This is a genomic window from Candidatus Endomicrobiellum agilis, assembly GCF_020328115.1.
In the GTDB taxonomy this organism is placed as follows: Bacteria; Elusimicrobiota; Endomicrobiia; order Endomicrobiales; family Endomicrobiaceae; genus Endomicrobiellum; species Endomicrobiellum agilis.
In genome coordinates, this window is record NZ_JAIXMW010000008.1 from 1 (window position 1) to 53,196 (window position 53,196).

Sequence of the window (53,196 nt, forward strand, 5' to 3'; positions counted from 1 at the left end):
TCCGCGTCCGGAGGAAGCGCTTTCAGATGGTCCGCAAAGTTTGCTGCCTGAACAGTTTAGGAGTTTGATGAAAGAGTTAGACCCGATTGCGAAAGCAGTGGGAAGGGAATTATTAGATTGAAGACGAGAGTGAGCATAATAGGATTAGGACAGATAGGCGGTTCTTTAGGCTTGGCTTTGAAGAAAAGTTCAAGATATTTAAAGAACCGCTATCTTATAACAGGCATAGGGAGAAAGAAAAGTACTTTAGACGCTGCTCTTAAAATTAAAGCTGTAGACGAAGTGTCTTTGTCTCTGCAGACGGCAAGAAATGCCGATATTGTTGTTATATGCACGCCGGTGGATACAATAGTGCCTTTGTATAAACAATTGTCAAAAATAGTCTGTAAAAGTACAATAATTACCGATGCCGGAAGCGTAAAATGTTCTATTGAAGAAGAAATTAAGGATTTACTTAAAAAAAGCAAAGGTGTTCCTTTTGTCGGATCTCACCCCATGGCGGGACGGGAAAAAAACGGAATATTTTCAGCGGAAGCAGATATGTTCAAAGGAGCAAACGTTATTATTACAGGCGCGGTGAGACAATCTGCAAAAGAAGAATCGCTTATATCTCAAATGTGGAAAGATGCTGGAGCAAATATAGTCAATATGCCAGCCAAAAAGCACGACGAACTTGTTGCTTTTACAAGTCATTTTCCACATGTTATAGCTTTTTTATTAAATAAAATTTATAAAAAGATAAAGAAAAAAAAACCACAGATTGATGTGCTTACAGCGGGTTCTTTTAAAAGCATGACGAGAGTCGCAGTCTCAAGCGCGGATATGTGGGCGCCAATTTTTGCAGCGAATAGCAAAAATGTTGAAAAGTACTTAAATGAATTTATAAAGGAACTTAATGTTTTTAAACAAAGTCTAAAAGATAAGCGGAAAGTCAGAAGAGAGATTTTAAAAACGCAGAAATAATGCGAAGCATTGTTTTCCAAGTGTCTCAGCTTTGTTGTGTGCAAGAACAGCGCGGAAATTCATTTTGTTGTTATCATTAAAAAGGTAAGGTAAATGGGTTACATAAGAGTAAGATTTGCACCGTCTCCAACCGGCGATTTACATATCGGAGGAGTGCGTACGGCTCTGTTTAACTGGCTTTTTGCAAAAAATAAAGGCGGAAAATTTATTTTGAGAATTGAAGATACGGACGAAGCCCGCTCGACTGAGGAGTCCGCAAAAATTATTTTAGATGCTATGAAATGGCTTGAACTTAACTGGGACGAGGGACCGGGCAGCGAAAATCCGAAATATTCTCCGTATTGCCAGATAGAACGCAAAAAGCAAGGCGTATATCAGAAATACGCGGACGAACTCGTTGCGAAAGGACTTGCATATCCTTGTTATTGCGTTCCGGAAGAAGTTGACGATATGAGGAAAAAAGCGCGCGCGAACAAACTTCCTCCGAAATATGACGGCAGATGTAGTCGTCTTACGACAGAACAGAGAAAGCAAAAGGAAAGTGAGGGGAAAAAGGCTGTTGTAAGATTTAAAATGCCTAGCTTGGGAACCACTGTTTTGAACGACCTTATAAAAGGCAGAGTTGAATTTGACAATTCTCTTCTCGACGATTTTGTGATAATGAAAACAAGCGGTATACCTACGTATAATTTTGCATGCGTTGTTGACGACTATCTTATGGAAATAACTCATGTTTTAAGAGGCGACGACCATATTTCAAATACTCCGCGCCAGATACATATTTATAATGCTTTGGACTGGAAAGTGCCGGAATTTGCGCATATGTCTATGATTTTGGGTCCTGATGGAGTAAGACTCTCAAAAAGGCACGGACATACGTCTGTTTTGGAATATAGAAAAGAAGGATATTTACAAGAAGCGGTAATAAATTATCTTGCATTACTAGGATGGTCTACAGAAGATAGTCGGCAAGTTTTTAAAATAGAAGAGTTAAAACAAGAATTTTCTATAGAAAGGTGCGGAATAAGCCCGTCTATTTTTGATCCGGTAAAACTGTTGTGGCTTAACGGCGAAAAAATCCGTTCAAAATCGCCGCAGCAGGTGTACGAATTGTTTATTGACTGGCTGAAATGTACAGATAATGAAAAATTGGCAGAAGGTTGGGATGTCGAGCTGCTAAAAAAAGCTTTAGTTTTAGAACGCGATAAAATAAAATTATTGAAAGATATTCCATCTCTTGTTGATTTCTTTTTTACAAAAGAGGTAGATTACAGAGAGGAAGCGGTGAGAAAAATATTGCTTTCCGAGAAATCAAAAGATAGCGCAAAACTTGTTTTAATCGAAAGCGCGGTAAGATTGCCAAATCAACATGATTTTTCAGCTGAATCTTTGGAGCATTATGCAAGAAATTTAGCTGTAGAAAAAAATATTAAAGTCGGACAGGTATTTCACCCCATAAGAGTTGCAGTCTCAGGAAGAACACAAGGACCTGGTTTATTCCAAATGATGGAAGTTATGGGAAAAGAGGAAGTCGTTAGAAGAATAAATGTTGCGATAAATAAATTTTTCCAGCAATAATATTGATTGTTTTAATGACAATTTTTGATGCGCGTGGACTATATGCGTATGAAAAGAAAATTTACAATGGCGCGCTAGCGAGCATTGTTAAACGCATGGTAAAATTTCTTTGCTTTGAGATTCTAAGAATATTGAAAAAACAAAATATATAAAATTTCTTAAAACTGATGGTACATTATCTATAGTATCTAGTTTGAATAGAAATATAAAGTTAAAACTTCACTTTCCACAAATCGCTTTGTTTTTATGGAGATAAAATGTTAGAAAAAGAAAATTTAGATGTTAACCCGCATTTATTTAATCTTATAACCATGTTTGCTTCTTCGGCATGGTGCCAGCTCGGCAAAATGCAGAATCCAGTTGACGGTAAAATAAAAAAAGATTTGCAGGGAGCGCAAGTGACTATTGATATGCTTCTTATGCTTCGCAATAAGACTAAAGGCAATTTAACTAAAAAAGAAGAAGAGATATTAACTTCGACGATTTCTGATTTGCAAATCAATTATGCCGATGAAGCTGCAAAACAAATTGTCTGTTGACATAAAAAGGAAAGAAAAAAATGTAAAAACAACCGAAATATTTGGCATTTAAAATAATTTAAAAAAACAAAAAAGAAATATATGTGAATATATATTATTTGCGGTAAGCTACCAACCAAAAAGAAGATAATCAAGAAAGAAGATAGTGCATATAATAGATGCGTTTAAAAATAATTTTGAAAGCTGTGAGACTAAGTCGGCAGAGTCTGGAGTCTTTTCAAATTATTAAAAAATTGAATTTAAAAGAGAGAGTCAAAAGGAATAAAAAAACCAACGGCTGACGAACTGATAAAAATACCCTTATTTGTTCTTTGACAAAGGAAAAAAACAAAGGTATTACAGGCGATGCCATAGCCATAGACAACCAATTTGTTAAACAAGTCGCTTAGCGCGCCAACAGCGCATTCTTTCGTTTTAGCCCTTCGAACAGGACAAATCTTCGAACGCAGCTCTATCTTTTATGCCAGTTTTTGCAGTATTTGATAAATCTTTTTATAATCTCTCTTCTTTTTTTTATTTTCAGGTTCTTCCCCGACGAACATTTTTCTAAGATATAATAGCGAAGCAGCTCTGAGAACATCGCCTTCGCCGAGAATGACAACAACGCTTTTATATAATGAGTGTTTGGTAAATTGGTCTTTACCAAGAGAATAGGTAATGCCACTGCTCTATTCGGTTATTTTCAACGTCCTCGCCTAGCTCGTGGTAGTTTAATATTGACAAGCATTTTGTGTCTTTAATTATTTTGAGCTTGCTTTCGAATCGTCGATTCGGTTGAAAGAATTTGGGAAATGTAGTACAATTTTTGAGAAAAGACAGATTTTATTGGTGGGCGGATGGCGGAACAGGCAGACGCACAGGACTTAAAATCCTGAGACTCGCAAGAGTCGTGAGGGTTCGATTCCCTCTCTGCCCATTTTTTTTGTTTAAAAGCGAATTTGAACCGGGATAATAGTTAGTCCAGACGTATAACAAAGTTGAATGTTAAAGATAAAAAGGGATACAGATAAGGGAAATAATAATTATATAAAATGTCTTATTAATTTTTTGCCAATTACTTTCTAAAAGAAGTTTTATCAAAAGGAAAAACAGGGCTTTTTAATTCTGGATTTTTCTATATATTTTTAATATTTTTGTGTTATAGTTCACTATCAGCCTGAAATATCGCTGCTTTATTTCCTGTGAGTCGAAGTCTGTCGCAGTGTAATTCGTCCCTATTGCATTATTTGTGTGTTTGCCTTAAACGATTGATGTCCTGCCGGGAATTAATGGGATCCGGATTATTGGGAAATCAAGAAAATATGATTATAATGAATAAAATATCTCGGAATAAAAAAATACAAAGAGTGGAATTCCTATACTAAAGCCGCATTTCAACGGTACCAGAAAGAAAAGACATTGAAAAAAGAGATAATAGTTAACATGGCGTTTGAAGAATCAAAAGTTGCCGTACTTGAAGATGGCAGACTTTTTGATTTATTTATTGAAAGAAGAGAATCTAAGAAGATATTGAACAATATTTATAAAGGTAAAGTGCAAAATGTTGTACCTGCGCTGAATTCGGCATTTGTAGATATAGGTTTTGGTAAAAACGCATATCTTGATATTGGCGATATAGTGAGTGCGCAACATGATGAGAAAAATGTTGAAAAGATGATTAAATCTGGACAGAACGTTATGGTTCAGGTTTATAAAGAACCAATACACAACAAAGGTCCTAAAGTGACGATGGATATTTCTCTTCCGGGAAGACTTTTGGTGTATATGCCTTTCGGCAATGGCACAGGCGTGTCAAGGAACATTGGAGATAAAAAGGAATATGACAGATTAAAAAGTATAGTTACAAAACTCAAAAAAGATATTGCTGGCGGCATAATAGTAAGGACTGAAGCGGAAGAAGCCACAAAAACGGAAATTAAAAATGAAATAATATATTTAACAAGGCTTTGGGCGTCTATACTGGAGAGATTTAACGATGCAGAGTCAATGAATCTTATACATAAAGACTTGGACATCGTTTTTCAAACCGTGAGGGATTATTTTTCATGCGATGTCATGTCTATGTATATAGATTCGCAAAAAACACTCAAAGACGTTACAGATTTTGTTGAAGTAATATCGCCTGAACTTCTCGACAAAATTATTCTTTACGGCGGTGAGATTCCGATATTTAAAGCATATGGTATCGAAGAGGAAATAAAAGGACTTAATTCAAACAAAGTAAAACTTTCTTCCGGCGGTTATCTTATAATACAAGAAGCAGAATCTCTTTGCGCCATAGATGTCAACAGCGGAAAATTTATGGCAGAATCTACTCAGGAAGGTACTGCAGTTCTTACAAATCTTGAAGCTGCGCAAGAAGTTGCAAGGCAATTGAGGATTAGAAATATTGGCGGTATAATCGTTATTGATTTTATAGATATGAAAAAAGCTTCAAATCGGCAGAAAGTTTTGGAAACGCTCCGCGAAGCCACGAAAGGCGATAAGGCTAAAATAAAAATATGGCCTATAACAAAGCTTGGTCTTATAGAAATGACGAGAGAGAGAAAAAGGAAATCGTTGTTTTCTCTACTTGGCGATACTTGTCCCGTGTGTCACGGGCTTGGTCTCGTTCTTTCAAAAGAATCTATTTTTACTAATATCTGTTATGAAATAAAACAATTGAAAATCGATGGTTACGACGGTAAGATAAAAATAAAATTGAATCCCAATGTAGTTGGATATTTCAAGGAAAGAGAAGCGAGACTTAGAAGATTGTTCAATGTTGAATTTGATATCATATCAAGTGCGGAAATGCTGCACGGAGATTATACTATTGTATTTGAATAATTAAAATCCTTCTTCTGTGCTTAAATCCTGTACTTTATAGTCTGGAGCAACTTGGTTGCAGTATCGCGTCGGTGCGGTTCCTTTTATGAACGCTTCCAAGAATGCCTCGGATGTTTTACTTAGAGCAAGAAGTCCTGTGGACGGATCGATTAAAACCCATTCGATATTTTCAGGCTGACTGAAATCTAATACCGGTTTTCCGTCGAGAGCTCCTTTCATGAACTGCGTCCAGACGGGGCATGCAATTGCTCCTCCCGTAGCTTTTTCGCCAAGCGATATTGAACGATCATCGTAACCTATCCATACTCCGGCGGCAAGCTGCGGAGTATATCCTATAAACCATGCATCGCTCGAATCGTTTGTTGTGCCGGTTTTTCCAGCGCATGGTCTTCTTAAGTTTTTTGCGTACCCGCCACTTCCTTTTTCTACAACACCCTTAAGCATATTGGTTATAATAAAGCAGTCCTGAGGGGAAAGAACTTCTTTCTGCTGGGGAATGTTCTGCTCTAAAATTTTTCCGTTTCGGTCAGTTACTTTTGTTATAATATAAGGGGTGGTTTTAATGCCGCCTGAGGCGAAAGTTGCAAAAGCCGAGACCATTTCCTGTAAAGTTACATCGCTTGATCCCAAAGCGAGAGAAAAAGAATTTGCAAGCGGCGTTGTTATTCCTAAGTTTCTTGCAACCTGTATAACTTTTGCGGGAGTTATATGCATGATTATCTCGACAGCACAGATATTGATAGACAAAGCGAGCGCCGTTCTTAGAGTTACGGGACCTCTGTATTTTTTATTGTAATTTATAGGCGCCCAAATTTTATTTGTGTTGATTAAATCTTTTTCAGACGCGGTTTCTGCAATAGTTTCAAGCGTCGTTATGTCTCTTGAAACTAAATCCCACGAGTTTCCTTTGCGGACAAAAACCATAGGCTTGTCATTGAGAACTGTTGCAGGCGTAAATCCTGCTTCAATCGCTGCAAGATATACGATGGGTTTAAAAGAAGAGCCGGGCTGACGTTTCGCTTGAATTGCTCTATTAAACTGAGATTCTTTAAAATTACGTCCGCCGACCATTGCTCTTATTGCGCCGTTTTTCGGATCTATGGCTATTAATGCACCCTGCACTTTTACGGGTTCTTGCTTTGCTTTTTCAAAAACTCCTGATTTGTTTTTGTCAAAGTTTGCAAGCGCTTCTCCAATTGTTTTTTCGGCAGCTGCTTGCGCTTGCATATCAATAGTTGTATAAATTGAAAGTCCGCCTTTAAATAAAGCGTTTGTTCCATATTTTGGTTCAAGCGCTACTCTTAAGAATTCTAAAAAATAATGTCCCATGTTTTCTTTAAGAGCATTTTCTTTTGCCGGCAGTGCGGTCAAGCGCGCTTCTTCTTCCTGTTCTTTTGTAATATAGCCCAACTTTCTCATTCTTGATAAAACAAGATTTCTTCTTGCGAGAGAAGCTTCTTTATTTTTAAACGGATTGTAATAATTTGGGGATTTTGGGATTGCGGCAAGCGTTGCACATTCGGCGAGATTTAAGTCCTGTGCGTTTTTATTGAAGTATATTCTTGCCGCCGCCTGAACTCCGTAAGCTCCGCTGCCAAAATATATTTGGTTTATATAGAATTGTAAAATTTCGTGTTTTGAATAATTTTTTTCAAGCTGTATCGTTAAAAAAGCTTCTTTAATTTTTCTGATTAACGTTTTTTCGCAGGTTAAGAATATGGTTTTTGCAAGCTGCTGCGTTATTGTCGAACCGCCTTCTGCAAGTTTCATTTTCAGCAGTATTCTTGAGAAAGCGCGCATAATTCCTTTCACGGAAATTCCCCAATGCTTGAAAAAATTGTTGTCTTCAATGGCTATAAAAGCATTTTGGAGATTGACCGGTATTTTGTTTATCGGTATAAAAATACGTCTTTCGGTAAAAAGTTCGGCTATCAGATTGTTGTCTTTGTCATAGATTTTAGTTGACAAGTTGGGGGTATAGTCTTCAAGTTGTTTTATAGACGGTAGATTATTTATAAAATTTGCCGTAATTTTGCCGACTGCAATTATTAAAAGAGCAGTGGTAGTCGCAAGTGTAAGAAAAGTGAAAAAAGAATTTTTTTTTAGCTTCTTTTGTCTCATAACTGTTAATTGTACTCTAAAATGGAAACTATGTCAAAATAACATATTTTAAAACAGATTAAAATCGATAAAATCTGCTGCAGATAGATTTTGCCATCGCTCTAAAATCAATTCGAGGTTGGCAGCTAAAGCTTTCCAAACCTCGATTAATAATTCCTAAATTTATATTATCTTTTTCTTATAAGTAAGATTGTTGAGTTTCTTTTCCTGTTTTAACAGATAAAATCTGAAACGGCATAGTATATTTTTTGAAAGTTTACAGATTTTACAAATATGGTCTTTTTCTTCTAATGATATATAGGATTATAGACAATATATTTTTGTTTTTTTGTGCCTTTTAACGATATGGTTTATTTTTTGCTTTTAAATATTAAATTTAGTAAAATTCTTCATAAATCGTTGATTTTTTGTTTTGGGAAAATTTTTATATGCGAGTAATTCGTCTAGGTTTGGTCTTAAGCTGATGATATAGGTCAACAGCGGAAAATTACTTGGATATGTGCTGAAAAATAAGGAAATGGCAGGAATAACGGCGGTAGTTGGGATATTTAAAATGGAAAAACAAGCTGAAGTCTGTCTGTTATCGTGGGAAAATCAGTGTATTTTTGCAGTTTTTATGGCATTCCTATCGTTATATGTAGTTGCGGGCTTATGATAAAAAAATTAGCACAAGCAGTATGCAGAAAAAGGAATCGTGCGGACTTGGACTTTCTATGGACGTCGATGCGGACAGATTTGGAATCATAGATTCTAACGGAACTTTTATAACTCCAAATCAGGTTATACCTATCTTGCTGTATCATTTAAATAGAACGAGAGGTTGGACGGGGATTGCGGGTAAGAAGCATTATGACAAGCCATCTTTTGGACAGACTTGCCGCAAAGATAGGCGTTGAAATTGAGGAAACTCCGGTAGGGTTTAAATACATTGGAGACGCCATGGTAAATAACCGCGATAATTTTGTGATTGGTGGCGAAGAATCCGGAGGACTTACTATAAGAGGGCATGTTCCTGAAAAAGATGAAATTCTGGCGTGTCTCTTGATGGCGGAAGCTGTTGCAATAAGCAAAAAATCCGTGACGAGTTTGCTTAGAGACATTAAAAAACTGACTGGTGAAGCTTTAACCTCAAGACTTAATTTTTATTTGCCACCAAAGACTATGGACATTTTTAGAAATGCTCTAAAAACAAAACCTCCGAAAAGTATTGCCGGCATGAGAATTCAAAAAAACATAACTATTGACGGATATAAATTTACTTTAGACGATAATACATGGATAGGCTTCAGATTGTCAGGTACGGAATCCGCGATAAGAGTATATGCGGAAGCCGGTTCAGAGACAAAACTCAGTAAACTTTTAAAAACAGGAAGGGATTTCATTTATGGAAGATGAAAAACAGATTAAAAAAAATTTAAAAGAGCGAATCAACGTTTTAATTAAAACGTATTTGATGACGGGCTTAATTGTTATCATTCCGCTCTGGTTAACATTCACTATAGTAAAAATTCTTTTTAAATGGACGAGCAGTTTTGCTTTTCCCGTCGTTAACTCTCTTGTTGCCGACGCGTATTGGGTGCATATTATAGCAAGAATTTCAAGTTTTTTTATTTCGATCATAAGTATAGTTATTCTTGGATTTGTCACAAACAGGGTTTTCGGAAAGACTGCTTTAAATTCAATAGAAAAGCTTATTAAAAAGTTGCCTATTTTGGGAACAGTTCATTCCGCGGCAAAGCAATTTATAAATTTTATATTCGGCAAAGATAGCGCCGAAAAGTTTAAAAAAATTATTTTTGTGCCTTATCCGAATAAAGAGACTTATAGCGTTGCTTTTTTAACGGGTGAACAGATGGTTAAAGGAAAAAAATATATCTGCGCTTTTATGCCTACAACGCCGAATCCCACGTCGGGTTTTTTGCTGTTATTTGAAGAAAAGGCAATAATCTATACCGACTATACGGTGGAACAGGCATTCCAGTTTATTATTTCGGTCGGAGTGATAAAGATGGATAGAAGCGATAAGAAAATAGAACTCAACGAAGAAATAAAGGGAATTAAGAATGAATTATAAAGCCCCGCGCGGGACGCACGATATTTTTGGAGCAAACGCTTTGGCTATGAGTTTACTAGAGCAGCAAGCAAGAGTGATTTTTAAAAAGCACGGATTTGAAGAGATTAGAACTCCGGCGTTTGAAGACGCCGCTCTTTTTATGCGCTCGATAGGACAGACGACTGATATTGTGGAAAAAGAAATGTACATTTTTGAAGATAGAAAGAGCAGAAAACTTGCGTTGCGCCCTGAGGGAACTGCTTCTTTGGTAAGAGCTTTTATCGAGAACAGGTTGGATATTTCAATGCCTGCGGGCAGATTTTTTTATATAGGAGAAATGTTTCGCTATGAGAGACCTCAGACGGGAAGATATAGACAGTTTCATCAAGTAGGCGCTGAATTTCTAGGCAATCCATCGCCCGCCGCCGATGCGGAAATTATTATACTTGCGCAAGATTTGCTTTTTTCTGTCGGCATAAAAGAAATGGACGTGCGTGTGAATTCTCTAGGTTGTGAAAAATGTAGGTATCTTTTTAGGGAGGCGTTAGTTAAATATTTTTGTTCTGTGCGGGATTTGTGCGAAGATTGTATAAGAAGGCTTGAAAAAAATCCTTTAAGAGTTCTTGACTGCAAAACGGATTCTCATAAGTTTACTGGAGTGCCTCGTATATCGGACTATCTATGCGATTATTGTAAAGATAGTTTTAATTTAGTGCTGTCCCTGCTTGAAAGCGCCGGATGCAATTATACCGCTGACGAAAAACTTGTGAGAGGATTGGATTACTATACGAGAACTGTTTTTGAAATCCGTTCAGATGCCGTCGGTTCGCAGGACGCTCTTGTCGCGGGAGGGAGATACGATAATCTTGTTGGAGAGCTTGGAGGACAAAATACTCCTGCGGTTGGATTTGCTTTGGGTTCTGAAAGAGTTTTGCTTGCTGCTCGAAATACAGGATTCTTCGACAGTTTTCAAGAATCCGAAAAAATCTTTATAGCTATTGCCGATCAAGAACTTTTTAACGAAGCTTTTTCTTTTGCGGTAAAAATGATAAGAAACGGATCAAAAAGCGGTAAAGATATTTCCGTTTTCGGTCCTGTAAACGGTAAAAGTTTAACAAGTCAGCTGAAATTTGCAGATAAGATAAAAGCCGTCAAGACGATAGTTTTTGCCAAGACTGAATTTGAAAACGGTAAATTTTTAGTGAAAAATATGAAAGACAAAACTCAAGTAGAAGTTCTCATAGACGAGCTTTAAGGAATAAAATAAAAGACGGCAGGAGCAATTTTTTATTCCCGCCGTTTTTTTAGTATCTTTTTCTTGAAGTTTCCTTTCCAATTGCAACCTAACCTATAGAACTTATTATGTCTTCGCACATATCAATCAGGTCTCTGGGAGGCTCTTCAAACCTATCGCATAACCGCCTTATTAACGACTGTGCGGAAATGTAGATGTTGCGTGTTTCCTTTAAAATATCTTCTGTAACGCTCTCAACGTTTTCAGGCATTCTATTCTCCTATTAGTTAGGTCTCAAGCTTATAAACATATGTACCATACTTCTTATTATCACAACACAATTCATAAACAAGTATTTTACTATCAATTTTCTTATTCCATATATCAGCCCAAAAATAGCGTTTAATTTTCCTTTTAGCAAGATACCAAGTATAAGAAATGTCACTTCTGTGACAAATGCAACAATGTTCATAATCTTCATAGTCAGCTTGGTTAAAATTAAGAGTGATATCACCTGCAGGCTCAGGCTTAGGAGTAATAACTTTTATAGGTTTGAAATATCTAAACACATCATAACCGACAACAATAGCCAGAGCCAGAGCAACAGCATAACCGACAGAATTCAAAGTCCAATATAAAACTGAATTACTTACGTTAATCGTGGGAAACAACCAATACCAAGAAAGCTGAGAGGAAGACACATCACTATCAGACAAAGACTGAGGCTCAGGTATTGGAACGGGAGTATTTGAAGGTTCAGGAGCGGGAGTGTTTGAAGGCTCAGAAGCGGAAGCATTTGAAGTATCTGACGTCAGCGAATGCGTCGGAACGACTTCGCTTCCTTTGTCCTCAGCAACAGCATTCGCAGGTCTTCCATGACTAAGCAGCTTACCACAGCCAGACATCAGGCATATACATAAACATACAGATATTATTTTTTTCATTTTCATATTGCACTTTTAAAATGTCTTCTGTAACGCTCTCAACGTTTTCGGGCATTCCAAGCTCCTATATTGCTAGGTCACAGGCTCAGGTCTATAAAGATAAGAATAATCAATCCCGTACTTTTCTACCTTGTCTTCTTCAACACAATTCGTAAAAATAGGTATTCCTTTAACCTCTTCTCCTGTCTCTATATCCCGATAAAAATTGCGAAAAAGTCCCCTATCAAAAATATACCAACTATAAAAACTAATACACTCACGAATCAAATAACAAACTCTATAACCTTGCGACTTAATTTCTTCAAAAGGAACGACAAGATACTCATCACTCATCGTATAATCTTCAATAGTCACGAATTTAGGACTTAAAAGTCTAGACAAATACCAGAAACACAAAAAAAGAGCAACAACACAAAGACCAATCTTTATAACTGAGCTACCTGTATCAGCACTATCAGACGGCTGAACAGACTTACTCGGCTCAGGTGTTGGAATGAGAGTATTTGAAGGTTCAGGAGCGGAAGCATTTTGAGACTGTGGTACAGGAGCGGAAGCGTTTAAGGACTGCGGTGCATGGCTGACGTTGTCAGCCGTTCTATTACAGCCAGATATTAGGACTGCGATTAAGAACAGCGATATTACTTTTTTCATTTTGTTTTTGTATGATATATCTGAAATAGAAACCAACTTTCAAAAAGGAAAAAAGTTGTTTATTCTTTCTCTTTTTTGTGGATTGATTTTATTTCGTGTTTACCCAATTAACGGAGTTAGTCAGGCTGGGCGCCTGATTGCTCCGTTTACTTTTTCTGCATAACTTTTATATAATAACACTTGCATTCTAATGCCTCTACTTTGTTTTTTCATCATTCAGTCAGCGGAGTAGTCCTTAAACGGATTACTCCGTTTTCTTTTGTGCTTATAATTATTCTCTTTGTGTTATCTATCTTGGAATAGTATGCACTTTGGACAACTCGGAAATCTGTCAATCACGGGCAATCCCTTTACAGGATTGCCCTGTTTCATGCGATTTCCGTTATCATCGTTTATTAACTTTCTTGAAGTTTCTTCGCATTAATTTCACCTAAGGCACTCGCTGAGGTTCCTGTGTTAGTAGCTACGCTCTGCAGATGTCCATTCGCTGCAGTGAAACCATTTCCGACAGCAGTTGTAAGTTGCTCTACTGCTGCTTTCACGGCATTAATGGCGTCGTTAGTAGCTGTCATGTTCATCGTTATGGTCGGCGTCTGTTGCTGGTACGCTTGTCCTATTAGCGGAATATGTGTCATTATACAAGTAGCCAGCGGAGCAAACAGTTTATAAGCCACTAATACAATCCCTAACGCTGCGACATACTCTGCCACTGTCCTTATTGAGCTTTTTGCTTCTACGTTAATCGTAGCACCTCTAAAAGAGTTATTAACTGCGGGAGGCTGAGCATTGACAGTAACGGACGGAACAGGCACATCGTTTTTAACGTTTACTATAGCAGAACGTGCTTCCTCGCCATTTTGTGCGGACTGTTTACCACAGCCTGAGATTAAGACTATACATAACAATAACGACAATACTTTTTTCATACCTATCCTATCCTATCCTATCCTATCCTATCCTATCCTATCCTATCCTATCCTATGCGGACAGACAAGATACAGATGTATTTTTACAACTTTATAAGTGTCGCCGAATTCGGCAGTCTGAGGACTGCCTTTCGGCTTAGTTTCATGGTTAGTCAGATTTGAGATATCTTACTTTTTTGAGTTGCTGTTGCAACTCCTGCATAAGCATATCAAGTATAGCTTATGCGGTTTTTTTGAGACTTTGTTGCTATCTTTACATAAGTGGTGTCTTGTTTGCTATCCATATGATAGCATATTTGACATAATTACACTTTAACATTATATCACGCACGCGTGTTTTGTGTTTTAGTGTGCAATAAGCGTCAACAGTAGTCATCACGAACATTGCTACCGCACGATTTTCGTCGTTTTGTGAAGCCAAAATTAACGGCTATTTTGGCTTTTGTTTATTAAACAATCAATCAAACCAGAAAGCTCAACTTTTGAACGATGATTATTATCGCCGAACAATTTATTAATTGCTTTAATTTTAGCTTCTTTACTCTCGGCAACTGCAATCATTTGCTTATTTAAATAATCTTCCTGTTCAGCCAGCGTTTTAAAAGTTTTTAATTTTTCAGGCGTAACATAAAGATTATAAAGCTGACAAAATCTGCCTTTTTTCCTTCTTTTATAGTGTTCTTCGGATAATATTTTTTTGTGATAATAATCGGGATACGGAATATTAACATGCTTACCTTTATCTAAACTAAGCAACTCAGTCGGAATATAAATTGTGCAAGCGCCGTGCTTGACAATCTCATCAGCGTGTTTCACAGCGTAACTATATCCAAGCCTTGTCCTGCTGCCGGCTTGGTTGAATGCCGGTACTCGTCCAGCGGGTTGAACAACATCTAATCCAAAATTACTCGGTGCAAAATACTTCCTGCACAACACGAACGTTTAATTATTCTCGAATTACAGATAAAATCCTATCCTTTCAAAGCAGTCTCTAATCTATCAATGCCGGTTTTAATATTTTCGATGGAAGTTGCGTAAGAAAGTCTTATATATCCGTCCGCTCCGAAAGCCGATCCTGGGACGACTGCAATTTTAGCTACATCAAGCAGATAATCCGCAAGTTCAATATCCGTGCTGATGTTTTTTCCGTTAAAACTTTTTCCTAAAAACGCTTTGATGTTTGGGAAAACATAAAATGCGCCTTCAGGTTTTCTGCATTCAACGCCTTTTACTGCATTAAGTCTTTCAAGTATGTAATTCCTTCGTTTTTCAAATTCTTTTCTCATAAATTCAACGTATTGCTGCGTGCCGTTTAACGCTTCTACAGCAGCTTTGATTGAAATTGACGAAGCGTTTGAAGTTGATTGACTTTGCGTTTTTGTCATTGCCGAAATAATGTTTTTGGATCCTGCTGCATAACCTATCCTCCAGCCCGTCATTGAATAGGCTTTTGAAACCCCGTTTATTACGATAGTAGATTCTTTTGCTTCAGGAGAAACTTCTGCAATAGACGTAAATTTAAAATTGTCATATACAAGTTTTTCATATATGTCGTCTGAAATTATGAGGATTTTGTTTTTTACGCATACTTGCGCGATTGCCTTAAGTTCGTCAACAGCGTATGTGACACCGGTAGGATTTGACGGAGAATTGACTATAATGGCTTTTGTCTTCGATGTCAAAACTTTTTCTATATTTTCCGGAATTATTTTGAAATTCGTCTTGTCGCTTGTATTGATTATTACAGGTTTGCCGCCTGCAAGAATAACTATATCGGTATAAGAAACCCAGTAAGGAGCGGGGATTATGACTTCGTCGCCATCGTCGATTACCGATTGGATAAGATTGTAAATAGAATGTTTTGCGCCGCTTGAAACTATAATTTCATCAGGGGCATATGCGAGTCCGTTATCTCTTTTAAGCTTGTTTATAATTGCGTTTTTTAATTCGGGTGTTCCAGCGACGGGACAGTATTTTGTAAAACCGGCGTTTATTGCGGTAATTGCCGCTTCTTTTATATTTGCGGGCGTATCAAAATCCGGCTCGCCTACGCCAAAATTTATAACGTCGACGCCCTGCTGTTTAAGAGCTTTTGCCTTTGCGTCTATTGCCAGCGTCGGAGACGGCTTAATTGACAGCACTCTTTTTGAAATACACATTATGCTCCTCCGTTATTTGCAAAAAAGCAGTCTTTACGCCGCAATTTGTTGTCTGCTTTAGTTTGACAAATTTTTTTGATTTTTATAAATTATATAGATTATTAAGGAGTATGTCAAATGTATGCAATTATTAAAACCGGCGGAAAACAGTATAAAGTAGAAAAAGGCGACAATTTAGTAGTGGAGAAACTTAAAGAAGCGGGAACAGGTCAGGAAGTCGTTCTCAATGAAGTTCTTTTGCTTGCTGAAGGCGAAAAAGTAACAATTGGAAAACCCGTAATTGAAGGTGCGAATGTAATAGCGAAAGTTATCTCACAAAAAAGATCTCCTAAGGTTCTGGTATTTAAAAGAAAACCGAAAAAGGGATATAAAAAACTTCAAGGACATCGTCAGTACGTAACAGAATTGGAAATCACAGAGATTAATGCTTAGGCAATTTATCAGGAGATAGTAAAATGGCACATGTCAAAGCACAGGGTTCATCTACCAACGGACGCGATTCAAATGGTCAAAGACTAGGTGTAAAAATATACGGAGACCAAAAAGCCTCTGCAGGCGCGATTATAGTTCGCCAGAGGGGAACAAAGTATCATCCTGGCGTAAATGTAGGGATGGGAAAAGACAACACCATTTTTGCAAAAGTCGCAGGAACGGTTAAGTTTATTAGAAAGTCTAGCAACAGATGTTATATAAATATTGAACAGTAAAAATCAGGAGTATATTGGTCAATGTTTATAGATAAAGTCAGCGTTTCTCTCATGGCCGGACGCGGCGGCGACGGTTGTATTTCTTTTAGGAGAGAAAAATATGTTCCTTATGGCGGACCGGACGGCGGTAACGGCGGTAAGGGCGGCGATATCTACTTTGAAGGCGATCCACACAAAGCAACTCTTTTAGATTTATCCTACCGACCAAAATTTAAATCAGAAGATGGACATAAAGGTTTGTCAAGCGGGAAGTTTGGCAGATACGGCGAGGATTTAATAATAAAAATTCCTTTGGGGACTCTGGTTTTTAAAAACGGAGAATGCTTTGCGGATTTAAAAACTGCAGGCGAAAGAATTTTAATTGTTAAAGGCGGCAGGGGCGGCAGAGGAAATGCTTCCTTTAAAACGGGAAAATATACGGCTCCCAGAATAGCAGAAAAAGGCGCTCCGGGAGAAACCGCAGAGGTAAATCTCGAACTTCGTTTAATTGCAGACTTAGGGTTTTTAGGACTTCCCAATGCGGGAAAATCTACTCTCTTGTCACAAATTTCTGCTGCAAAACCTAAAATTGCAGATTATCCTTTTACGACATTGTCCCCTAATTTAGGCGTTGTTAACTATAAGGGCAAACATTTTGTAGCCGCTGATATTCCCGGCATAATTGAGGGCGCTCATAAGGGAAGAGGACTTGGATTTGAGTTTTTAAGGCATATAAGGCGTACGAAAGTTCTTATACATATAATAGACGTAAACGGTTTTGACGGCAACGACCTCTACAAAAATTATAAAACAATCAATGACGAATTAAAAAAATATTCAAAGTATCTTGCAAAAAAGCATATCATAACGGTTTTAAACAAAATTGATTTACCAGATTCCCAAAAACATATAAAAAAATTCAAAAGACATTTAAAGACTAAAAAATTATTTGAAATTTCCGCAGTGACGCGCGTCGGCGTTGACAAACTGCTTAAAGAGATAGTAAAAATGCTTGAAAAGCCGATTGCTTTTAATCCTGAAGAAGAAATAGAAACCGTGCCTGTAAAAAAATATGTTTACGAACCTGAGTTTAAGGTCAGTGTTGAAGACGGCGTTTTTGTGGCTACGGGTGCTAAAATTGAAACGCTTACGGAAATGACGAAATTCAGCGAAGACGAAGCGTTGAGGCGTTACCAAAACATACTTAAAAAAATGGGTTTAGAAATTGAACTTGAAAAGATGGGCGCTAAGCCCGGCGATACCGTGAGAATCGGCGGTTTTGAATTTACTTTTGAAAAATAAATTGATAAAAATGCCAAAATCTAAAATGACGACGCTGTCTTTTTTCTGCCTCAAAGAGCGGAAGAGCAAAGTCGGAGCGGGAGATGAACTCTGGATAGAGAAGAAAAAGCGGTCATATCTGAACTTAGTTTAAGACTGTTTAAAGAGCGGACTCTGTCGGCGGATTGCCTTTCAATACATTTAGGGTGATGCTTTTTCTCATTCCTTTTCTCTCAAGGTCGCTATTTACCGCGTAAATGTGTAAATCGTACTAAGACCGCCGTTAGCCGTAAGGATGTAGATGGTTCATACGACTTTTAGCGGCGGCGTTTGAAACCGTCGCAAATTGTTTTCCTAGACGGGGCGAGTTTCTCATTTCCGAATTTATAACGGATATTACAATTGGTCCGGAGGTTTGAAGTGACAGTTAATATAGATGAATTGAACAAAAAAATAGTGCAAGATAGTGTTTTTGTTTCAAAACTTTTAAGTGAAATTTCAAACATTCTTGTCGGGCAGAAATACATTTTAGAAAGAATGCTCATAGGTCTTCTTTCAAATGGACATATTCTGTTAGAAGGTCTTCCCGGTCTTGCAAAAACGCTTGCTGTAAAGAGTTTAGCGGCTGCAATACAAGCGGACTATAAAAGAATACAGTTTACTCCCGACCTGCTACCTGCCGATATTGTCGGAACTTTAATTTATAATCCTCAGAAAAGTGATTTTGCTGTAAAAAAAGGTCCTGTTTTTGCAAATATAGTTCTTGCGGATGAAATCAATCGTGCGTCCGCAAAGGTACAAAGCGCATTGCTCGAAGCCATGCAGGAAAAACATGTTACAATCGGCGATACTACGCACGAGCTTCCAACGCCCTTTTTAGTTATGGCGACGCAAAATCCTATAGAACAGGAGGGAACGTATCCGCTTCCTGAAGCACAGGTTGACAGATTTATGCTTAAACTTAAGGTTTCTTATCCAGATAAGTCCAGCGAGAAAATTATTTTGGAGAGAATGACGCGTGCCTTGCCAAAAGTGAGTTCCGTAATTAGTTTGGGCGATATTCAAAAAGCGAAAAATTTAATAGAACATATCTATGTTGACGATAAAGTAAAAAATTATATAGTTGATATTGTTTTTGCTTCCAGAAATCCTGAAGAATATGGACTTAAAGATTTAAAAAATCTTATTGCTTACGGTGCATCTCCCAGAGCTACTATCAATTTAGCTCTTGCGTCAAAAGCTTATGCCTTTCTTCAAGGTAGAGGGTATGTTATACCGGAAGATATAAAGGCAATCGGACGCGACGTTTTGAGGCATAGAATTTTAATTACCTATGAAGCGGAAGCCGATTCTGTCAGTTCAGATGATATAGTTGAGAAAATATTTGACGGTGTCGAGGTCCCTTGAATGGCAATTTAGAATTTGAAATGATAGTTTCGGGACGGAAGGCAACAATATATTGCGGATCATGTCCGCTATGAAGTTAAAACAAGTTTATTAATGTAAGCTTAATTGCGAACTGCAATGCATCGTTGTTTTTAATTCCGTTCTCGACTATTTTTAGGTGTGTGTTAATGACAGCAGATGTTTTGGATCGTTATGTATCGGATAAGGATATATTAAAGAAGCAAGTACGGCGACTTGAAATAAAGTCGAACAAGCTTGTAAGTGAAATATTCGCTGGAGAGTATCAAAGTGTTTTTAAAGGGCAGGGAATAGAATTTGCCGAAGTCAGGGAATATCAAATCGGCGATGATTTTAGAAGTATTGACCGCAATGTTACAGCTCGCTATGGCAAACCTTATATAAAACTTTTTTCGGAAGAAAGAGAACTTACCATAATTTTCCTTATAGATATTTCGTCATCACAGTGTTTTGGCAGCGCAGACAAATTAAAATCTGAAATTGCCGCCGGAGTGGTGGCTCTTTTGGCGTTTGCTTCTTTAAAAAATAACGACAGGGTTGGAATGCTTTCTTTTACCGATAAAGTTGAGAAAATTATCACGCCTCGTAAAAGTAGAAACAACGTTTTGAGAATCATAGATGAAGTACTCGATTCAAATCCATCTGGCACAAAAACTTCGATATCGTCAGCATTGAAAACAATAAATGAAATATGGCGCAGAAGAGCGGTTATTTTCCTCATTTCAGATTTTCAGGACGAAAACTATGAGAAAGATTTGGCAATAACTGCAAAAAGGCACGATTTGATATGCGTGAGAATAGAAGATGACAGAGAAAACGACTTACCGTCAGTGGGTTTAGTTGAAATGAAAGATCCGGAAATAAAAGAAATGATAACAATTGATACTTCTGCTATGTCCGAATCGTTTAAACGGAAAAGCAAATCTTTTAAAAAGAAAACTGACAGAATATTTCAAAAAGCGAAAGTTAGTGTCATAAATTTGAATACAGACGGGACTTATATAAAACCGCTTATAAGATTTTTTAAAGAAAGAGAGAGACGAATACGTCGGATATAGTCATTTCGGAAAACCTTTGATTTTCGTAACAATATACAACTTTTTGATGCACTAAAGGCATAATAAAAATGTGTAAACATTTTAAATATATTATTGTTAATGTTTTGTTTATTCTCTGTATTTATGTGTCCTTGCACGCGCAGGAAAGAATAAACGTTTCATTAGATAAAAATAAGGTTTTTATCGGCGATATAGTAAAATTTACCATAAAAGTACAACTACCGCAAAATGCCCAGATAAGTGCAGCGCAAAACTTTGATTTTGCCGACTTTGATATTATAAGCTCAGATATCAATCGCGTATCCGATGCGGAAAATGTTTACGAATTAAAATTTAATATCGCGGCGTATAAAACCGGAACTCTTACGTTAAATCGACTGGCGGTTTTTTACATAAATTCTGACGGAACTGACAATTTGTTTTTTACGCCTGAAGCGCGGATTGAAGTTATAAGTATTGTCGGAAACGAGACAGTACAAGATATAAAAGATATAAAAGCTTTAAAAAAGTTAAAAGTTAAACCCATATATATTTTTTTAACGATTATTGCGTTAGTATTGCTTATCATTTGCGCCATATTCGTTGCAAAAGCCGTTGCGGGACTCATAAGGAAGCCAAAACGGCTTGAAATTGACTCTAAAACCAGAGCATTAGACGCCTTAAGCAATTTATATAAAAACAGAAACGGCGTAAGCGCAAGGATTTTCTATTATAAAATGTCTGAAATTTTAAGGACTTATGCGTCTGAACGGTACAATTTTAACGCTATGAGAATGACGACGTCGGAATTTTTCGGCAAAGTTAAGACTTTTATTCCTGAAGAGATAAATGTTGAGTTTGAAAATTATTTGAAAACATTTAATTTGGCGAGATATGCCAATTTTACGCCGAGTAAAATTGAAATAGAGAACAATTGTAATTTTACAAAAAAACTTTTGGAGTTATTATGAGATTTGCAAGTCCTATATATCTTTTAATATTTTTTCCAACGCTTGTGTTTGCGTATGTGTATATTAATATTACAAAGAAAAACTCTTTTAACTCTCATATCAGTTTTCCACGTGTAAGTTTACTTAAAAATGGTGACACGGGATTTAAAATAGTACTTTTGAATATCTTGAAGATTTTAAGATATGTTCCGCTGATTTTAATTATCGTCGCGCTTGCGAGACCGCAAGTTGGGAAAACTTTTGAACAGTCAAGCGATCAAGGTATCGATATTATGATAGCGCTCGATACTTCAACGAGTATGTGTTCTCTTGATTTTAGACCATTAAATAGAATGGAAGTCGCAAAAAAAGTTACGCAGGATTTTGTTAAAGAAAGAAAATATGACAGGATAGGGCTTGTAATTTTTTCAGGGCTTGCTTTTACGCAGTGTCCGCTTACGACTGACAAAGGTTCTCTTGCCGAATTTATAAAAAATATAAATATCGGAGACACTGGACTTGATGGTACGGCGATAGGTTCTGCCATAATGACTTCCGTCAATAGATTAAAAGACAGTCAGGCTAAAAGTAAGATTATAATTCTTGTTACCGACGGCAATAACAATGCGGGCGAAATTGATCCAGTAACCGCTTCAGGAATAGCTCAAAGCTATGATATAAAAATTTATGCCGTAGGAGTGGGAAGCCCTGAGGGCGCGATTTATGAGATAGACGATCCGTTTTTTGGTAAAAGAAAAGTTAGATATACGCAAGATGCGATTAATGAAAATGTTTTAAAAGAAATAACGCGTAATACCGGCGGCGAGTACTTCATGGCGCGAGATGCAAAGTCTTTTGAAAACACAATGAAACAGATAGATAAGCTGGAAAAATACGAGATTGAAGTCGTGCAGTTTACTAATTACAGCGAGCTGTATAAATATTTTTTGATTCCAGCTTTTATTTTGCTACTGCTCATAATTATTTTAGAGAACGCTTATTTGAGGAAACTTCCTTGATGGCAAAATGGAAAATTGATGACAGAATAAACGGCAAAGATCAGAAAGCGACATACTGAGAGAGTGAAGTTCTTGAAATATCCGGACTTATAGAGAATTTTTAGAAGCTTCTATCTGTCTAGAAATGACAGGCAGGAAAAACGGAAGGAAAGAAATATGTTTGCGGATAAAATTTATTTATTGCTTCTTTTGTTAATACCGGCGTTAGCGGTTTTCCTTTACATTGCATTTGAAAAAAGAAAAACTGCATTGAGGCTCTTGATATCGCGAATAAATATACCAACGCTTGTGGTCGTTAATTTAAAAGCTTATGCGATAAAGCACGTTTTGTTTCTTATCGGTCTTTTTTTTATTATTCTCGCGATGGCGCGTCCGCAGTATGGAAAAAAAGTGGAAACAGTAGTTAAAGAATCTTCTGAAATAATTATAGCTTTGGACATTTCAAGAAGTATGCTTGCCGAAGATTTAAAACCAAATAGGCTTGAAAAAGCGAAGATGATGATTTTAGAGATTGTTGAGAAAAACCCTGGCGAAAAAATTGGTATTATCGTTTTTTCTGGGACAGCGATGTGGCAATGTCCTATGACTTATGATTTGCAGGCGTTAAAAATGTTTCTACAAAACGTTGAAACAGACAATCTTCCTTTGGGCGGTACGAGAATAAGCGATGCGGTTGCGCTTGCTTCAAAAGCGGTAAGTAGCAGAGCTGCAGGTGGCGGGATAATGTTTCTGATAAGTGACGGCGAAAATCGCGACCCAAAAATAAAAGAAGCTATGTGTACGGCAAAAGAAGCGGGCTTAAAAATTATTTCTGTTGGAATAGGAACACATGAAGGCGCTCCTATTCCAATTAGGGACGAAACGGGCGTGGCAAGAGATTATGTAAAAGACAAAAGCGGGAAAATAGTTATGAGTAGATTAGATTCTGTTTTATTGAAAACTGTTGCCGAAGAAACAGGCGGAAGATATTTTAATGTCTCAGATGAAGACAATTATCCACTGCTTTTAAAAACTATTCGCAATTTGGATAAAAACAACAGCGAAGTCAGCGAAAGAAACAATAAAATTGACAGGTTTCAAACATTTTTGCTTCTTGGTTTGATCGCGCTGTTTGCGGAACTTTTCTTTCCGCTGAGGCGTAAGATATGAAACTGAAAATATTTTTATTAGCTTTATCGACGACTTTGCTAATTTTTCTTTTGATTTTTTCGCATAAGGATATAAAAGGGAACAATAAAGCCGTTAAGTGTTTTAATGACGGAAATTTTAAAGCCGCCTCTGAAAATTTTAACAGAGAACTTGAAAAATTACCAAGTAACTACGACATATTAAACAATGCCGCGGGAGCAGAATATAAACTGGGTAAATTTGATGAAGCGCAAACGAAATATAACAGTGTGTTAAATTCTTTAGATGCCGGCGATGATGAAAAATTTACAGCTTTATACGGCTTAGGAAATATAGAGTACAGTAAAAATGATTTTGAGAAAGCTGTTAATTTATATAAAAAATCGTTAAAATTAAACCCCGGCGATAAAGATGCAAAATATAATCTTGAAGCAGCGCTATTGAAGCTAAATGAAAAAGACAACAGACAAAATAATAGTAAGAGTAACAGACAGAAAGATGATTGGCGGAAAAAGCAAAGCCGCGGAGAGGAAGGACAAAACGACAGCGGTCAGCGGCAGAACAATGAAGAACAGAATTTGAAGAGACAAGTGGAGCAGAATGATAAATCCCAAAAAGAAAACGAGAAAAAGCAGCGAGAATTAGATAAACAAAAGGGGCAGAGCGCTGGAAGACAGAATTCTCAAGGCAAAGATGAAATTCAAAAACAGCAGAAATCACGGGAAGACATAGAGAAAGAAAAGCAGGAAATAAACGGTAAAATAAAAGCATTAAAAAAAGCAGGACTGACTGGAGATAAAGCGCCTAATGGAAATATATCTCGAGAAGATAAAAGGAATATGTCTGAGGCAATGTTTTTGAATTACTATGACGAAGCCGACAAAAAAGCCGGTAAGTTAAGAGGTAAAAATAAAAAATTAGCATTAAATCAACCTCAAGAGGATTGGTAAAATGTTTAAGAAAATATTGTTGCTTGCCGCATTGCTTTTTTCATCTGTTACGGCATATGCCGATGCCGTTTATTTTGAGGCGTCTGTAAATAAAAGAACCGTGTCGTTAAACGAGTCTTTTGTATATTCGATTACAGTAAATGGAGGGGGCGCAAATCTTCCGGAGCATAAAATGGACGCTTTGCCGGATTTCAATAGATTTGGAAAGTCTACTTCGCAGAGTATATCTGTAATCAACGGCAAGACAAGCGTTAGCGTAACGCACAGCTATACTTTAGCTCCAAAAAGAATAGGGAAATTTACAATACAGCCTGCCGAAATAGCGTTTAATGGTAAAACATATCTGACGGAAAGCATAGAAATTGAAGTTATCCCGACTCAAAGCGTTCAGAATATTCCTGTCGGCAATAGTCAACAGCAGCCGTTGCAAAATACATCGGGAAAAGCTTTTGTAAAAGCTTCTGTAGATAAGAAAACCGCTTATGAAAATGAGAAGCTGGTTTATAAGTTCAGTTTTTATACAAATGTTGATCTAGCATCAAACCCTGAATATTATCCGCCGGATTTTTCAGGTTTTTGGAACGACGGTTCAAAACTTAAAAGTCATTTTGAGGTTGTGGACGGTTTAAATTATCGCGTCGACGAAATGGAAACAGTTTTATACCCTGTCGGAACTGGAATAAAGACAATTTTACCTGCGAAATTAAAAGTATCTGTTATGGATTTTTCAGCATCTTCCATCACGGATGATTTTTTTAATTTTTTTGCAGATATGAAAAACGGACAAACTAAAGTTTTAGAAACCAATGCAATAGAAATAAAAGTTATCCCCGTACCTCAGGGAGGTAAACCATCTGATTTTTCGGGGGCTATAGGCGATTTTAAAATTAAAGCTTCTATTGATAAAAAGGACGTTAATACGAACGAACCTGTAACTTTGACCGTGATTGTAAGCGGCAGCGGAAATATGAAAAGCGTAAGTAATATAAACTTTGGCGTTTATGACAGCTTTAAGAAGTATGATACTATAATCGCGAATACTTCCGGTAATTCAAAAAAGTTTAAAACGATATTTATTCCACTTATGCCGGGCGAAAAGGAAATACCCGCGGTAAGTCTTTCTTTCTTTAATCCCGTAAAGAAACAATATGAAACCATAAAAACGACTCCGCAAAAAATTACCGTAAGTGGCATGGCTGTATATCCTAAAGAGAATGTCGAAGATAAATCAAAGATAAACATGGTGCGTAAAGACATAAACTGCAATAAGCATATAAAAACTCTTGAAATGTACAAAGGACATCTTATAGAAAAACCTGCATTCTATTTAATATTTGCTCCTTTTATTATATTGCTTGTTTTGAGTGCGTGTTATAAAATGTATGTAGATAAAATATCCAGGAATCCATTAAAAAAATTAAAAGTTTCTCATTTTGCTGGAATACAGAAACTTATAAAAAAAGCCGAAGTTGAAATTTCCGAAAACAATTTTGAAGTCGCAATGAATTTAGTTTATAAAGCTTTGATTGAAATCATAAATATTGAGACTAGCGTAGTATCGGATAATTTACAGAGAGACAAGATAGCGTATAATTTGCGGGTGAAAGGTGCGAATGATGAAAAAATTGCGGAAATAATAAACATGTTGGAGAGGTTTGACTTTTATAAGTTTGCTTCTGTAAATTTAGACAAAGATTCCGCGAACGCATTATTAAATGATGTTAAAACTCTGACTCTAAATTTAAAAAAATGAGAAAGGTGAAAACATTTGCAAAAAAAGCTATAAATTAAATATAGATAATTATCAAAGTAATCAGTCTCAGATTCAAATAAGGAGAATATTATGGAAAAATGGAAATGTTCGGTATGCGGTTATGTTTATAATCCTGACTCAGGTTTTTCTGACGAAAGTATTGCTCCGGAAACTCCTTTTGAACAGCTTCCCGACAGCTGGATATGTCCGGTATGCGGCGCTCCTAAAAGTGCTTTTGAAAAAGAGTAGCAACTTATGAAATATATATATCTTGATAACCAGTCGAACACTAAACTTGACGAAAGAGTATTTGATGCTATGAAGCCGTTTTTTATTGAGCATTACGGAAATCCCCAAAGCATTTACTCTTTTGGTTCTTTCTCCAAAGACGCTCTTGAAATAGCAAGACGGCAAGCTGCAGATTTAATCAATGCAGATAGCGAGGAAGTTATTTTTACATCCTGCGGTACGGAATCAAATAATTTAGCGATAAAAGGTCTTGTCGCCACTTTAAAAACTAAGGGGAGACATATTATTGTCTCTTCAATCGAACATTTTTCAGTTTTAAATCCTGTGAAAAGACTTGAAAAAGAAGGTTTTAAAGTAAGTTTTATTCCGGTTGATAGTAAAGGCAATGTAAGCGAAGCTGAACTGAAAAGAGCGTTGCGAAAAGATACGATTTTAGTGTCTATACAATATGCGAATCCAGAAGTAGGCACAATCCAAGACGTAAAGAAATTAGTCTCTGCAGTTAAGCAAAGTGGCAGCGCAAGCGACTTTATTGCTTTTCATACAGATGCAGTCGGTGCATGCGGAACAGTTCCCGTAGATGTTAAAGATTTAGGGGTTGATGCTTTAACTTTCTCGGCTTCTTCTATGTACGGACCTAAAGGTGCAGCAGCGCTGTATCTTAAAAAAGGCGTGAGAATTAGTTCTCAAATAGAGGGCGGAGTTCAAGAAAATTCTAGACGTTCCGGAACTGAAAATCTTCCGGCTATTGTCGGTTTTGGAAAAGCATGCGAAATAGTTAAAGGTGAAATTACAAAAAACGCTAAGACTGTCCAGAAATTAAGAGATAAACTTATTGACGAGCTTCCTAAGAAAATAGAATATATTTATTTAAATGGTACTCGTGAAAACCGTCTGCCGGGAAATGTAAATTTTTCAATAGAATTTGTTGAAGGGGAAGCGCTGTTTCTGCTTTTAGATGCCAAGGGAATCATGGCGGCAAGCGGTTCTGCATGCGCCAATAAGAATCTTAAACTTTCGCATGTTTTAAATGCTATGGATGTTGACGTTGCAGTTGGGCAGGGTTCAATTCTATTTACTTTGTCAAAATTTAATACGGAAGAAGAGATAGATTATGTTGTAGAGGAGTTCCCGAATATCGTTAAAAGACTGAGAGATATGTCGCCTCTGTATTCGTATTTTCTGCGGACCGGCAGTAGAAAATCGGCGGGACCGGGCGCTGATTTTGATGATCACTGTGATATAGAAAAGTAAGTCGGGAGTGAAATGAAAAATGAACTTTCCTCGCAGCCACTATCTTTCTTTGCTTCTCTACGCTTTAGAGAGGGAGAAAAAGATTTGGGTCATCGCACACTCCCATGGAAGAGATAATCTTTTGACGAATTTGAGCAGTATATTGTTGTTGAGATAAAAATAAGCGGTAAAGAATATTGCTGGAGGATATGAATGGCGTTTTATTCAGAAAAAGTTATGAATCATTTCGCAAATCCGCGAAATGTCGGAGAAATAAGAGACGCCGACGGCGTCGGAGAAGTGGGAAATCCGGTATGCGGCGATATGATGACTTTTTATATAAAAGTTAAAGACAATAAAATTGAAGATGTGAAATTTAAAACTTTCGGCTGTGGTGCGGCAATAGCTGTTTCTTCAATGGTTTCAGAAATGGTGATGGGAAAAACGCTCGAAGAAGTCATGGATCTTACAAACGCGGACGTCGCAAAAGCTTTAGGCGGATTGCCGTCAAATAAAATGCATTGTTCCAATTTGGGAGCAGATGCATTGCATAAAGCCGTTGAAAACTATAATGCTAAACGGAAAAAATAATATTCTTGAACTTCAGATGCCTAAATATCAAGATCCTTCCTGTTTTCATTGTGAAACAAGATTGGAAATAGCTTTGCCATTCCTTTAAATTTTGCAAATCTTTCTGTGCCAACAAAGAATAAGAGATATTTTAAAAAATGTTCTGTTTGCAAGACTAGATGTACAAAGAGATATCTGTCTTTTTACGGCAAAAAAGTACGGTAATTACAGCGTTTTTGTCGGCAGGCGTGATTTTCTGTACTATAAAAGAGGAGTTTTTTTATGGCGGCTAGATTAATAAAAGACGGGGTTTATGCAGTTGGTGCAATCGATTGGAATGAAAAACATTTTCACGGACATACTTATGTGACAAGAAGAGGCGTTACTTATAATTCTTATTTAATTGTCGATGAGAAAGTTACTTTAATTGATACGGTTCGTAAAGGTTTTGAAAAAGAACTGATAGAAAATATAAAGAAAATCGTGGATGTTTCCAAAATAGACATAATAGTTATTAACCATATTGAACCGGATCATTCCGGAGCGTTTCCTGAAATATTAAAATTGTGTCCAAATGCAAAAATTTACGGAACCGAAAAAGCGAGACAGGGGCTTTTAAAATATTACGGACTAAGCGGCAACTGGACTGCCGTGAAATCCGGACAAAGCTTAAATATTGGCAGAAGAACTTTTGACTTTATAGATATGCCGATGATACACTGGCCTGACAGTATGTTTACGTATTCCGCTTATGACAAGATTTTATTTTCAAATGACGGTTTTGGTCAACACTACGCGACAAACAAAGTTTTTGATGACGAAGTCGATTTTGCCGCTTTAATAGATGAAGCGCAAAAATATTATGCAAACATACTTTGGCCTTTCAATACGCTTATTGCCGCAAAACTTTCCGCAATAAGCAAACTAAATCTTGAGATTGAGTTTATTGCTCCCAGTCATGGACTTGTATGGCGCAGACATATACCTGAAATTATGCAGAAATATCTATATTGGTCGTCTCATTCCTGCCAAAATAGAGTCGCAGTTGTTTATGAAACGATGTGGAACTCTACTAAAAAAATGGCAAAAAAAATTATTGAAGGCATAACTTCAGAAGGTGTTGAAGCCATTTTATTTGATGTAACAAAAAATGACAGGACGGATATCGCCTCATATATGCTTGATGCGGAAGGCTGGATTTTTGGTTCGTCGACGCATGACGGAGAAATGCTTCCTGTTCTGGCGGGGTTCCTGCATTTTCTTAAAGGATCGAAAGCTAAGGGACGTAAATCTTTTGCATTTGGCTCTTACGGTTGGAGCGGGGAAGCCGCTGGAGATATAGAAAACACAGTTTCCAGCGTGACCGCTTTTGAACCGTCCTTGCGGGTTGTTTTCAATCCGACTGGCGACGAGCTTGATAAATGTTTTGAGGCTGGGAAAACTTTTGCTTTAAAAATAAAAAACGAAAAATGAAAATAGGAGAAAGTCGTTTGTTTTTTTGATAAATAGTCTAATATTCTTTCTGGATTATATTATTCAAAAATGTTGTAGTCTGAGGTATGTCGCTAAGCTATTTTCTATCGCTCTATGATGGGTTGAAGCTTTTGAAAAGTCCCCCAAAAATAAAAATCAACAGGATATCTGAAGGAGGTATTATGAAAGGATTGGTTTGCAAGGTGTGCGGTTACATAGCTTTAGATGGAAATAGGGAACAGTGTCCTGTTTGCCGCGCAAAAAACGTATTTGAAGATAAAGAAGACGCTTACAAAATGATGGATTTTAAAGCGATTTCCGGCGAAACGGAAAAAAAACACATACCTTCATTTGTGGTAGTCAGAAAACGCGGTTTAATTCCAGGTGCAGACTATATAGACGTTCGCGTAAAAATCGGAGAAATTCTCCATCCTGCTTTGCCGGAACATCATATAATGGAAATAGCTTTTTACATTGATAATAAATTTATTGAAAATATTATGCTTACATCTGATATTAATCCTACTGCGGTTATTCGTTTAAAAGACGGTACAAAAGGCAAGGTTCAGGTTATAGAAAGTTGTAATGTGCATGGCAAATGGTTTAATGAAGTAAAAGTGGAATAATTTAAAGCTTCAAAGTATGATATGGATATGGTGATAAAGTCTTTTTTATCTATTGCCTCCGGAATGTTTAATCGGAAAACTGCCGTTGTCATACACTTACAATCGCCGCCACAGTAAACAGAATTTTGTTTTTTATTGTGAAAAAGCAGAGTCTTTGAAAAGAATCTTAAAAAAAGAACGATAGATACGGGATTTTAAAGGATAAAATCTTTCTCGATAGCGTTATTAATAGACATCTTTTCCCGTATCGTCAACTACTCAAATGTTTTGAGCGGGTGCGGCAGTAGTAATTTGTTGTTGTGAGTAGTTATTATTCTATATGGAGGATATAAAACAACTATGGCAAGATCAATTAAAGGAACAAAAACAGAAAAACGTTTGTTAGAATCATTTGCAGGTGAGTCTCAAGCGAGAATGAGATACGCTTATTTTGCTTCAAAAGCAAAAAAAGAGGGATTTGAACAGATTTCTGCAGTTTTTGCGGAAATTGCAGATAATGAAAAAGAACATGCAAAAAGATTTTTTAAATTCTTGGAAGGCGGCAATCTCGAAATTACAGGGACTTTCCCTGCCGGAATTATAAATAACACCGTTGAAAACTTAAGACTCTCCGCAGCGGGCGAAAATGAAGAACATTCAAAAATTTACCCGGAAGCGGCAAAAATTGCCGACGAAGAAGGTTTTCCTGAAATAGCTGAATGCTTCAGAAGAATTTCTATTGCTGAAAAACATCATGAAACAAGGTATTTGAAACTTCTCAGTAATCTTGAAAGCGGCAAAGTTTTCAAAAAAAATATAACTGTCAAATGGAGATGCCGCAACTGCGGTTACGTATATGAAAGTAAGGAGGCTTTAGAAAAATGTCCGGCTTGCCTTCATCCTAAAGCATATATGGAAGAATTAACCGGTAATTTTTAAGCATACTTTGTACTCTTTAGATAAAGCGTGTATGAGAAAAATAAATGAAAAAGATTAAAAAATAGAAACATATGAAAAATCTTCGCAATTAAGCAGGAGTATAATAGTATTAAAACAACAATTAACTTTTCTCAGAAATGAGGAAAAAGTTACTCCGATAGAAGAAATAAAGGAACAAGCTAGACTGCGATCGCCTTTTTTGGGAAATATTGTAATGCTTCCAAAATTAAATTAAAGAACAAAAAAGACAATGAGCGACAAACTAATAAAAACATCACAGAATATACAACAATGGAACGCTCACTATGTTCTAGTTTATAGTTGAGGACGCAAAGGAGAAAGGGCAAGCAGAGAACGAGAAACTGTAGTTGAAAAAGCAGGTTGAAAGTCTTACAAACAAAAACAAACAGCTTAAGGAAAGTATTAAACCTGACTCCACGATGGCAATGAATATCAAACTTCTGGAAGAAAAAGCTCAAGTAAAGAATGACCTTCGTACAGCGAATGATGTTGTCAGTGGTCTTAAAAATACAAACAGTCGGCTTAAAAATCAGAATCTTAATCTTCAAACCAAACTTAATTAAACTAAAACGAACGCGGATAAAAAGTACGATGAAATTTTGTGTCAAGCTAATGGGTATTTTCAAGAATTAAACCAGCAGATTAGCCAGCTTCAATATCAACTTAGCCAAGAGGAATCGCTGAAAAGATTAGTAAAAGTATAACTGTTTTTTTAAAATTTAAAATACTATTAAAATGCTGTTTTTTTCTCTTTTCTTTCTGTTATGTTCGTTTCTGAGATGTAGAGTTATTCTTTTTGGCATTAAATCCGCCAAAAGTTAGAGAGTAAGAAAGTAACAAATAAAGTTTTTGTTATTTTTATTATTTTGTGTTTCTGTTTTTCTTCTTGCTTTCCTTATTTTTTTGCCGCGTGCTGAACCTTCTAGAGAAGCGTTCTTGATAACGTTCTTCCCTATATTGTTTCCGATAACGTCCCTAAAAGAGTATTGGATATGGTTTCTTATTTCGTTTATCGTCGCGCTTCTTATGATGTCTTGGGTCTTTTCCCTTACAATTTTTATCTTTTAAAAAGTAACTGGCGCTTTTTTTATCTCTTTTTATCTACTCGCTTTTTTGTCGTGTTTTCATTCTTATCGGTGTACGCATGTTCTTAGTTGGACTTCGGTGACTACGACTGTTTTTGTTTATTCTTATTTTAAGTATTTTAAATATTACAAGTATTTGTGTAAAAGAACGTGAAGGCGTCTGCTAACAACATTGAACTCGCGCGTTCTCTTGAGCCTTGTTTACAGCGTTCTGGCATATTGTTATATTGCTTATTAAGTCGCGTTATGCCTTTGCCTTTTTTATAGGAAACTTCAGTTTCTTTTTAAAATAAGAATGGAGCGACTCGCGTTTAAAGCTGCTCCGTAAAAATACAATATACAAAAAATTAAAGACTTAATACTGTTGCGAAACATTAAAAGCCTGCTTTATTATAATATAAATTGAAAAAGGAGCGACGAGAGAACGCTCTAATTTCTTGATGAACTTGCTGTTTTGCACTTAGCAAATACTTTTCAATAATCAGCTGAAAGTTGCGATGTTACCAATCATACTAGATATATTAGTCCAAATAAAGTTGTACTCTCCTTATCTGAGGTTTAACCACTATTTGTATTTCTATTATATTATGAAAACAAAAGGTACGCGAAAATAAGCGAGAAAGATGTTAAGATTTGACTATAGCGTTTCATATGCCTTATTTAAAAGACAAATAAGAGAGGAATTAAAAGAAAAAATACCTGCAGTGGAGTTATGATTGCTGGTTTGAATCTGTAAATATGGAAACAATAGGCGAGTGGAGACATTCATAGACGCGAAATATCTGTTAGAATACGCTGGCTGAGTATTTGAAAAAAACAATTTACCTATAATTGACAAATCTATGGGTAAAAATTATTCGCTAACAACGTCTCAATTACTATTTAAAGCCACCATAGACAGAGATAAAACTGCAAAAGATATGCGGTTAAGTAGGCAAATACTTTATGGATTTCGCATCAAATGGAATTAAGGAAAATGGCATTTAAATTGTCGGTAAAAATTTGTAAAATTATAACCTCAAAATATACGCGTAAACTTGGAGTTACAGTCGCTGCAATGCTTCATAAGCAGTAATTTTCTCAATGAAAAAATTTTTATTTAAGGGAATCATAGTTTTTACAGTCATATTATTATCGGCTCTGAGTGCTTTCACTTGTGAGATTGATATATTTGCAGATAATCTCGAATATGATGAACAAGTCGGGAAGCTTTTCGCAAAGGGCAATGCTGTTTTTAACTGGGAGAATAGAAAAGTATCTGCCGATTATATAGAATTTGACAAAAAAACTGTGAAAGCTTTCGGGAATGTTAAGGTTGAAGAGTCTGGAACTATAATTTATGCAGAGAGCGCTACGTATAATTACGACGAAGAAACCGGACATATAGATGAAACTTTTGGATATTCTTCTTCTACATTTATTCAAGCAAAATCTATAGAAATGCAGAACAAAGATATATATGTAATAAAAGCTATAAAGTTTTCAAAATGTGATTTAGACAACCCTCACACTCATTTCAGGGCAAAGCACGGAAGACTTGAACTAAATAAAAGATTAACCGTTTACAATGCCGTTTTTTATATCGGGAAAGTTCCCGTATTTTATCTTCCAATATTTACAAAATCTCTCAAAGATGATAAATCTTTCGGATCAGATTTAAAAATTGAGTTTAATCCAAAATTTGAAAATAAAAGTATGTATTTAAATACGGTAATCTCATGCGCGTTAAGCAAATCTTTAAAAGGAAAAGTCTTTGCTGATTTTTTTAGAAAACAAGAAAGTTCTTACGGAATAAAAATTGATTACTTAGCGGAAAATGCAAATGGAGATATCAATATTAATGAAACTAACAATTTTAAAAAGTGTGAAGTAACGTCTGATTACTTACATGTAATAAACAGTACGTGGAGCATGCGATGGATGGCACGGTTTAAGAACAATATAGATATAGAACTTGATAACCAGAAGCGTAACGATAAGTTTAATAAGCAGAAGCGTAACAATAAGCTTATAGATTTATCGGTTTTGCAGGGGAATCATCCTCCTTATGATCTTAATTATGATAAGTCTATAGATTTATCGTTTTTGCAGGGGAATTATCCTTCTTATAATCATAATTATTATGCCTCTGTGACAAGACAAGGATCTGACACAAATTTAAATATAAGTTTCATGTATCGCAGCACTGATAAACCTAGCACTGATAAACCTACGAAAAGATTAAATGCAGTTCTTCCCAAAGCGGAGTTAGCGTCTTATTCTAGAAAAATTTTTTTAGGAGTAATACACAATTTCTATTTTATGCACCAAAACGTTTACAGAACTCTTTCTAAAAATAAGGAGCCCTTTTGTAAAAACGACAGTTTTTTCTATTACAAATTGATGAGAGATTTTAAATTTGGAAACCAGTTTACATTAGTTCCTGCTCTAAAAATAACGGTACAACATTTCAATAAAGATGATTTTGGAGAAGAAAAATACGGCGGTTTTTTCATAAAATACACATATTCTTCAAATGCGAGATTTAGAGTTACAGATTGGATGGACTGGAATGTCAATTATGCAATAACAAATGCAATAACGAAAACGAAATCCTTAGGCACTAAAACTCTGAGAAATAAAAAAAACTCTCTGTCTTTCAATAATAACATGTATTTCGGAGAGAGCGTTGCAGTTCAAAACTTTTTTGCGTATAATTTAAACAAATATTTGCCATTGCCTTTTGTCACAGAAATAATGTGGACTCTCAATTCTGATATGACTGTATTCATAAGACAAGAACAATTCATAAGACAAAAACAATTTCTAGATACGTTTAAATTCAATTCTCTCAAGCTAGATTTAATAATCGGCAACCTAGAGAAAGTATATTTAAATTTTGGCACTTTTTATCAAAGATATGATAAATTCTTGAATCTTTACAGAAACCGCGAAATTGATAATATTTTAGGAGTTGGAATATGGCTCACTCCCAAATGGAAATTAGATTTCAATGTAAAAACAACAATCCCATTTGACTCTATATCGAACAGTAAAATAAATGAATATGAATTTAGGCTTTACAGAGATTTGCATTGCTATAATTTCAGTATAACGTGGAAAAAACAAGCGGACAAAGAAAGCGAATTCTCTCTTAAACTCAACGCAAAAACAAGTACGTCTTCCGACAAAAAAGCAACATGGAATCTTGATAACGACGAAATCTTTCACCCATGGCAATAGATAATCCTTTACGAAATTCTGAAAATATTCTTTATAATTCAAAGATTCTGGAGAAAATTGAACCGTATTGCTATTGCCAAATAAGGCAAGGCAAACAAGTTTAGAGGTAAGCGCGAAATTATGAGCAATCGCGGAACATAGTTATGGTTAGGTCTATATAGTTTGTTATATTTTATTAAGCTTGATATTTAGCCAAATAATTGGAGAGGTGGCCGAGTTGGTTTAAGGCGTCAGTCTCGAAAACTGATATACGGGAAACCGTATCGAGGGTTCGAATCCCTCCCTCTCCGTTTTTATATTATTCGCTGTTAGCCTAAAAGAATAGAACCACTTGCAACCCTTTTATATTGACTATGGAAGCGGATATGAGCATAATTCAAAACTCAAGTTGGAAAGTTATATCTCATAGAGATAAAAATACAGGAAATCTTAAAAAAGGTATAATTAATTTTGAGAAACTGAGAGTATTAGGAAACGTTGGATTTGGAACGCTAATTTTCCTTACCGACAAACCTAGACTATTAAATCACAGCGCCAATGCAATATCTATATGGAATATTTAAAAACTAGTTTGATAGTCTTGATGATATTATAGAAGATTGAATTAAAAAAGCATGTCAGGCACAAACCAAATAGATATCTATTTGGTTTAAAGTTTAGTATATGAATTCTTGACGTTTACCTTTTTCAAGGTTACTTAACGCTAAAATAAGTTCCATCTTTCACTGGGAATGCTATAAGTTTTTTATAATCAGCTTTAGCAGCTATAACAAACAGCTGGATTCTTTGCTTTATTTACAATGGCAAATAATGACAATATAAATTTCTGTTCTTACTTATAGGAACGGAACAGCTAGAAAACTTTATACTCTCTTTTTTTACATATTTCCATTTCCATACATCAAAAGAGGTATTTAATTCTTTTCTATTTTTTCAGACGATGATAGAGGTTAAAACTCGCATCGTGCATCCTTTTACTTTTCTCAGTTGTACTAAATGTCGACCAACTTTCTTATATACAGATTATTTAATTTTTCAACTAACTTATTATTTTTGGCACGCAGTTCTTCGCTTTCGCCAGTCAGTCTTTCATGTTCGTTAAGCAACTTCTTATCGCGAAAAATAAATCTCTCATAATCGGCAGCTTCTAAATTCTCATTAATCAGCTTAATGTTCTCTTTAAACTGTTTTCTATTCACATTAAACCGTTCCGCGTTCGCATTAATCAGCTCGGCATTACTTTTACACCGTTTTATTTTCTCATCAAACACTTTTACATTCTCGGCATACTGTTTTAAGTTCTTGACAATCTGTTTATCGTTTTTGTCAGCTAGTTTTTCGTTATCATCCCTCAACTTCTTATTTTCATTTTTGAGCTTCTCATACTCGGCAAGCAGTTTTTTTGTCTCTGCAATACGCTTCTTATTTTCGACAGTTAGCTCCGCGTTCTCATTAACCTGCTGAACGCTCTTATTAGCCTGCTTTACGTTCTCGGTATATCTCCTTATGTTCTCGCTAATCTGCTTATCGTTTTTGCCAGTCAATTTCCTAGTCTCATTAACCAATTTATAGCATTCAGCACTTAACCTTTCGCACTCGGCAACCAACTTATCGTTCTCGTTATATAACTTTTTATTTTCGCAAACCAACTTATTATTACCGTCAATCAGATTTTCATTCTCGGTAGCCAGCTCCTTATTCCAACTAACCAACTCCTTGTTTCCGCTGGCAGTCAGTTCCGTTCCCTCAGCATAAGCGTTACAACACAACATCATATAACACAAATATAAGGCGGCACAAAAATAAAAAATTTTCTTCATTTTCCCACCTAAGTAAACGAGATTTAACACATTACCTGCAAAACTTCACAAAAACAACTTTCAATTTCTATTTTAATAGTATAATATAAAACTGTAATAAACTCAATTTTGGGTTTCGTTAGAAACTTCTAAAATCATCTTTCGCGTTGACAAAACAATTTGAAAATTGATATAAATTTTGATTATGACAAAAAAAATTTTGGCAGTTTATCCAGGAAGTTTTGATCCGCCTACAAAAGGACATTTAGATATCATAATCAGAGCTTCGCATTTATTTCCGAAAATAATAATTGCAGTGACAAAAAATATAAATAAAAAGCACATCTTTTCTTTGCAAGAAAGAATTGATCTGTTGCAAAAAATCACAGAGAAGCTGAAAAATGTAAAAATATCATCTTTTTCGGGACTTCTGGCAAATTACCTCGAGAATATCAACTCTTTTGTTTTAATAAGAGGATTGAGAGTTCTTTCTGATTTTGAATATGAATTTCAAATGGCATTGATGAACAGAAAGCTAAATAAAAAAATTGAAACAATATTTTTAATGACAGACCAGTCTTATACATTTCTTTCTTCTAGCATGGTAAAAGAAATTGCAATGCTTGGGGGGAATATTAAAAATTTCGTGCCCGAATGCGTGGAAAAAGAATTAGAAAAACGCGTTGCCAATTTGTCAAAAAGCAATTGAGTAATGACATAATTGCTATTATAAACGAATTTTCTACCTTTTTGCCGCCCTAAAATTCTCAGACATTTAAAAAAAATCTGAAGAAACAGCTATAAAAACAGAACTTACTTATTTGAAAAACGTAATATTTACTATGGAGACAATGCTGAAAAATACCACGGTTTATTATTGCAAAAGACTACATATAGGAAATTCGTATGTTTATTGTCCACTGTAAAAAATCAAATTCAATATCAATTTACGCGCGATAATGAAAACAATACCGATAGCTTAGAGGTGGCAAAGCGTAAAGCTGCCGATACGTCCTGACTCTGCAGACAGAATAAAATAACAAATTCGGATAAACTATTTTTATGATAAACTGAGTAAATTGTAAACGATGATATTTTTTTATTTGGGATTGCTTTTAGTTTTTTATATAGGATTTAAAATCGGAAATGTCATATATAAAACATCTTTTGTCAAATTTCTTTCGGCATTTTCTTTGGCATTTCTTTTTTATAAGTTTTCTTTTTCATTTCAATTCATTTTATTTGCTTTTTTTACATTCTCACTGATTTTCGTTTCAGTAGTAGATTACTTCCATAGAATAATACCCGTAATATTTCCAATCCTTTTAATTATTACAGGCGTTATATTTAGTTTTATGAATTCAGTTCTAGGCGGAACATATCTGCCAAGATTTGCTAATTCTATTTTAGGTATTCTTACCGGCGGAGGCGTTTTGCTCATCGCTGGACTTCTAGGGCAACTAATTTATAAAAAAGAAGTTATGGGCGGCGGGGATGTTAAACTTATGGCAGGCGTTGGCGCTTTTATCGGCTGGGAAAAAGCGCTTTTTGCAATTTTTTTTGCGGCTATTACGGGAAGTATAGCAGGCTTAATACTTCTGGCTGCAAAGAAAATCGAAAAAAAAGAATATATTCCGTTCGGTCCGTTTTTGTCGTCAGCATCTTTCATAACTATATTTTTTCCGCAGCCGTCGTCATTTCTCAATACGTTTTTCATATGGGAAATGCATTGGCTAAATAAAATTATAGCTATGTAAGGTCATCGGTCAACGGGACATAGAATGTTTTTGTCTCATATCACGAAAATATTTTAACTTTTGGCGGTTGACCCGCACTGCTTGCCTTTTGGTGTTTTCAGCTTTTTATTTTGAAATTGAGATTTTTTTATTCCAATCGGCAGACTTGCAAAAAAAATCAAAGTTAACACAAATATAAAACCCCAAAAAACTGCAGACGGCTCTGCCATGCAATATAATTTTGTATAATATGACTAAATTATACAGGATAAATTATTGAACTATTTAATCGAAACAATAGGCTGCCAGATGAATATGTGCGAATCTGACGTGCTTAGTTCTGTTTTTTCAGCCTATGGAGCGTCAAAAGTAAGCAGCTTATCAGATGCAGACGTAGCTATATTAAACACCTGTTCCGTAAGAGCACAGGCAGAACAAAAAGCTTTCTCCTACCTCGGCAGAATAAAAGAGTTTAAACAGAAAAACCCCAGTATAAAAGTAGTCGTTATCGGCTGTATGGCAGAAAGACTTGGCTCTAAGATTAAAAAACGTTTTAACAGCGTCGATTTAATTATAGGCGCGAAAGATATTGACAACGCCGCTTTAAGAATTATGGATTTGTTCCATATGAGCAACTTTGCAAAAAAAGTAAATTCTGAAATAAAATCTGAAGTCACAAGATACGTTACCATTATGAAAGGCTGCGACAACTACTGTTCATATTGTACAGTGCCTTTTGTAAGAGGAAAGGAAATAAGTATAAACTTTGAGAAAATAGTAAATAAATGTTCCTCAATGGTAAAAAACGGTGCAAGAGAAATAACGCTTTTAGGCCAAAATGTAAACTCGTATAAATGTGAAGACGTAAATTTTGCGGCGTTAATTAAAAAAGTTGCGGCAATAGAGAATCTTAAAAGAATAAGATTTATGACAAACCATCCTAAAGATTTAAGCGACGACTTGATAAAAATTATGGCGACAGAACCAAAAGTATGTTCCCATATTCATCTTCCTATGCAATCTGCATCCGATAAAATCCTTAAAGCAATGAACAGAAAATACTCTCACGAACATTATCTGAAATTAATCAAAAAATTAAGAGCCGCCATACCCGACATAAGTGTAACAACTGATATTATCGTAGGTTTTCCCGGAGAAACCGACGAGGATTTTGAAGATACTTTAGAAGCGGTAAAGACAATAAAATTCGACGGACTATATGTTTTCAAATATTCTCCTCGTCCGAACACAAAAGCATTTGGAATGATCGACGATGTGCCTTTACAAGAAAAAAAAAGACGTCATGCGGTTACACTTGAAGAGGCAAATAAAATTTCTATTGAAATTGTTTCGGAGATAATAGGAAGCACTCAGCAGGTCTTAGTCGAAAAAATTAAAAACGGCATTATAAAAGCGAGAACAAGAGGTGGTCGTAAGGTTTTCGCAAAAGGCGACAAAGAGGAGTATCTTGGCAAACATATTAATGTTAATATAAAAGAAGCAAAGGTAAATTCGTTATTTGGCAGCATTATATGAAAAGAATTATCGGATATACTCTTTTAGCTTTAACAATATGTCTTCTCTTCAATCTTGAAAAAAAAATTGGATTATTTGATAAAAATCCGTATGAAACTTACGTAATTAAATATTCTAAACGTTTTATCGTAGATTCTCTGCTTGTAAAAGCTGTTATGAAAAAAGAGTCAAATTTAAATCCCAACGCCGTTTCAAATAGAGGCGCTGTCGGTCTTATGCAGATAATGCCTAAAACCGCATTGGAAATTGCAAATCAGTTAAATATTACGGGTTATTCCGATAAAAGCCTTAAAGAAACTGAAATAAATATAATGTTTGGGACATATTATTTGCGAAAGCTTTTAAATTATTATAACAACAATCTGATTTTGGCTTTAGCAGCATACAATGCAGGAATAGGAAATGTTGAAAGCTGGTACAAAAAAAATCCTGAAATAAGTTACAAAATATGTAAAATACCTTTTAAAGAAACAAGATATTATGTCCTGTCTATAATATTTACTTATAAGATATATCAGGGAGTAGAAAAATTAAAAAATTTTCTGAAAATCTAACGCCGTTAATGAAACAATACTGGGATATTAAAGCCAAATATTCAGGTATGGTGCTGTTTTTTCGTTTAGGAGATTTTTATGAAATGTTTGGTGACGACGCAATAAAAGCAGCTCCCATTCTTGAGGTTGTGCTTACGCAAAGAGCGGGAACGCCGATGTGCGGAGTTCCTCACCATTCGATAAATTCTTACATAAGAAAACTTATAACAAAAGGTTTCAAAGTCGCCATTTGTGAACAGCTTGAAGAACCAGGAGCCGCAAAAGGCATTGTAAAACGCGGAGTTACAAAAGTTATAACTCCCGGAACAATTTTAGAAGATACTCTTTTGGAATCAAAAGAAAATAATTTTTTAATGTCAGTTACTTTTGATGAAATTACAATGTGCGCAGCATTTGCGGCAGCCGACATATCGACAGGCGAATTTTTCACTTCTGAGACAACATTAAAATCTATTGAAACGGAAGTATCAAAATATAATCCTGGCGAACTTATTATATCCGCCGGCAATATGCAAAACAAATACATATCAGATTTCATGACAAAACTCAAACTGCCTGTTTCAGATATAAACAATTCTTTTTTTGATATTGAAAAAGCTAAAAAGATAATAGCGGAGCTTTTTGATGTCACCGCTGTAAAAAAGTTTGGGCTTAATAAAAAAGAAATACTCTGCGCTTGCGGAGCACTGCTCGCTTATATAAAGGAAATGCAGCCGCAAAGCGTCGATATCTTTTCAGATATAAAATACACAAGAAATTCAGACTTTATGCATCTAGACACCGTAGCAATAAAAAATCTTGAACTTCTCAACTCTATGGCAACTGGAAAAACTGAGAATTCGCTGCTTTCAATTATGGACTCGACAAAAACGCCTATGGGCGCAAGGACTATACGACAGTGGCTTATAAAACCGCTTTTAGATATTTCAAAAATTGAAAACCGACAAAATGCTGTGAGATTCTTTATAGAGAACTCAAATATACGGAAAGAAATTGTTGAAAAATTGAAAACTGTTTCCGATATTGAAAGAATAATTGCAAGAATTTCTTCAGGCAACGCAACACCTAAAGATTTAGCGGCATTAAAAAACTCATTAAAGATAATAAATAACATTCTAAAAATTATAAAGTCCACAGACGGATTGGATTTTGACATTCCTGATAACACCCAAGTAATAGATAAAATTTCGTTATATTTATTTGATGAACCGCCTATATCTTTGAAAGACGGCAACGTAATTAAAAAAGGCGTCAACGCAGAGCTTGACGAATTAAGACAAATGTCGTCTGATGCAAAAGTTTACATATCCAATCTAGAAGCTAAAGAGAGAGCTGCGTCCGGAATAAATAATCTAAAAATAGGTTATACTTCAGTATTTGGCTATTATATAGAAATCAGCAAATCAAACATTGTATCGGCGCCAAGACATTATGTGCGTAAGCAGACTGTTGCATCTGGCGAAAGATATATAACCGAAGAATTGAAAATCTTTGAAGAAAAAATATTGTCCGCGCAGGAAAAAACTTTAAGACTTGAAAGCAACATCTTTAATACTTTAATACGAGAAATATCTCTTTTTACTACAAATATTCTAAAGACTTCGCAGGCCATTTCAGAAATTGATATTTTCTGCGGATTTGCCGCAAATGCAGTGGAATACAATTACGTCTGCCCTAAAATTTCAGACGGTAAAGAGCTTTCTATAAAGGACGGCAGACATCCTGTTGTGGAAAAGATATTAAAAAACGGCGAATTTACGGCAAACGATATTACTTTTGATGAAAACTCAAAAATAATGATTCTCACCGGACCAAATATGTCGGGAAAATCCACTTATTTAAGACAAACGGCGCTTATTGTGATAATGGCTCAAACCGGATCTTTTATTCCGGCTCACAGTGCAGAAATAGGGCTTATCGATAGAATATTTACAAGAATCGGAGCTGGAGATAATCTCGCAGGCGGAGAATCAACGTTTATGGTTGAAATGTTGGAAACCGCAAACATTCTAAACCAATACACACAAAGGAGCCTTATAATTCTCGACGAAGTGGGCAGGGGAACGTCAACTTACGACGGAATGTCCATAGCTTGGGCAGTAATAGAATTTTTTGCAGATGAAAAAAGAAAAGCAAATGCAGGCACAAAAATACTTTTTGCAACGCATTATTTCGAACTCACAGGGCTTTCAAAAACACTTAAAGGCGTGGCAAATTATAGCGTCGATGTTAAAGAATGGAACGGCGACGTCATACCTTTACATAAAATAGTTGAGGGCAGCGCTGATAAATCTTACGGAATACACGTTGCAAAAGTTGCAGGAATACCTCATCAGGTTATAGAAAGAGCCTATAAAATCTTAAATAAACTAGAAGCAAATACCATTAAGTTGCCAAAACGCAATGAAAATCCGCAGATTGAATTTTTCAGCAAATACAAACCTCAAGAACCCCAGATTTTATTAGAATTAAAAAATATTGATATAAATTCTTTAAGCCCCATAGAAGCATTTAATATATTACGCGATTGGAAAGATAAATATAAATAAGCGCATCATATTTTAATTTCGTACTTTGCTGTGCGGCAACTTATGTACTTAATTGGACTTTACGTCACTTATGGCTTGGCTCCATTTTTGGCGGCGATATGCAGGCTTATTTTTATCTCAATTTCAATAGTAATACATATATTTGATAGCGTATATTCCACGTAGCGGAAGAAATAAGGGAAAACTTTATGAACAGTTTTATGAGGAAATTTTTTTAGATTATTTACATGACTAAAAGATGTAAGTGATGGGATTAAAGGTACAAAAATATTTAATAAACATTTTTTATGAGCTTATTGACGATATGAACAAAGAAGAAGAAAGCCGCGTTTTGATTATTGACAGTTTGGAAGAAAATAAATACTGGGTACGTAATATTGAAAGAAGCAGCTATTCATTTTCTTTGCCGACTTCAACGGGTAAATTTTATTCTGATTCTATAGCTTTATTAAATGACAATAGAATTTTAGCTGCAGGATGTAAAGGCGAACATTTATTGTCAAACGACGATACTAAGGAGAAACAAAGTATTGGCAAACTATAGCAGAAAAAAAGCAATGGCAAGTGTTTGTTTTTACTAATATCGAAAGAAAATTTATATCAACAAATTGTTAATAAAATAAAAAAAATAATACGTAATTTATTATGTAATGAACAGGCGCAAGGAAATAAATATGCCGATAAATATTTTGTCGCAAGAAACAATCAATAAAATAGCTGCTGGCGAAGTTGTAGAACGCCCGTCAAACGCCGTTAAAGAACTTGTAGAAAATTCTTTAGACGCTTTCGCGTCTTCCATAACCGTTGAAATAGAAGAAGCAGGAAAAAAGCTTATAAGAGTTTCCGACAACGGCTTTGCTATGGACAGAAAAGATTTGGAACTCTCTATATTAAGACATGCAACAAGTAAAATAGACGATTTTAACGACTTATCACATATTCATTCTTTAGGATTCAGAGGCGAGGCTCTTGCCTCCATAGCAGCTATTTCAAACTTTGAAATGAAAACAAGAAAAAAAGGCGAAGCTTCTGGATGGAAACTTTCAGCTGACGGCGGTAAAGATGTTAAAATAATTCCTTGGGCAGGCGCGGAAGGAACAATAACAGAAATTAAAAATTTATTTTTTAATACTCCGGCGCGACAAAAGTTTTTAAAAAGTGACTCCACCGAACGCTCAAGAATTATAAGTTCTCTTGAGGAAACAGCTCTTACAAATAACGATATAGCCTTTAAAATGATTTCTGAAAATAAAACTATTTTTTCTACATCTCAGACAGACAACAAGTTAGACAGGATTGCGGATATTTTAGGCAAAGATTTTGCAAAGAAGCTTAAAAATATAAAAGTAGATCATCCTAAAGCTTCATCAGATATCTATTTTACAGGCAGAGGTGATTCTTTGTCTAACAGAAAATACCAGTACCTTTTTGTAAATTCAAGACCTGTAAATTATCCAAAATGGCTTACGCATTGCGTCTATCAGGCTTACAAAGAATCAATACCTCGCGACAGACACGCAGGGCTGTTAATTTATATTACCATTGATCCATCAGATATTGACGTAAACATACATCCTGCAAAAAGAGAAGTAAAATTTGCAACTGAAAACGGTATGTATGACATTATTTATAAAGCGCTAAGAAATGCTCTTATATCGTGCGCCCACCCGGAAATTGAAATAGCTTATCCTTCGTCTTTTGCGGAGATGTCGCGTGATAAATCAGAGATACAACTTCGAGACGCGAGCATTCAGATGACAAGCAAAACCGAAAATTTCAACTTGTTAGAATTTACAAAGCAAAAGAGTAAAGATCGCAATGCTTACTCTATTTCTACAATACCACAATCTACTATTTACGTTAGAGAACCTAAACCAAAGCACAACTATGTCCCTTCAAAACAAAATCATAATATAGACAGATATGCCGACGTTCTTGTAAAACAGGAAGAACTTACGCCTGAAAACTTTGACAATAACATAAAAATTCTCGGACAGGTTTTCGGCACATACATTATTGCTGAAAATAAGGGCAGTTTATATATCTTTGACCAGCACGCTGCTGCAGAAAGAGTGAGGTACGAACTCTATCTTTTACAGATGAAAAATCAGATTGTCAAAATACAGCAAATGCTTATGCCTGAAAATTTTGACCTTTCTCCAAGTGTTTCGGAGCTTCTTAAGGCAAATCTAAATCTTTTTAATGACTTGGGAATAAGCATTGAAGAATTCGGGCAAAATTCTTTTAGAATCACAGCGTATCCGGCGCTGCTTGGAAATATGTCGATGGAACAAATAGTTAAGGCAATAATTTCAGATATTGAAGATGATAAACATGTGGAAATAGAACAAAAAAGAGATAAAATTATTCGCTCAGCCTGCCGTGCAAGTATAAAAGCAGGCGATAATGTTTCATTTATTGAAGCCAAAAAATTGATAAACGATCTCTTTAAATGCGAATGCCCTTTTACATGTCCTCATGGCAGACCTACAGCATACAGAATCTCATTAAGCGAATTAGAAAAATTTTTTAAACGCAAATAAGTTGACAGAAGATAATTATCGCCACCTTAAAAGAAAAAAATTTGAAGAACTCATAGAATAAAAAGTAGATGTTATTTACTTTGCACAGGTATAGTTTATTTATTTTAGACACTTCAAAAAATTCATCTTTCAGTATGACGGATGATGGCGCAAAAACTATGGATATTATTGTTATTTCGGGGCCAACTGCAAGTGGAAAGACAAAAAAGGCTGTTGAGTTTTGTAAAGCAAAAAACGGCGAGATAATTTCTTGTGATTCGAGACAGGTTTACAAATACTTAGATATCGGTACAAATAAAGAGGGATATCTTTTGCAAAACGGACTCCGCAAAATTGACGGAGTTTTGCAGCACTTAACTGATATTATAAATCTTGACCAAACATACAACGCCGCGGCATTTGTACACGCTGCCGATTTAAAAATTGCAGAAATTTTAAAAAAACACAAAGTCCCCGTTATAACAGGTGGAACGGGATTATATATTAAAGCTTTGCTTTACGGACTTGACGACATGCCTAAAGCAGACGAATTTTTGAGAAAAGAACTAAAAGCTCAATCTAACGAAGAACTTTACAATAAACTTTTAAAGTTAGATCCGGAAGCTGCTGAAAAGAATAAAAAAAATCCGCAAAGACTGCTTAGATCGCTCGAAGTAAATATTCTTTCAGGAAAAACTCTTAAAGAACATTTTAAGCTTAAAAGTCCGAGATACAATTTTAAACATTACAGTATTTCTGTTGAGAGTAAAATCTTGTATAAAAGAATTAACGAAAGATGTAAACAAATGATAGACAGTGGCATGATTGAAGAAACGCAAAAAGTTTTAGACATGGGGTTTGATAAGAATTGCCCCGCATTAAGCGGCATAGGCTACAGACATATAGTACAATACCTCGATAAAAAGATCTCAAGAGACGATTTAGTTTTGGAGTTCTCAAAAGATACGAGGCACTATGCCAAACGACAGAATACTTGGTTTAAAGCTCAGTCTAGTATCGAATATATAAAAGCTCAATAATTAACTGTTCAAGAGCGCATAAGTTGTTTAGCTAAGCGTTTTATCTGACAAATACCTAAACAATTGAAATCATTGTTACCGAGCAAGAATATAACGAGCGCATAAAAAAGATAGGATGATGAAAAACTTTAACTTAACTTTTGCTTGTCATGCCGAGAGGGCAAATTCCCCAAAAGATTCAGTTTCTTATTTTTTCTGGACTTTCCAAAGGCTTCGCTTTTTCAAAATAACAAATAAGACCAAAAACCATTTACTGCAGTGAAAAAATTATGCAAGAAAGAATTGTTGGATAATTTGATAATAAAATAGAAATAATACGGAGATGGGATTATGATAACAGAAATTATAATGGATAAAGTAGCCTGTTACAAAAAGTCCGTTACATTGTCAACGGACAAAAGAGTTAATCTTATCTACGGCTTAAACGGAACAGGAAAAAGTATAATTTCAGATTATTTATACCATTATAAATCAGAGGAATCAAAAGAGAAATATCGGCATTGTGAAATCAAAGGATTATCAGACGAAAATGTACTTGTTTATAACCAAAATTTTATAAAAGACTATTTTTATGAACTCGACGCTCTAAAAGGAATTTTTACATTGTCAAAAGAAAATAAAGAAGCTGAAACAACGATTCGAAAAATTGAACAAGAGATAAAAGAACTTAATAATGAAAAAGGTAAACTAAACTCACTTAATAAGGAATTACAGGCAAAGAGAGAAAATATTAAAACCGAAGTATGGAAAATTAAGACTGAATATGCATATACAGCATTAAAACATTGTTTTAAAGACTTAAATAAAAAAGAACAATTATTGTCTCATTTATTAAAAATTGCCAAACCGCCAACGCAACCTGCCGAATCAATTAATCAACTTAAAAAAGAAGCTGAAATACTTGACGAAGGAACTAAGTGTACAGAATTGCCTGTAATAAACATATCTATAAACGATATTGAATCAAATAAACTTTTTCAAAAAGCCATTGTGGGAGATGAAAATAGCGCAATTTCTGAATTGATAAAGAAATTGAATAATTCTGATTAGAGGCACCGCAAATCATACGCTTTTTTTTACTCCCTTTTTTTTCCACGCACAAACCAAAATTTGACTTTTTTGCAACTTTTTGGCTAAACTATAGTTGCAACATAAATCGGTCTCAGGTTTTGGGAAAAAAGGCGACCTTCGGTTTTTGAATAATTGATTATCATGATCTCAGCCGAGCGTGAGACTAGAAAAAGAGAATCTGGTATAATCTCCTGCCTGTCCAGATAGGATGATAGTTATGAAAAAAGTAATATCAGCTATTTTAACGTTGTTGCTTGCGTCGGGTTGCGTTGTCCCGCCTCGTCAACTATCCAAGTCAGACGCTGTCACAAATGTTACCGAATCGGTACAAACAGAGCCGTTACAAGAAACACCTGCCGATATATGCCCAGAGCAACAAAAATGCCCTGTATTGCAACAAAAAAGCACAAAAGGATATTGGATAGCCATAGTCGTGTTATCTTTGGCTTGCGCCGCTTCGTTGTTTGGTCTTTACAAGCAATATCAGAAAACAGTGCAATGGCACAACTTGTATAATCTGACTAATGCAAAAAAACCCGGGACATCGGCGGCTACCGACGAAAAACTTTTGCAAGACGAGATAGACAGATTAACAGTTGCGATTCGAAAATGGGAACTGAGAGAGTCTGAGTTGGTGCGAGTGACAGAACACCCTGACGAGAATCTGAATAGTCCTTTCGCAAAAAGTTTGCGTCTCTGCAAAGAAGAATTAGCCGAATGCAAAAATACGATTACTAAGTGGAGCTTAGAAGTCCAAAGATTAGTTGGGATACTGAATCATCATAACATAGACGTACAAACTGGGAACAAGAAATAAAAGAGCCCCGCGTGGTATAAAAAGATAAAAAGGATTTTAGATTTCGTTATTACTTCCGAAGACTAGGAATGAAAAGATTAATATCGTTATTATGTATAGTCTTAATCTCAGGCTGTGATAAACAGCTTAATAAATATCAACCTGACAAAACTGATACCAAAACTGCTAATCAGGTTAGTCCAAGTCCATCGCCATCACCGCTTCCGAATATGAAAGACCTGCCCACGAGAGCAAAAGGAATAGCGTGGCAGACTTGGGATTGGGCTAAGGCACATGGGTACATTATCGCCACTGTGGTGCAGGTTGCCGTGCTGGCACTGCTTGCCTACAAGTATATCTATAAAAATGATACTCCTCTTGTGCCGCCGCCAAAACAAACGACGTTGCCTGAAGATATGCCCGCGGTAATATACAAAAAGCAGACTGAGGAGCTGAAGGCAGAGAATGAAAGATTAAAACAACAACTTACGGAATCCGCAGAATACAAAGAATATCTGGCTGAATCTCTGGGAGGAGTTATACAGAAAGCAGACGAGTTTAAGTTGCAAAGTGAAAATTTAAAGGAACAAGTTATAGAAACTAAAGAGTTTTTACATCAGGCTCGCATAGAAAATGAACTGCTGAAAAACCAGGATAAAGCGCTTGTTACTGAAAGAAATCAGTATTCAGGAGAAGCGAGTCTTAACCTGATGAAAGCCAACGAACTAAGAAGGGAAAATAAACAGTTGCGCGGAGACCTAGCTCTTGCTAAACCAAAAATCCAAACTGACAAAGTTGAAGAACCGCAAGTTGTTGCTTTAAAGATAACGCAAATAGGTTGGAGCGACCCAATAAATGCTTTTGAGATGCAAGAGAATCTTGACCTTGATTTAAGGCAGCCAAACTTTTTTAATATGAACGAGATAGAAACACAAACTGACACAATAGATTTGCCCGACCAACAGCAACAAATAAACAAATTAAACGCAGAGGTAAATCATCTGCAGAAAAATTTGAACGAAACGAAAGAGCTAAACGATAAACTGCGGGCAGAAAAAGCAATGCCAAATCTGAAGGCGCTAAAACTAAACATAAAAAATTCTGCGGCACAACTAGCGCTAAAAAAGAAGGCGGAAAGTCTCGCCGAAAGCAATGTATCTCTGAAGACAGCAAATGACACGCTGGACGCACAGAACAAACAGCTCATAGACAAAAATGAGTATCGCATGCAAGAGAGAAAGAAATTAATGCAAAAGAGAGATTTTGCGAAGATGATGTATAATGAGTTATTTAGAGAAAACAGAAGACTGCGGGCGGAAGTAACTCCACTGCCGATGGAAGTAGTACAAGAGCTGAGCAACCTCCAAGTTTTTGAGGTACAAGAGGTAGAAGAACTGGTTAAATGAGAGTATTTAAGGACGTTGAAATAAACGCCGAAACACCGCCGCCTCCGCCGGAGTCAAAGAAACACCATAAAAAAACACGAGGACAAACCCGATGAATTTAAGGGGTATACAGCTGTTTTAATGCTGTTGCTTGTATTTCAACTATCTACGTCGGAGTAAAGGACTAAAAATGAAGAGAGCAATAGTTTTTATGTTAGCATTAATGTTTTTTGCTGGCTGCAGCAAAACTCCTGACATTGTTAAGCCAAGCGACAACAAGACAGTTCCGCAGGGAAAGGGAACGGGTGTTAGTCCAGCAGGAACCGAAGAAAAAAAAGACGAGGCGGAATTGGATAACTCCAAAGCAGCTAAAGACTTTTTTACAGAGGATAATTCTGCTGAATATGGAGCTGGACTATCTGTGGAAACTCAATCACGATGGACTGCAGGAAGGATTATGACATCAGTGTCGGCTGGTCTAGGTGCTATAGGAGCGGCAATCCTAACCTATCAAGCTAAGGACAACGTATGCAATATAAAGTTTAGTAAAAACACTAGGGATAAAATAACAATATACACCATTTGGGGAATAGTTGCCCTAGCAGGGGTAGACTCAGCAATAAGGTAAAAGATGACGAAAGAAATATCGGAGCCGACTTTTCCTCACTATTCACAAATACCAAGTTTCCCATTTGTGACAATCAAACAGTTTTCCTCTAAATAATTGCAAAATTTTAGTAAAAGCTTGTATAATAATTATAGTACTCTTGTTCTCACAATATGACAAGATTACGCTAATAACCTTTTATTATTTCTCAGAATAGACGCAGCGGGTAACTCCGGTTGCGTTTATTTTTTTTGTTACACCCGAGAGGGAAACTCAAGAAGGCAATCGGTAATAATTAACACTTCTTTTACTTCCAAACAACTTTCAATTCTTCCAATTTCTTCAAAAATGTTTTCGTCTTTTGACAAGTCCATTTTGCTTAAATCAGTCGCTAAGGACTCCGACATAGACTCTGCCAACTTATTTAACATGTTATCTTCTTATGTTGTCATAGTGTACTCCTATAGTTATTTTGTGTTGCCGTGCGAGACCGCAATAATACCAAAAAAACAAGTTATAAACAAGAGTATGTATAATTCTTGACATGCTACCACTTTTTTGGTAGCATTAGTGTGGTAGTATATGTGTGAGGTGATTGAAATGATGGACAAAATTTTAGGTTGGATTGGTGATGTGATACAGTTTTTGATTGGACTTGCGGGATTATTCTATTTGACGCAGGCGGCAATTCATGCGGCGGATTATGTGTTTGGTATGTTGTACCGATTGATTTTTAGATAAATTTTAAAGGAGTAACAGATGAGAGCATGTGAGGTGATTAAAATGATTGATTTTTTAAAGAGTGTATTGCAGCTGTTTCTCCTGTTTTTTGCTTTGAGATTATTTGGTTTGTTGATGTGGATGTTGTTTAAATAAAATTTTAAAAGGAATGAACAGATGAGAGTAAATGTAATTAAAGAAATTGAGAAGAAATAGAAAAAGAGCGATAGAAGAGAATGAGGAGTGGGAAGATAGGTATAAACAAGTATCGAGAGAAAGCGGATTAACACTGCACGAGGCAAAATGTAAAGTATTGAGAGCAAGAGAGCGGGAACTGATGAAAGAAGAAATAATAGAAGAGACGGACAACCGGAAAGAGTTTGAGGAAGCGATAGAAGGTGCGAAAAAGCAGGCGGAGGAAGCGAAAGAAGAGTTGATAAAAAAGTGGTTTGGGAAAGTCCCCGACAAAGATAAAAATCAGAGCTGGCGGATATACGAATGGTTGTTGACGGCGTCGGCAGTAAAATAGAAATTGCAGAAAAAGCAGAAATAAAAGAAGAATGGTTTGACAGATTTATCAGCTATTTGGACGCCTCGCCGACAACTGTAAAAGCGTACAAATACGAATTAATTCACTTTGCAAAATACCTGACTGACACACAAAAACCAACGCCGACACGGGAAGATATTATCGGATATCGGGAATATCTGAAAACGAAATATAAACCAGCGACAACGATTTTTCGGCTGGGAGTAGTGAAGCTTTTCTTCAGATGGCTGGCAAGCGAGAATTTGTACAAAAACATCGCAGACCATATTAAAGGCGTGAGAACAGATAAAGGACATAAACGTGATTATCTTACGTCAGTGCAGGTTAAAAGTGTGTTGGATAAAATAGACAGAAGCACAGTTATAGGAAAAAGGAATTATGCGATAATAGCGTTATCAGCAACGTGCGGATTGAGGACGATAGAACTTGCAAGAGCGAATGTTGAAGACTTAAGAAATATCGGAGACATGGAAGTATTGTATCTGCAGGGGAAAGGCAGAAATGAAAAAACGGAATATGCTAAAATAGGGGAAAAGGTGAGCATGGCGATACGGGAGTATTTGTCAGATATTCCAAGCGATATAAAAGCAGAAAGCCCGCTGTTTATGGTGTTTTCGGACGGGAACAAAGGCAAGCGTTTAGCGACAAGAAGTTTGCGTAAAATAATAAAGCAGGCATACAAAGAAGCAGGGCTGAATTCCGACAGGT

General features: G+C 35.9%; 52 protein-coding genes and 2 tRNA genes. 45 read left to right on the forward strand and 9 right to left on the reverse strand.

The genetic code is table 11. The features are described from left to right. Positions 1–129: 129 nt before the first annotated feature. The 5 genes from LE179_RS05415 to LE179_RS05435 all read left to right on the forward strand — a co-directional run bounded on the left by LE179_RS05415 (position 130) and on the right by LE179_RS05435 (position 5,909). The gene (locus LE179_RS05415; protein WP_374129359.1) at positions 130–963 is read left to right on the forward strand and encodes a prephenate dehydrogenase; all 834 of its coding nucleotides are present in this window, start codon (positions 130–132) and stop codon (positions 961–963) included. A gap of 93 nt (positions 964–1,056) precedes the next feature. Beyond that, positions 1,057–2,541 carry a glutamate--tRNA ligase gene (gene gltX, locus LE179_RS05420; protein ID WP_374129360.1) on the forward strand — a complete coding sequence of 495 codons (1,485 nt, stop codon included), beginning with the start codon at positions 1,057–1,059 and terminating at the stop codon, positions 2,539–2,541. Between the two features lie 257 nt (positions 2,542–2,798). Further along, positions 2,799–3,080 (forward strand): DUF1844 domain-containing protein, encoded by a 282-nt coding sequence (locus LE179_RS05425; protein ID WP_374129361.1) that lies wholly within the window; start codon positions 2,799–2,801, stop codon positions 3,078–3,080. A gap of 830 nt (positions 3,081–3,910) precedes the next feature. After that, positions 3,911–3,996 (forward strand) — tRNA-Leu (locus tag LE179_RS05430). 482 nt (positions 3,997–4,478) lie between these two features. Continuing rightward, a complete protein-coding gene (locus LE179_RS05435; protein ID WP_374129362.1) occupies positions 4,479–5,909 on the forward strand; it encodes an Rne/Rng family ribonuclease in 1,431 nt (476 codons plus the stop codon). Here the strand turns inward: LE179_RS05435 and LE179_RS05440 are convergent, their stop codons facing one another. Beyond that, the gene (locus LE179_RS05440; protein WP_374129363.1) at positions 5,910–8,030 is read right to left on the reverse strand and encodes a penicillin-binding protein 1A; all 2,121 of its coding nucleotides are present in this window, start codon (positions 8,028–8,030) and stop codon (positions 5,910–5,912) included. It abuts the gene before it with no gap. Positions 8,031–8,547: 517 nt separating this feature from the next. Between LE179_RS05440 and LE179_RS05445 the strand changes: the two genes are divergently transcribed. From LE179_RS05445 to hisS, 5 genes are read left to right on the forward strand one after another with little or no spacing between them, the layout of a single operon-like run. Next, the gene (locus tag LE179_RS05445; RefSeq protein WP_374129364.1) at positions 8,548–8,685 is read left to right on the forward strand and encodes a hypothetical protein; all 138 of its coding nucleotides are present in this window, start codon (positions 8,548–8,550) and stop codon (positions 8,683–8,685) included. Between the two features lie 22 nt (positions 8,686–8,707). After that, the gene (locus LE179_RS05450) at positions 8,708–8,926 is read left to right on the forward strand and encodes a hypothetical protein (RefSeq protein ID WP_374129365.1); all 219 of its coding nucleotides are present in this window, start codon (positions 8,708–8,710) and stop codon (positions 8,924–8,926) included. After that, a complete protein-coding gene (locus LE179_RS05455) occupies positions 8,880–9,425 on the forward strand; it encodes a hypothetical protein (protein WP_374129366.1) in 546 nt (181 codons plus the stop codon). Before LE179_RS05450 ends, LE179_RS05455 begins: the two co-directional genes overlap by 47 nt. Further along, complete coding sequence (locus LE179_RS05460) at positions 9,415–10,104, forward strand: DUF502 domain-containing protein (RefSeq protein ID WP_374129367.1); 690 nt, start codon at positions 9,415–9,417, stop codon at positions 10,102–10,104. Before LE179_RS05455 ends, LE179_RS05460 begins: the two co-directional genes overlap by 11 nt. Further along, a complete protein-coding gene (gene hisS, locus LE179_RS05465) occupies positions 10,094–11,338 on the forward strand; it encodes a histidine--tRNA ligase (protein ID WP_374129368.1) in 1,245 nt (414 codons plus the stop codon). Before LE179_RS05460 ends, hisS begins: the two co-directional genes overlap by 11 nt. An 88-nt stretch (positions 11,339–11,426) precedes the next feature. Here the strand turns inward: hisS and LE179_RS05470 are convergent, their stop codons facing one another. The 6 genes from LE179_RS05470 to LE179_RS05495 form a co-directional block, all read right to left on the reverse strand. After that, a complete protein-coding gene (locus tag LE179_RS05470; protein ID WP_374129369.1) occupies positions 11,427–11,588 on the reverse strand; it encodes a hypothetical protein in 162 nt (53 codons plus the stop codon). 16 nt (positions 11,589–11,604) lie between these two features. After that, a complete protein-coding gene (locus tag LE179_RS05475) occupies positions 11,605–12,261 on the reverse strand; it encodes a hypothetical protein (RefSeq protein WP_374129370.1) in 657 nt (218 codons plus the stop codon). A gap of 72 nt (positions 12,262–12,333) precedes the next feature. Further along, positions 12,334–12,912 (reverse strand): hypothetical protein, encoded by a 579-nt coding sequence (locus LE179_RS05480; RefSeq protein ID WP_374129371.1) that lies wholly within the window; start codon positions 12,910–12,912, stop codon positions 12,334–12,336. A gap of 395 nt (positions 12,913–13,307) precedes the next feature. Next, entirely contained in the window at positions 13,308–13,838 is a 531-nt protein-coding gene (locus tag LE179_RS05485; protein ID WP_374129372.1) for a hypothetical protein, read from the reverse strand. A gap of 423 nt (positions 13,839–14,261) precedes the next feature. Next, positions 14,262–14,774 carry a hypothetical protein gene (locus LE179_RS05490; RefSeq protein ID WP_374129373.1) on the reverse strand — a complete coding sequence of 171 codons (513 nt, stop codon included), beginning with the start codon at positions 14,772–14,774 and terminating at the stop codon, positions 14,262–14,264. 35 nt (positions 14,775–14,809) lie between these two features. After that, the gene (locus LE179_RS05495; protein WP_374129374.1) at positions 14,810–15,997 is read right to left on the reverse strand and encodes a pyridoxal phosphate-dependent aminotransferase; all 1,188 of its coding nucleotides are present in this window, start codon (positions 15,995–15,997) and stop codon (positions 14,810–14,812) included. Between the two features lie 117 nt (positions 15,998–16,114). On the opposite strand from LE179_RS05495, the gene rplU reads away from it, so the two are divergent. The 20 genes from rplU to LE179_RS05595 all read left to right on the forward strand — a co-directional run bounded on the left by rplU (position 16,115) and on the right by LE179_RS05595 (position 36,186). Then, on the forward strand, positions 16,115–16,429 hold the full coding sequence (gene rplU / locus LE179_RS05500; protein ID WP_374129375.1) for a 50S ribosomal protein L21: 315 nt from the start codon (positions 16,115–16,117) through the stop codon (positions 16,427–16,429). 23 nt (positions 16,430–16,452) lie between these two features. Further along, positions 16,453–16,704, forward strand: coding sequence for a 50S ribosomal protein L27 (gene rpmA, locus LE179_RS05505; RefSeq protein ID WP_374129376.1), 252 nt, complete (start codon positions 16,453–16,455; stop codon positions 16,702–16,704). Between the two features lie 21 nt (positions 16,705–16,725). After that, positions 16,726–17,985, forward strand: a complete 1,260-nt coding sequence (gene obgE, locus LE179_RS05510; protein WP_374129377.1) for a GTPase ObgE — start codon at positions 16,726–16,728, stop codon at positions 17,983–17,985. Between the two features lie 399 nt (positions 17,986–18,384). Then, a complete protein-coding gene (locus LE179_RS05515) occupies positions 18,385–19,371 on the forward strand; it encodes an AAA family ATPase (RefSeq protein WP_374129378.1) in 987 nt (328 codons plus the stop codon). 167 nt (positions 19,372–19,538) lie between these two features. After that, a complete protein-coding gene (locus tag LE179_RS05520) occupies positions 19,539–20,447 on the forward strand; it encodes a DUF58 domain-containing protein (RefSeq protein WP_374129379.1) in 909 nt (302 codons plus the stop codon). 68 nt (positions 20,448–20,515) lie between these two features. Beyond that, a complete protein-coding gene (locus LE179_RS05525) occupies positions 20,516–21,397 on the forward strand; it encodes a hypothetical protein (protein ID WP_374129380.1) in 882 nt (293 codons plus the stop codon). After that, on the forward strand, positions 21,394–22,395 hold the full coding sequence (locus LE179_RS05530) for a VWA domain-containing protein (protein WP_374129381.1): 1,002 nt from the start codon (positions 21,394–21,396) through the stop codon (positions 22,393–22,395). Before LE179_RS05525 ends, LE179_RS05530 begins: the two co-directional genes overlap by 4 nt. A 156-nt stretch (positions 22,396–22,551) precedes the next feature. Next, positions 22,552–23,544: a VWA domain-containing protein gene (locus tag LE179_RS05535; protein WP_374129382.1), complete on the forward strand. Its 993-nt coding sequence runs from the start codon at positions 22,552–22,554 to the stop codon at positions 23,542–23,544. Continuing rightward, on the forward strand, positions 23,541–24,473 hold the full coding sequence (locus tag LE179_RS05540) for a tetratricopeptide repeat protein (protein ID WP_374129383.1): 933 nt from the start codon (positions 23,541–23,543) through the stop codon (positions 24,471–24,473). The genes LE179_RS05535 and LE179_RS05540 overlap by 4 nt, the downstream gene beginning before the upstream one ends. Position 24,474: 1 nt before the next feature. Beyond that, positions 24,475–26,226, forward strand: coding sequence for a BatD family protein (locus LE179_RS05545; RefSeq protein WP_374129384.1), 1,752 nt, complete (start codon positions 24,475–24,477; stop codon positions 26,224–26,226). 90 nt (positions 26,227–26,316) lie between these two features. Then, the gene (locus LE179_RS05550) at positions 26,317–26,475 is read left to right on the forward strand and encodes a rubredoxin (protein WP_374129385.1); all 159 of its coding nucleotides are present in this window, start codon (positions 26,317–26,319) and stop codon (positions 26,473–26,475) included. Positions 26,476–26,481: 6 nt separating this feature from the next. Continuing rightward, positions 26,482–27,729, forward strand: a complete 1,248-nt coding sequence (locus LE179_RS05555) for a cysteine desulfurase family protein (RefSeq protein WP_374129386.1) — start codon at positions 26,482–26,484, stop codon at positions 27,727–27,729. A 192-nt stretch (positions 27,730–27,921) separates the two neighbouring features. Continuing rightward, a complete protein-coding gene (gene nifU / locus LE179_RS05560; RefSeq protein ID WP_374129387.1) occupies positions 27,922–28,299 on the forward strand; it encodes a Fe-S cluster assembly scaffold protein NifU in 378 nt (125 codons plus the stop codon). 261 nt (positions 28,300–28,560) lie between these two features. Further along, entirely contained in the window at positions 28,561–29,751 is a 1,191-nt protein-coding gene (locus tag LE179_RS05565; protein WP_374129388.1) for an FprA family A-type flavoprotein, read from the forward strand. A gap of 182 nt (positions 29,752–29,933) precedes the next feature. Further along, positions 29,934–30,377 carry a desulfoferrodoxin family protein gene (locus tag LE179_RS05570; RefSeq protein ID WP_374129389.1) on the forward strand — a complete coding sequence of 148 codons (444 nt, stop codon included), beginning with the start codon at positions 29,934–29,936 and terminating at the stop codon, positions 30,375–30,377. Positions 30,378–30,716: 339 nt separating this feature from the next. Next, positions 30,717–31,295 carry a rubrerythrin gene (gene rbr, locus LE179_RS05575; RefSeq protein WP_374129390.1) on the forward strand — a complete coding sequence of 193 codons (579 nt, stop codon included), beginning with the start codon at positions 30,717–30,719 and terminating at the stop codon, positions 31,293–31,295. A 368-nt stretch (positions 31,296–31,663) separates the two neighbouring features. Next, on the forward strand, positions 31,664–31,879 hold the full coding sequence (locus tag LE179_RS05580; RefSeq protein WP_374129391.1) for a hypothetical protein: 216 nt from the start codon (positions 31,664–31,666) through the stop codon (positions 31,877–31,879). Positions 31,880–33,484: 1,605 nt separating this feature from the next. Then, positions 33,485–35,623 carry a hypothetical protein gene (locus tag LE179_RS05585; RefSeq protein WP_374129392.1) on the forward strand — a complete coding sequence of 713 codons (2,139 nt, stop codon included), beginning with the start codon at positions 33,485–33,487 and terminating at the stop codon, positions 35,621–35,623. Between the two features lie 202 nt (positions 35,624–35,825). Continuing rightward, positions 35,826–35,913: transfer RNA gene (locus tag LE179_RS05590), tRNA-Ser, on the forward strand. A 75-nt stretch (positions 35,914–35,988) separates the two neighbouring features. Next, positions 35,989–36,186 carry a hypothetical protein gene (locus tag LE179_RS05595; RefSeq protein ID WP_374129393.1) on the forward strand — a complete coding sequence of 66 codons (198 nt, stop codon included), beginning with the start codon at positions 35,989–35,991 and terminating at the stop codon, positions 36,184–36,186. Positions 36,187–36,615: 429 nt separating this feature from the next. Here LE179_RS05595 and LE179_RS05600 read toward each other — a convergent pair whose 3' ends face one another. Next, the gene (locus LE179_RS05600; protein WP_374129394.1) at positions 36,616–37,443 is read right to left on the reverse strand and encodes a hypothetical protein; all 828 of its coding nucleotides are present in this window, start codon (positions 37,441–37,443) and stop codon (positions 36,616–36,618) included. A 184-nt stretch (positions 37,444–37,627) separates the two neighbouring features. On the opposite strand from LE179_RS05600, the gene coaD reads away from it, so the two are divergent. The 12 genes from coaD to LE179_RS05660 all read left to right on the forward strand — a co-directional run bounded on the left by coaD (position 37,628) and on the right by LE179_RS05660 (position 51,239). After that, on the forward strand, positions 37,628–38,131 hold the full coding sequence (gene coaD, locus LE179_RS05605) for a pantetheine-phosphate adenylyltransferase (RefSeq protein ID WP_374129395.1): 504 nt from the start codon (positions 37,628–37,630) through the stop codon (positions 38,129–38,131). 379 nt (positions 38,132–38,510) lie between these two features. Further along, a complete protein-coding gene (locus tag LE179_RS05610; RefSeq protein WP_374129396.1) occupies positions 38,511–39,179 on the forward strand; it encodes an A24 family peptidase in 669 nt (222 codons plus the stop codon). A gap of 255 nt (positions 39,180–39,434) precedes the next feature. After that, a complete protein-coding gene (gene miaB, locus LE179_RS05615) occupies positions 39,435–40,694 on the forward strand; it encodes a tRNA (N6-isopentenyl adenosine(37)-C2)-methylthiotransferase MiaB (RefSeq protein WP_374129397.1) in 1,260 nt (419 codons plus the stop codon). Further along, positions 40,691–41,248: a lytic transglycosylase domain-containing protein gene (locus LE179_RS05620; RefSeq protein WP_374129398.1), complete on the forward strand. Its 558-nt coding sequence runs from the start codon at positions 40,691–40,693 to the stop codon at positions 41,246–41,248. The genes miaB and LE179_RS05620 overlap by 4 nt, the downstream gene beginning before the upstream one ends. 8 nt (positions 41,249–41,256) lie before the next feature. Continuing rightward, the gene (gene mutS / locus LE179_RS05625; protein WP_374129399.1) at positions 41,257–43,797 is read left to right on the forward strand and encodes a DNA mismatch repair protein MutS; all 2,541 of its coding nucleotides are present in this window, start codon (positions 41,257–41,259) and stop codon (positions 43,795–43,797) included. A 247-nt stretch (positions 43,798–44,044) separates the two neighbouring features. Then, positions 44,045–44,341 (forward strand): hypothetical protein, encoded by a 297-nt coding sequence (locus tag LE179_RS05630; RefSeq protein WP_374129400.1) that lies wholly within the window; start codon positions 44,045–44,047, stop codon positions 44,339–44,341. 130 nt (positions 44,342–44,471) lie between these two features. Next, positions 44,472–46,340 carry a DNA mismatch repair endonuclease MutL gene (gene mutL / locus LE179_RS05635; RefSeq protein WP_374129401.1) on the forward strand — a complete coding sequence of 623 codons (1,869 nt, stop codon included), beginning with the start codon at positions 44,472–44,474 and terminating at the stop codon, positions 46,338–46,340. Between the two features lie 158 nt (positions 46,341–46,498). Then, the gene (gene miaA, locus LE179_RS05640) at positions 46,499–47,359 is read left to right on the forward strand and encodes a tRNA (adenosine(37)-N6)-dimethylallyltransferase MiaA (protein WP_374129402.1); all 861 of its coding nucleotides are present in this window, start codon (positions 46,499–46,501) and stop codon (positions 47,357–47,359) included. A 330-nt stretch (positions 47,360–47,689) separates the two neighbouring features. After that, entirely contained in the window at positions 47,690–48,409 is a 720-nt protein-coding gene (locus LE179_RS05645) for an AAA family ATPase (RefSeq protein WP_374129403.1), read from the forward strand. A gap of 238 nt (positions 48,410–48,647) precedes the next feature. Further along, on the forward strand, positions 48,648–49,247 hold the full coding sequence (locus LE179_RS05650; protein WP_374129404.1) for a hypothetical protein: 600 nt from the start codon (positions 48,648–48,650) through the stop codon (positions 49,245–49,247). Between the two features lie 68 nt (positions 49,248–49,315). Next, on the forward strand, positions 49,316–50,632 hold the full coding sequence (locus tag LE179_RS05655; RefSeq protein WP_374129405.1) for a hypothetical protein: 1,317 nt from the start codon (positions 49,316–49,318) through the stop codon (positions 50,630–50,632). A gap of 169 nt (positions 50,633–50,801) precedes the next feature. After that, positions 50,802–51,239 (forward strand): hypothetical protein, encoded by a 438-nt coding sequence (locus tag LE179_RS05660; protein ID WP_374129406.1) that lies wholly within the window; start codon positions 50,802–50,804, stop codon positions 51,237–51,239. 233 nt (positions 51,240–51,472) lie between these two features. Here the strand turns inward: LE179_RS05660 and LE179_RS05665 are convergent, their stop codons facing one another. Continuing rightward, on the reverse strand, positions 51,473–51,649 hold the full coding sequence (locus LE179_RS05665; protein WP_374129407.1) for a hypothetical protein: 177 nt from the start codon (positions 51,647–51,649) through the stop codon (positions 51,473–51,475). A gap of 172 nt (positions 51,650–51,821) precedes the next feature. On the opposite strand from LE179_RS05665, the gene LE179_RS05670 reads away from it, so the two are divergent. The 3 genes from LE179_RS05670 to LE179_RS05680 all read left to right on the forward strand — a co-directional run. Then, the gene (locus LE179_RS05670; protein WP_374129408.1) at positions 51,822–51,959 is read left to right on the forward strand and encodes a hypothetical protein; all 138 of its coding nucleotides are present in this window, start codon (positions 51,822–51,824) and stop codon (positions 51,957–51,959) included. 181 nt (positions 51,960–52,140) lie between these two features. Further along, positions 52,141–52,467 carry a hypothetical protein gene (locus LE179_RS05675; RefSeq protein WP_374129409.1) on the forward strand — a complete coding sequence of 109 codons (327 nt, stop codon included), beginning with the start codon at positions 52,141–52,143 and terminating at the stop codon, positions 52,465–52,467. Next, positions 52,437–53,196: tyrosine-type recombinase/integrase (locus LE179_RS05680; protein WP_374129410.1), on the forward strand; the 760-nt coding region annotated here is incomplete at its 3' end. The genes LE179_RS05675 and LE179_RS05680, both read left to right, overlap by 31 nt.

What these genes read in the sequence shown, in the direction of transcription:
- LE179_RS05545 (WP_374129384.1), top strand. Translation starts at nt 24,475, where the DNA reads ATGTTTAAGAAAATATTGTTGCTTGCCGCATTGCTTTTTTCATCTGTT.
- LE179_RS05670 (WP_374129408.1), top strand. Translation starts at nt 51,822, where the DNA reads ATGGACAAAATTTTAGGTTGGATTGGTGATGTGATACAGTTTTTGATT.
- LE179_RS05485 (WP_374129372.1), bottom strand. Translation starts at nt 13,838, where the DNA reads ATGAAAAAAGTATTGTCGTTATTGTTATGTATAGTCTTAATCTCAGGC.
- miaA (WP_374129402.1), top strand. Translation starts at nt 46,499, where the DNA reads ATGGATATTATTGTTATTTCGGGGCCAACTGCAAGTGGAAAGACAAAA.
- LE179_RS05480 (WP_374129371.1), bottom strand. Translation starts at nt 12,912, where the DNA reads ATGAAAAAAGTAATATCGCTGTTCTTAATCGCAGTCCTAATATCTGGC.
- LE179_RS05610 (WP_374129396.1), top strand. Translation starts at nt 38,511, where the DNA reads ATGATATTTTTTTATTTGGGATTGCTTTTAGTTTTTTATATAGGATTT.
- LE179_RS05470 (WP_374129369.1), bottom strand. Translation starts at nt 11,588, where the DNA reads ATGCCTGAAAACGTTGAGAGCGTTACAGAAGATATTTTAAAGGAAACA.
- LE179_RS05555 (WP_374129386.1), top strand. Translation starts at nt 26,482, where the DNA reads ATGAAATATATATATCTTGATAACCAGTCGAACACTAAACTTGACGAA.
- rplU (WP_374129375.1), top strand. Translation starts at nt 16,115, where the DNA reads ATGTATGCAATTATTAAAACCGGCGGAAAACAGTATAAAGTAGAAAAA.
- nifU (WP_374129387.1), top strand. Translation starts at nt 27,922, where the DNA reads ATGGCGTTTTATTCAGAAAAAGTTATGAATCATTTCGCAAATCCGCGA.
- LE179_RS05540 (WP_374129383.1), top strand. Translation starts at nt 23,541, where the DNA reads ATGAAACTGAAAATATTTTTATTAGCTTTATCGACGACTTTGCTAATT.
- LE179_RS05630 (WP_374129400.1), top strand. Translation starts at nt 44,045, where the DNA reads ATGGGATTAAAGGTACAAAAATATTTAATAAACATTTTTTATGAGCTT.
- LE179_RS05565 (WP_374129388.1), top strand. Translation starts at nt 28,561, where the DNA reads ATGGCGGCTAGATTAATAAAAGACGGGGTTTATGCAGTTGGTGCAATC.
- LE179_RS05595 (WP_374129393.1), top strand. Translation starts at nt 35,989, where the DNA reads ATGAGCATAATTCAAAACTCAAGTTGGAAAGTTATATCTCATAGAGAT.
- LE179_RS05425 (WP_374129361.1), top strand. Translation starts at nt 2,799, where the DNA reads ATGTTAGAAAAAGAAAATTTAGATGTTAACCCGCATTTATTTAATCTT.
- LE179_RS05650 (WP_374129404.1), top strand. Translation starts at nt 48,648, where the DNA reads ATGAAAAAAGTAATATCAGCTATTTTAACGTTGTTGCTTGCGTCGGGT.
- LE179_RS05440 (WP_374129363.1), bottom strand. Translation starts at nt 8,030, where the DNA reads ATGAGACAAAAGAAGCTAAAAAAAAATTCTTTTTTCACTTTTCTTACA.
- rbr (WP_374129390.1), top strand. Translation starts at nt 30,717, where the DNA reads ATGGCAAGATCAATTAAAGGAACAAAAACAGAAAAACGTTTGTTAGAA.
- LE179_RS05445 (WP_374129364.1), top strand. Translation starts at nt 8,548, where the DNA reads ATGGCAGGAATAACGGCGGTAGTTGGGATATTTAAAATGGAAAAACAA.
- LE179_RS05570 (WP_374129389.1), top strand. Translation starts at nt 29,934, where the DNA reads ATGAAAGGATTGGTTTGCAAGGTGTGCGGTTACATAGCTTTAGATGGA.
- LE179_RS05520 (WP_374129379.1), top strand. Translation starts at nt 19,539, where the DNA reads ATGACAGCAGATGTTTTGGATCGTTATGTATCGGATAAGGATATATTA.
- LE179_RS05655 (WP_374129405.1), top strand. Translation starts at nt 49,316, where the DNA reads ATGAAAAGATTAATATCGTTATTATGTATAGTCTTAATCTCAGGCTGT.
- LE179_RS05535 (WP_374129382.1), top strand. Translation starts at nt 22,552, where the DNA reads ATGTTTGCGGATAAAATTTATTTATTGCTTCTTTTGTTAATACCGGCG.
- LE179_RS05450 (WP_374129365.1), top strand. Translation starts at nt 8,708, where the DNA reads ATGCAGAAAAAGGAATCGTGCGGACTTGGACTTTCTATGGACGTCGAT.
- LE179_RS05525 (WP_374129380.1), top strand. Translation starts at nt 20,516, where the DNA reads ATGTGTAAACATTTTAAATATATTATTGTTAATGTTTTGTTTATTCTC.
- gltX (WP_374129360.1), top strand. Translation starts at nt 1,057, where the DNA reads ATGGGTTACATAAGAGTAAGATTTGCACCGTCTCCAACCGGCGATTTA.
- obgE (WP_374129377.1), top strand. Translation starts at nt 16,726, where the DNA reads ATGTTTATAGATAAAGTCAGCGTTTCTCTCATGGCCGGACGCGGCGGC.
- LE179_RS05665 (WP_374129407.1), bottom strand. Translation starts at nt 51,649, where the DNA reads ATGTTAAATAAGTTGGCAGAGTCTATGTCGGAGTCCTTAGCGACTGAT.
- LE179_RS05600 (WP_374129394.1), bottom strand. Translation starts at nt 37,443, where the DNA reads ATGAAGAAAATTTTTTATTTTTGTGCCGCCTTATATTTGTGTTATATG.
- LE179_RS05475 (WP_374129370.1), bottom strand. Translation starts at nt 12,261, where the DNA reads ATGAAAAAAATAATATCTGTATGTTTATGTATATGCCTGATGTCTGGC.
- LE179_RS05460 (WP_374129367.1), top strand. Translation starts at nt 9,415, where the DNA reads ATGGAAGATGAAAAACAGATTAAAAAAAATTTAAAAGAGCGAATCAAC.
- LE179_RS05455 (WP_374129366.1), top strand. Translation starts at nt 8,880, where the DNA reads ATGACAAGCCATCTTTTGGACAGACTTGCCGCAAAGATAGGCGTTGAA.
- LE179_RS05620 (WP_374129398.1), top strand. Translation starts at nt 40,691, where the DNA reads ATGAAAAGAATTATCGGATATACTCTTTTAGCTTTAACAATATGTCTT.
- LE179_RS05495 (WP_374129374.1), bottom strand. Translation starts at nt 15,997, where the DNA reads ATGTGTATTTCAAAAAGAGTGCTGTCAATTAAGCCGTCTCCGACGCTG.
- LE179_RS05585 (WP_374129392.1), top strand. Translation starts at nt 33,485, where the DNA reads ATGAAAAAATTTTTATTTAAGGGAATCATAGTTTTTACAGTCATATTA.
- hisS (WP_374129368.1), top strand. Translation starts at nt 10,094, where the DNA reads ATGAATTATAAAGCCCCGCGCGGGACGCACGATATTTTTGGAGCAAAC.
- mutS (WP_374129399.1), top strand. Translation starts at nt 41,257, where the DNA reads ATGAAACAATACTGGGATATTAAAGCCAAATATTCAGGTATGGTGCTG.
- coaD (WP_374129395.1), top strand. Translation starts at nt 37,628, where the DNA reads ATGACAAAAAAAATTTTGGCAGTTTATCCAGGAAGTTTTGATCCGCCT.
- LE179_RS05550 (WP_374129385.1), top strand. Translation starts at nt 26,317, where the DNA reads ATGGAAAAATGGAAATGTTCGGTATGCGGTTATGTTTATAATCCTGAC.
- LE179_RS05660 (WP_374129406.1), top strand. Translation starts at nt 50,802, where the DNA reads ATGAAGAGAGCAATAGTTTTTATGTTAGCATTAATGTTTTTTGCTGGC.
- LE179_RS05645 (WP_374129403.1), top strand. Translation starts at nt 47,690, where the DNA reads ATGATAACAGAAATTATAATGGATAAAGTAGCCTGTTACAAAAAGTCC.
- mutL (WP_374129401.1), top strand. Translation starts at nt 44,472, where the DNA reads ATGCCGATAAATATTTTGTCGCAAGAAACAATCAATAAAATAGCTGCT.
- rpmA (WP_374129376.1), top strand. Translation starts at nt 16,453, where the DNA reads ATGGCACATGTCAAAGCACAGGGTTCATCTACCAACGGACGCGATTCA.
- LE179_RS05530 (WP_374129381.1), top strand. Translation starts at nt 21,394, where the DNA reads ATGAGATTTGCAAGTCCTATATATCTTTTAATATTTTTTCCAACGCTT.